Origin of the sequence: Asaia spathodeae NBRC 105894, assembly GCF_025994195.1 — a bacterium.
In the GTDB taxonomy this organism is placed as follows: domain Bacteria; phylum Pseudomonadota; class Alphaproteobacteria; order Acetobacterales; family Acetobacteraceae; genus Asaia; species Asaia siamensis.
The window spans coordinates 461,374-519,044 of record NZ_BAPY01000005.1 but is presented as its reverse complement, the minus strand read 5'-3'; the positions used below and the strand labels follow the sequence as shown (position 1 = coordinate 519,044).

Below are 57,671 nucleotides of genomic sequence, written 5' to 3'. Positions count from 1 at the left end.
CTGCAAGAATCAGGGAAAGGCCAAGCAGGGTCTTCAGGGGGACAAAGGCTAGACGACGGGACATGCGATCTCCGCACAAGATCAGGGTCAGAACGATGATCCCGGAGAGACGACCACGCAGGGCGTGTCGCGGCCCATCTTCCGGCAGGCTGCCACGGCATCGTCATGGGAGAGATTGAGCAGACGCGCTCTGTAGAGATGGGCCCGCCCGGACTGCACCGTGGAAACCTGACTACGTGCGCCGGAGAGCGAAGTTCCAGCATGAGTCTGCGCCTGCGCGACGGCGCGCGTTGCCTGGACGGCAGAATTATAGGCACCGACCTGAATGGCCCAGTTCCCGGGCTGCACGCTGCGCGGTGCCGATTGCGTCCGGGTTTCGCGCTGCACAGGTCGTGGCGTCATGACAGCAAGCACGGGCTCAGCCGAAAGGCTGCGTCCGACCGGAATGGGCTGAACAGGCGCACGACCCGCCCATGCCTGGGCAACGTTGTCGGACGAGGCGCCGTCGTCATCCTGGGTGTTCGCGCTTGCCATCTGCACCGGAGCGCTACGTGACGGCGTGGTTGCTACGACACCACGGGCAGCCCAGGCAGCACTGACCGACGAACTGCTGGCTGCGGGCGCTTCGGCCACCTGCATTTCCTGCTGGTCGGCACGATAGGTCGCTGTCTGGGCCTGCTGGCGCCACGCCGCACGGACAGACGCCGTCTCGCTGTCACTCTGCGCCACCATCGTCGCAGCAGAGGGGTCGTGCTGAGACACAAGAAGATCGGCAGCAGATCGGTTGCGGGGCCAGATGCCAGCGATCTGAGGCCCGACATGGGCGACGTAACGCCGTGTCTCGCGCGGCAGGGAGCGACCGCGACGCAGATAGGAATCAAGGCTTCCGGGGCCGTCATTATAGGCGGCAAGAAAGCCCGGCGAGCCATAGATGTTGTACATCTGCCGGATATAGGCCGTGCCTGCCATGATGTTGTCATGCGGGTCATAAGCGTCATCGCCCAGATTATACTGCGAGCGCATGTCGTCATAGGTGGGCGGCATAAGTTGCATCAGCCCCATGGCGCCGGGCGCTGACGTGGTGAACTGTCCGTTGCGGTCATATAGCCGTCCGCCGGATTCCTGCATCATCACCGAGCGGATCCACGTGCCTGGTACGTCGAATCGCGCTGAGGCTTCCTCGATATACGGGCCCCATGGGTCTTCCGGCGGGCCAGGCGGCGCGTAATACGATTTTGCGTGTTCGCGGTAATCGGCCGCCTCCTGGGCAACAGGAATCTGCGGTCTCTGAGGGCCGTTGGCGCAGGCCGACAGCAGGGCCGCAGCGCCCGTAATCATCAGCAGGCGTGAAGATTTCAGCCCCGAAAACAGGAACCGGCCGGCTTCTTCTTGTCCGACCTTGGCATTCAAACGGCGAAAACGGGTCATGATGGGCTTCACCTGATGCAAACCGAGCGTAAACCGCATTCTGCGGCAGGAATGCGGCAAAACTACGGAGCCCTGTTCGAGAAAGATAGCAATAAATTGACGGGAACTCTTTCGATTTCTGCCAGTGCTGCGCGGCAGGCCTCGATGGTTGCGGAAACGGGGCTTATCCGCTAGGGCGAAACCCTTGAAACGTCGCAGAATATGAACCCGCAAAATCCCCTGGAGGGACATGAGCCAGAGTCGATATGCCCGAGCATGGGATGATCTAGCATCAGGTCTGCGCTCCTGGCGGCTCGCCGCCACCCTCGGCTGGACCGATGTCAGGCTGCGCTATCGCGGCTCCGTGCTTGGCCCGTTCTGGCTGACGCTCTCTGCACTGGTCATGGTGGTCTCGATGGGCGTGATCTATGCCCGTCTTTTCCACATGAATCTGCGCGAATATCTGCCTTTCCTGTCTCTTTCCATGGCGCTCTGGCAGGTCGGCTTGTCGAGCCTGCTGCTTGAGTCCTGCACCTGCTTCATTGACGCCGAAGCCAGTATTCATGCGATGAAGCTGCCCTTTTCGCTTCAGGCGCTGCGTCTTCTGGTGCGTAATGCCATCGTGTTCGCCCATAGCATTGTCGTGCCGATCGGTGTTTTCATGATCTATGGCGTCACGCCCGGTCTGATCAGTCTTGTATCGCTGCCGGGTCTGGCACTGTGGATGATTGACGGTTTTGCGTCCTGTTTGCTGCTGGGTGCGCTTTGCGCACGCTTTCGCGACATTCCGCCCATTATGGGGGCGTTTCTCCAGATCGCCTTTTATGTGACGCCGATCATATGGAAGCCATCCCAGCTCTCACCGCATCAGAGCGCTCTTCTGATGCTCAATCCGTTCTACGATCTGCTGGAACTCGTTCGCGCACCGATTTTCGGTACCCTGCCGTCGCTTCCGGTCGTCATGATCTCGGTCGGCCTGAGTGCGTTCTGGTGCGTCATTGCCTTCCTGTTTTTCGCCAGGACGCGTGCGCGTCTGGCTTTCTGGGTCTGAGTTCCATGCCCCTGATCCGCCTGATCGATTACTCGCTGACCTATCCGATGTTCCACGGCAGCGCTCGCTCGCTGAAGAAGAGTCTCTTCAAGGGGGTCAGGAACAAGGTTGCAGACCGGAAGAGTGCCGGTGGCAGTATCGTCAGCAACTCGGATACGACAGTGGTTCTGGCGCTGAGCCAGTTGACCCTCTCGATCGAGTCTGGCGAACGTGTCGGGCTGATCGGGCATAATGGTGCAGGCAAATCGACGCTTCTGCGTGCGCTTGCCGGGATCTATGAATCATCGCTGGGCGTTTTGCATGTCGAGGGCGATCTTCATGCGCTTCTGAGCCCGCAGGCTGGTATGAACACCGATCTCACAGGGCGTGAGAATATCCGGCTCTATGCGCGCTATATCGGTCTTAGCGATGCGGCGACCGTGGAACTTGAAGCCGACGTCGAGGCCTTTGCAGAGCTTGGGGCGTTTCTTGATCTGCCGGTGCGGCTCTATTCCTCAGGGATGGCAATCCGTCTGGGCTTTGGCCTTGCGACAGCACCCCGGCCTGAGGTTCTGTTGATGGATGAGTGGTTCATGGCGGGCGACTCCCATTTTCAGGAGAAGGCACGCGAGCGTCTGACCCGCCTTATCGAGCATGTGCGTATTCTGGTCATCACCTCGCACTCACTCCCCATCCTGCGTCAATGGTGCACACGCATCATCTGGATGGAAGGCGGGCGCATCCGTATGGACGGCCCGCCAGATCTGGTGATTGACGCCTACAAGGCTGTCAATCACGGCTGATCTCAGCCCTTGAAGATACCAGTGATCGAAGCGAGCAGCGCAAGGGCTTCCTCGCGAGGGCGCTGGAAGGTGTTGCGGCCGATGATCGATCCAAAACCGCCGCCATCATGAATACCGCGAATGGTGTTGAGCAGCGCGTCGGTCGTTGCATGTTCGCCGCCTGAGAAGATGACGATACGACGCCCGGCAAAGGTCGATTGCACCACGTGGCGGACGCGCGCTTCCATGGTCGAGATGTCGATCTTCTGCTCGAGATAGACTGCCTTGGCGGCGGGCAGCGAAAGGGCGTCGGTCGGGGGTTTGACCTTGATGATGTGTGCGCCGCACTCGGCAGCCATATGGGCTGCATAGGCGCAGATATCGATGGCCGTCTCGCCCGCCTTGTCGAGCATCGGCCCGCGCGGATAGCTCCATACGATCACGACCAGGCCAGCAGCCTTGGCTTCCTGGGCCAGTTCACGCAGCTCGTTCATCTGGTCGAAGCAGTATTCACTGCCCGGATAGATGGTGAAGCCTATGGCCGAGCAGCCGAGACGCAGCGCGTCGGCGACGGTGCCAGTGACGGCCTGGTTCTTCTCGGTCGCCAGCGAGTTCGAGCTGTTGCATTTCAGGATCAGCGGAATCTGACCGGCAAAGGTCGATGCCCCGGCTTCAAGCATGCCGAGCGGCGCCGCAAAGGCATTGAGCCCTGCCTCGATCGCGAGGGAGAAATGGTAATGCGGGTCATAGGCCGGGGGGTTGGCGGCAAAAGACCGCGCAGGCCCGTGTTCGAAACCCTGATCGACCGGCAGGATGACCAGCTTGCCGGTGCCTGCCAGCACGCCCGTATTCATCAGACGCACGAGATTGGCCTTTGTGCCGGGGTTATCGGCTTCGTAATTGGCAAGAATGGCTTTGACCTGGGGTGTCAGCGACATGCGGCGCTCCTGTTTTATTATTGGCCAGCCCATGGGGAAGGTGACCGAAGGACTATAACGCTTTCTAACTGTCGCCACCCCGATCCGTTTCTTGCGACACCCGAACTAGCCTTCACAGATTCGACATCGGTTTTTGCAACGATGCATCCCACGGGGGGCTGCCGCGTTCACGCGGCACCTCCGTCCGCGCCCTGCCGCGCCACTACCAGCCTCTCAAGAGGGGAGGGAGAAAGGAAAGATGATGCGACATTTCGGCCTGCTCACCTGCCTTGCGGCTGGTACCTGCCTTTTCTCTCCCTCCGTGATGGCCGAGCCGGTTGCGCTGCTTCATGCCCGACTTGTCGATGGAACCGGAGCCGCCGCAAAACCGGATATGACGATCATCATCGACCATGGGCAGATCGTATCCATCGGTCAGGCGCCTGAATCCGGGGTCAGGACACTCGATCTTCATGGCAAGACGGTCATGCCTGCGCTTATCAGCGACCACAGCCATGTTGGCCTTGTCGACGGGATGACCACGGCCTCGCGAAACTATACAAGGGCGATCATTCTCGCAGCACTTGAGCAATACAGACGCTATGGGGTGCTGACAGTCACAGCCCTGGGGCTGAATAAATCGCCGCTCTTCGATCAGCTTCGTCGTGAACAGCATCAGGGCGTAAATCCCGGCGCAGATCTTTTCGGTGTCGATCAGGGCATTGGTGCCCCGGGGGGCATGCCGCCAGAAGCGATGGTGGACAAGATGGGTCATGATCAGATCTTCCGGCCTCATACGCCTCAGGAAGCGCGTCAGGCCGTTGATCGCATGGCGGACGAAGGTACGGATTTCGTCAAGATCTGGCTCGACGATCTGCATCTCACCAATCCTGCCAAACCACCTCTGCCGTTGCTGGGTGCGCCAGTGTGGCAGGCCGCGATGGCAGAGGCCCATAAGCGGCATCTGCGGGTCGCCGTGCATATTCATGACCTCGATCTCGCGCATCAGGCTCTGGCGCACGGGGCAGATATCCTCGCCCATGGTGTTCGAGACAAACCCGTCGATACGGCTCTGATCACCCAGCTCAGAACAACCGGGGCCTGGTACATTCCAACCCTGTCGCTGGATGAGTCGACCTATTACTTCGCCGAGCATCCTGAGGTTTTGAGCCAGAGCGTCGTATACGACGCCATGTCGCCCGCTCTTCGGGATACGGTGGCAGACAAGAACTGGCGCAAATCCACGCTTGCCAAACCCGCCTCGGCCGCTGCCCACGGGGCTCTGGCGATGAACGAGCGCAATCTTCTCGCCCTTTATCGCGGGGGCGTGCATATCGGTTTCGGCACGGATTCAGGGGCAACTCCCCTGCGTCTGCCGGGCTTTGCCGAGCACCGCGAGCTGGTTCTGCTCGTGCAGGCAGGCCTCACGCCTCTTCAGGCCATCAACCTCGCAACCCAGCAGGCAGCAGCGCTTCTGGGGCTGCAGGATCGTGGCGTGTTGGCCGTCGGAAAACGGGCAGATCTGCTGGTTATTGACGGCGCTCCGGATCGAACCATATCTGATATCGACCTGATTTCTCAGGTCTGGCAGCGCGGTACGCCTGTCTCTGACGGACTCGTTCCTAAAGGAAAGACACCATGAACCGTCATCTCGGGGCTTTACTGGGGGCAGTGCTTCTTGCCTCTCCCTCACTCGCCCTCGCACAGCAGGCTCCCGGCCGTTACGCCGATGGCACTGGGAACAGCGTGATTGACCGCCTGAATTCGTCGCAGCTCAACGATAACTACAAGGGGCCATATTACCATCGAGGGGAGGCACCGCCAGCCTTCAGGCCGGTGCAACTCCCGCCGGAGCCGCCGCCACCGCCGCCGCCTCGGCCTCTCCCCCGTCATCGGCATCATCCACACCCGGTTCATCCCGGCTATGCCCTGCCTGTCCCTCCGCCGCGCTGATCAAATCCGGCGATGACCCACGCGGTCATTCTGGCTGGGGGAAAGGGGAGCCGGCTTGGCGGATGCGACAAGCCGCTCCTTCCTCTGGGGCAAGGCACAGTGCTCGAGGCACTGTTGAAGCGTCTTCAGCCGCAGGTATCGAAGACGGCGCTCGCTATCAGGGGCGACCAGGCCGTCTATGATTCCTGCGCCTTGCCGCTTCTGCGTGACGAGGTTGCTGATTGCGGTCCTCTTGCGGGCATCATTTCGGCGCTTGCCTGGGGGCAGTGTGAGGGGGCCTCCAGTGTGCTGACCCTCCCCGGGGACACGCCTTTCATACCGGAGGATCTGCTGCACAGGCTTTCGCCGGGGCCATCCTTCGCTATGAGTCTGGGCCGAACCCATCCCCTCGTGGCGCTATGGCCTACCAATTGCCTGCCTCTCTTGCGCGGCCATGTTCAGGCTGCTCTCGCCTCAGGAGATCGGCGCCAGATGGCCGTACGTTGTTTTGCAGCCCGGCTCGGCATGCGTCCGGTCTCGTTCAGCGATGAGGGGGGAGATCCGTTTTTCAACGTCAACTACCCCGTCGATGTCGAAGCCCTCGCGGCGCGGGGAAGCTAGGCCGCTGGGAGGAGGTCAAACTCCCTGAGCGCTGGCACGAAATTTTCGTTTTCGTGGCGAGAACGGGCCAGCTTGACCAGCGCAAAGCGCTGCAGGGGGTGCAGGGTCTTCCATGTGGCAAGATCGGGGGGAGCAACATCGTCCTGTTCCGCCTGCGCCAGAACGCAGCCAGGAACAGAGGTGGTCTCGCGCCACAGAGACTCATCATTCGCGCCAAGTGCCTTGGAGGGCTCATCGCAATGCGCTTCAATGAAGGCGATCAGCCTGTCACGATAGACGATCTGTTCCGAGGGAGTCTCGCAGGCGAGATGCATGAGGTCGCGACGGATCTCCGCTGGCAGCTGACTCCATTGCCTCAGGCTGAGCTTGATACCGCAGCAATCGAGCTTGAGGCGTACGCGCATTGGGATGCAGCGTAATGTTCCGGCAAAATCCTGTTCGAAGGCAAAAAAATCAGCGTTTGGGTCAAAACTCATCAGGCGCTCATCTCGACAGCTTCCGGTTTGATCAGACGATGCGCCCCGCAGAAAATGGCGAGGCGATCGGGGCGGGCATTGCCAATAAGGGTCATGTCGGCCTTGCGGGCGATCTGAATGGCGCGATCCGTCGGCGAGGAAATCGCGACCAGTGTGGAAATCCCCAGCGTCAGCGCTTTTTCGACCATGTCATAGGAGCAACGGCTCGTCACAAGGCAGAAACCGCGACCAGGATCGCGTGGTGACTGGCTGAGGATTCCGATGAGCTTGTCCAGGGCGTTATGGCGCCCGACATCCTCACGCACATAATGGATCACCCCATCAGGCGCTGCCCAGGCTGCGGCGTGGACCATATGAACCTTCTGGTTCAGCACCTGCAACTCGGGCAGGGCGGCGAGCGCCTTGCGAATGGCGGGCACCAGAATGCTATGGGCGGAAAGGCTTGCCCCGGGGGTTGCGATCTCGTTGAGATCGGTCACGCCACACAGGCCGCAGCTGCTGCTGCCCGTCAGAAGTCGTTGCCCTCTGCGGATCAGTCGGCTGAAATCGACGCCAGGAATGCGGATATGTGCCGAGAGCTGGTCTTCGTACCGTTCGATATGACAGGAAATCAGATCCGCCGGTGTGGCGATGATCTTTTCGGTCAGAACAAAACCAAGCACGAAATCATGAAGATCGAGCGGTGTGACCATCATCACCGCATAGACATGAAATTCGTTGAAAATCAGCGTCAGCGGCGTTTCTTCCGCGATGCCGAGCTCGATGCGTTCCTGAACGCCGTCAGACCCGATCGTGACGGCATGGCGCAGCAGATGTGCGGCGGCAAGGCTGTCAGGTCGTATCGTCATGGCGTCCTCGCCGCTGGGATCACGCGCACAGGAATCGATTTGGCAGCCGGTGTGCCGCTGATTTCATCATAGTGATTGAGCGGCAGAAGGGGGTTGAGTTCGGGATAATAACCCGCGATTGCCCCGCGTGGCATCGGGTAGGCGATAACCACCAGATCATCCACGCGCCGGGAAATACCGTCTGTCGAAAGCGTTTCGAGGCTTACCACCATCTCCTGCTCGAGACCGCGTTCCGCCATGTCTTCATCATTCATGAACACGACCATGCGGGTGTTATAGATGCCGCGATAGCGATCATTCATGCTGTAGATCGTGGTGTTGAACTGGTCATGCGAACGTATGGTCGACAGGCGCAGCATGGCGTCATCCTCGACCGCATCATCAACGGCCAGCCCGGGAAAGAGCAGGAAGCGGGCCTTGCCACTTGGCGTTTTCCAGACCCGGCGACGCGGCGGTATATCGAGGTGAAAGCCCTGCTTGTTGCGGATGCGTGCATTGAAATCGGCGTAGATCTCCGGATAGACGGCAGCAATCCGGTCTCGGATCAGGCTGTAATCATCCGGGAAAAGGGCCCAGGGAATGGGGCTTTCCGGCAAGGTCGCCTGCGCCATGCCACAGACGATAGCCACTTCCGAGAGCAGGTCAGGGCTTGCCGGTTCCAGCACACCACGTGATGCCGTCACAGTCGACATGGCATCTTCGATTGTGATGAATTGCTCGCCCGTTGCTTGACGATCAATCTCCGAGCGGGCGATCACAGGCAGGATGAGCGCATCGCGCCCATGCACGATATGGCCACGATTGAGTTTCGTCGCGATCCCCACGGTCAGGTTGAGGCGACGCATCGCCTCATAGGCGCGCGGGGTGTCGGGAATGGCATGAATGAAATTACCGCCCATCCCGATAAAGACTTTCGCCGTGCCTGCCAGCATGGCCTCGACCGATTCAACCGCATGGTGGCCATGCGCGCGTGGGGGTTCGAAACCGAAGACGTCACGCAGACGGTCGAGATAGGCCTGGGTCGGTTTTTCATCGATCCCTACCGTACGGTCGCCCTGCACATTCGAATGGCCGCGAATAGGGGCGATCCCGGCGCCTTTCTTGCCAAAACTCCCGCGCAGCATCAGGAAGGCGGCAATCTGCTGGATCATGCGCGCGCCCTGCTGATGCTGGGTAATGCCCATGCCAAAGCAGATAATCGTCGCGTTGGAACGCGCATAGATTGCTGCAGCGCGCCTGATCTGGGTTTTTTCTATGCCTGAAACCCGTTCGATTTCAGACCAGTCCAGCTGCATGATTTCTTCGCGCCAGGCGGCAAAGCCTTCTGTATGCGTCTCGATGAAAGCATGATCGAGAACGGCTTCACCTGCTGCGTCGCTCTCGAAAAGCGCTTTTGTCATGCCCTTGAAGAAGGCGAGATCGCCCCCGATGCGGATATGCACGAACTCCGTCGCGATGGCGGTCGAGCCGCCAGTCGCCATGGGCACAGGATCCTGCGGTTCGGTAAAGCGGATGAGCGCGCGCTCCGGCATCGGGTTGACCACGACGATCGGCACATTGCGTTTGCGGGCATGGGCAAGCAGCCCCATCATGCGCGGCGAGTTGGTGCCCGTATTCTGACCGACAATGAAGATGGCTTCGGTATGCTCGAAATCATCCATCACCACGGTGCCCTTGCCGATGCCTATGGCACCGGGCAGCCCGCGGCTGGTGGGCTCGTGGCACATGTTCGAGCAATCGGGAAAGTTGTTGGTGCCGAAGCTGCGCACGAAAACGGAATAGAGAAAAGCCGCCTCATTCGATGTGCGGCCCGACGTATAGAACTCTGCCTGATCAGGGGAATCGAGCTGACGCAGATGGCGGCCGATCAGGTCGAAAGCTTCCTGCCAGCTACAGGGAACGTAATGATCCGTCGTCGGATCGTAACGCATGGGCTCTGTGAGGCGGCCCTGCTCCTCCAGCCAGTAATCGCTCTGCTCAGCGAGCGCCGATACGCTGTGTTCGGCGAAAAACGCCCGTGTGACACGCCTCTTGGTCGCCTCGACCGCAAGTGCCTTAACACCATTCTCGCAGAACTCGATCTTCTTGTGATGTGTCGGATCGGGGAAGGCGCAGCTCGGGCATTTGAAGCCCCCCGGCTGGTTCATGGAGAGCAAAGCGCGCGAGCCCTTGCCGACAACGCTCTGTTCCAGAAGGGCTTTTGCTGTTGCCCTGACAGCACCCCATCCACCTGCCGGATGATGATACGGCTTGTAGATGGTCTTGCGATCGGGCATCGGGCGGTTCTCCGTTCAAGGGGCGGCGCCTGCCACCATATACGTATGAACCTTTCCAGCGTGGGAATCGCTCCCTCATATCTGCGTGAAGCCGATCAGAAGCTGCTCACCACCGAGAAGAATGTGCCGCGCCTCTGCCCATACTGTGCCTGCGTCACTCCTACGCCGCTTCCGTCGCGAATCTGGTAGCGATGGTCGAAAAGATTGACGACATCAGCGCGTAGCTTGAGGCTATGCCCCATCGGGACGTGGGTGAAGGTATGAGCGTAGCCGATATTGAAAATGGCGTAGGAGGGCTGCTTTTCCAGATTGGCGAAGCCGCTTCGCAGCCCGTAGCCATAGAGAAAGTCGAGATAGGCCATGTCATGCTTGTTGCTGTAGGACACGCCCGCCGATGAGGTGAATTCGCCCTGGTGATCGAGCTGGATGCCGTGACGCCTGATATAGTCCAGCTCGGCAACCTCGAACTGGTATTGAGCCGAGTTGATGTCCTTCGCCCAGGTCTTGACGAAGGAGAAATTGCCATAGATCGACCAGCCACCATGGCGCCATGAATTGCCAATTTCGGCGCCATAAACGCGGCCACGTCTATAGCTGAACGGTGCCAGAATGACGGCACGGCCGAACTGACCCAGATCACCCTGATCGCGCGCCCATTTGCCATAGGCGTCAAGCGTGATCTGATAATCGCGCGTCACATGGTGCAGGATGCCAACATCGACATAATGGGATTTTTCGACCCTCGTCGGCGTGTTCAGCATGGTCTGGGGGGCGTTTGTCGTGCCGGCAAACTTGGCGAGGGTTGCATCTGAAATATATTGCGGCGAAGGCGGCGCGAAATAGCGCGAATAGCCAAAATGGATTGTTGTTGCGTTCGTCGTCTTCCAGACCATGTTGGCCCGTGGGCTGAGCTGCCCCTCACTATGGAAGGAGGAGGCAAAACGGTCATAACGCAGGCCGTGATTGAAGGTCAGGCGAGGCGTGATATGAAACTCGTCCTGAACATAGGCCCCGGCCTCGACGGCCCAGTTGCCACTATTGTCGATGATCCTTCTCGGGGTGGTCGAAATCTGCTCGCCTGCTTCATCGACCGGAAAAGCCAGCGTGTTGGTATCGAGACGCTCGGCCGTATATTGCCCCAGCAGACCGAAACGCAGAACATGATGGGGCGCAATGTCGTAAGAGGTATCGACCTGCAGCCCGCCCGTGGTGAAGTCGTTCACCTCATGCTGCGAGATACCTGAAAAAGCGAGATCGCGGTTTGGGTCATTGCGGTAATCGATGCGGCCATAGCGAAAATAGGGAGAGATCTGCAGGTTCATCCTGTCGGTGCTGCGCTGGTAGGACAGCACGGCATAATAGTTCTGTTCGGTCTGTCCGTTATCCAGCAGACGCGACTGGATGCTCTGATCATCGGGCGCGATGGTGGAAGACTGATAGAGAACCGGCAGCCCGGTCGTGTTCGGAAGCTCGAAATCCGAATAGGAGGCGCTGGTCAGAAGGCTGATACGGCTTTCGTCATCGAGCTGATAAGCCACATAGCCGAAGCCTTTCTCCTGCTGCGTGAAGTCATGGGTCGCACGGAAGGAATTCGTCGGGTTCTCAATGCCGATATCGTTGCGGTTATAGGAAGCCGTCACAAAATAATCCCAGCGGTCTTTCGAGCCACCAAGCTGGAGGGAGGGAATGAAGGTGTTGTAGCTGCCTCCGTAAAGCGAGACCTGATTGTTTTTCAGGCTGTCACCTGTCTTGGTTTTGACATCCACAACGCCCGATGTGCGAAAACCGAACTGGGCGGGCAGTGTCCCTGTCAGCAGATCGACTGACTGGATGATGCGGCTATCCAGTTCCTGACCAAAGCCATTGAGCCCCTCGGGCAACAGCACACCATTGACGCGATAGGTAAGCCCGCCATGCTCGCCACGCACATGGATTTCGCCATAGGAATCCATCACCACCCCGGGCAGACGAAGCAGGATCTGGCTGAAGGCTGCGTTCTCGCCGCCCGGCGTCACCTGGATCTGTCTCTGGTCGATCCCGTATGAGACGGCGCCCAGACCCGGGGCGATACGTCCGCGTGCCTGATCAAGATGCGCCGTCACGGTGATGTCTTCGCGACCGGGCGGTGTTTGTGCGACGGTTTTCTTGCCGGCAGTGGATGGACGGGGCGCCGTGCTTTTCTGTGATGATCCCGAGGGCGTGCTGGCCGCTGTCTTTACGGGAACGGATGAATGCGGTGTCGCTGTTGCAGGATGCGGTATTCCTCGCCTGGGTCCGGTCTTGACCCGCTGCGTGTCCTGAGATGCGGCTGATGTCAGCGCACTGCCATCCTGCGTTTTCCCCTCGGCTGCCAAGGCTTCTGTTGCAGCAAGGCACAGAAGGCACGGCCCGGCCAGAACCGAGCGCTTCAGAACCAGCCCCAGAAAATCTGGGGCACGCCTAGGGATGGCGCGCAAATAAGCATATGTTTCAAGGAATCCCTCAAGCTTTCTTGAATAGCAATTGCTATATTGTGAAGCGGAAAGGGGCATGGGTCGGTCTTTCACAGCATTGCGGTGGAAAAGGAGAGGGGTCTCGCCTCAGGCGGCGAGGGTGTCGTAGAGAAGTTTGAAATTGAGGAGCAGGATGATCGCCGCCACGGCCCAGGAGAGGGTTTTCATGCCGGGCGAGATCGTGAAACGCCCCATCTTGCGTCTGTCAGAGACGAACATCACCAGCGGGATGACCGCGAAGGGCAGCTGCAGCGAGAGCACGACCTGGCTGAAGATCAGCAGCTTGCCCACACCATGGTCTCCATAGAGCGCTGTCACGACCACGACCGGCAGAATGGCCAGACCTCGTGTGACAAGACGACGCGCCCAGTGCGGGATGGTCAGGTGCAGAAACCCTTCCATCACGATCTGCCCGGCCAGCGTGCCGGTGACGGTGGAATTAGTGCCTGCGGCAAGAAGAGCGACAGCAAAAAGGGTCGAGGCCAAGCCCATGCCAAGCACGGGCGAGAGCAGGCGATACGCATCCTCGATCTCGGCAACATCCTGATGGCCTGTGCCGTGAAAGGCTGCTGCAGACACGATCAGAATGGCAGCATTGATAAACAGCGCCAGCATGAGCGCGACCGTACTGTCGAGGGTTGCCCAGCGTAGCGCATCCTTGCGCCCCTCATCGTCACGTCTGTAGTCGCGCGTCTGCACGATAGACGAGTGCAGATAAAGGTTATGGGGCATGACCGTTGCGCCGATGATGCCAATGGCGATGTAGAGCATGGCAGGGCTGGTCACCACGCTTGCGCGTGGCAGGAACCCGGCCATCACAGCGGCCACCGGCGGGGCGGCTGCCACGATCTGCACGCCAAAACATACCGCGATGATGCTCAGAAGCGCGATGATGAAAGCCTCGAGATAGCGGAAGCCGCGATTCATCAGAAACAGGACGATCAGCGCATCGAATGCGGAGATAAGGGCGCCAAAAAGCAGTGGGATATGAAATAGCAATTGCAGCGCAACAGCCGTGCCGATGACTTCAGCCAGGTCGCACGCGATGATGGCCAGTTCACAGGTGAACCAGAGCACGAAGGAGATGGCGGGCGGAAAATGGTCGCGGCAGGCCTGTGCCAGATCGCGCCCGGTCACGATACCCAGACGGGCTGCCAGTGCCTGAAGCAGAATGGCCATCAGATTTGAAATCATGATGACCGAAAGCAGGGTGTAGCCGAATTGTGCTCCGCCCTGCAGGTCGGTCGCCCAGTTGCCGGGGTCCATATATCCCACGGCCACCATATAGCCCGGCCCCACGAATGACAGGAAACGCCTGAGCCAGCCTGCGCCTTCGGGCGCCACACGCACGGATGAGAAGACCTCGGGCAGACTATGCCCGTCAGCCCCGAGCGCACGTGTAAACCGCCACGATGTGCGTTTCACATCGGGCTGGTCGGCGCCGATGGGGTCGGTTCCGGTCTGGCTGGAGCAGGTTCCCTGTGCGGGCGGAGGGCAGGACATGGGGCGTTACTCAAACCTAAGGCTTATCAATATGCAATATGCTATATTCAGCAGACGCATACATTCTGGACTGATAACGTCCTGTTGATCAGGTGGTTGGTTTTGACGCGCTGTCAATGGCAGGGGCGTCGTCGCCATCGGCTCGGCAGGTCTGGCCTTTCCACTGCGAAGACGATAGCGTCAGATGCGAACGATTCGCATAATGGCTTCATGCGGCGCCGCAGCAAGGAGTGTTCTGCCATGTTATGCAACGCCCCTCTTCCTGAAATGTCACTGGCAAGGCTGCGCGGCGTGACGGAAACCATGCTGATCACGCTGGCGGCGCGCGTGCTTGCCCCAGAGCAGGAGCCCGATCTCGGGTTTCGCGACCGTACGGCAGAGGCGATCGCGGCGCGGCTGGGTTTTGATCCGGCGCGTTTCGCTGCTGACCGTAAATCGATGCGTGGGACCATTCTGCGGGCCAGATGGTTCGACCGGGTCATCGAGGCCTGGCTCATGCGTTACCCGGCCACACTCTGCCTGAGCTTTGGCTCAGGGCTCGATATGCGCCAGAACCGGCTGAACAACATCGATGCGGCGCTGTGGTACGACATCGAACTGCCCGAGATCCTGACCCTGCGTGAGCATGTTCGTCCGCCGGGAATGATCGGCACCGGGTTGGTAAGCGATGAACTGGGGGCAGGGTCATGGCTTGGTGCCCTGCCGCATAGCCAGGGTCAGCCCATACTGTTTTTTGCCGAGGGTGTGCTGATGTATTTGCCACCTGAAATCGTATGGCGCCTGTTTGCCCGGCTCAGGGATTTTGCGGCTGCAAGAAAAGCCCCGCTTGGTATCGTGTTCGACTATGTCTCGCCCTTCGTTTCACGGCATGCCCATAGCAATCCCAGCGTGCGTCAGACCGGGGCGCGTTTCGACTGGAGCCTGCGCCAGCTGCACGAGGTATCGTCTCGTGTTCCCGGTCTTATTCTGCGTGAGGACTACGATCTGGCCCGTGATATCAGTTGGGGCACAAGCTGCGTTGCCCGTCTTCATGCACTGCTCACGCGCGGGTCGCGTCTCTGTGGGGCGGCCTTGTTCGAGGCTGGCGCTGATACCGTCTGATCAGTTCGTGTCGGATGGGCCAGTCAGGGAGCCGAGTCCATTGGCAAGGGCGCGGTCGAAGGCAGCGAGTGTCTCGTCACTCACATAATGTTCGATCCCTTCCGCATCGACGCGCAGTGTCTCTTCACTGATGCCAAGGGCGCGCAGAAAGCTCTCGACGATGCGATGGCGGTTTTTCGCCTCATCCGCCACGCTCTGCCCTTTCCCGGTCAGGAAGACACCGCGATAGGGTCGGCGATGCACATAGCCCTCATTGGAGAGGCGGGTCAGCATCTTGGCGACGGTGGGTTGCGAGACGCCAAGCCGGGTCGCGATATCGACCTGCCTCGCCTCGCGCCCTTCGGCCAGGAGATCGGCAATGAGCTCGACATAATCCTCGATCAGCGCATTGCGTCGTGCCGCGCGATTGAGGCGAAACCCTTCAGATTGCGTATCGACGTCAGGAAGCGTGACCTCTGGCATGCCAGTCGGGTCGTCGTGCTGCTCGCCGGGTTTCAAAATGCCACCAGTCATGAAGCCCTCATCGCAGATTAACCCGCCGATCTCAACTGCGCTCATGCGGCAGGGGCGTTGTGCGGTCTGCGCCGCCATGTCATGTCTGTGCCACCCGATCAGGCACCCAGCAGGAAGGACAGGATATGGCCGATCTCGACAGCATCGTTGCCGAAATCGCGCATGACATGCGAGGGATCACCGAGCGTGGCCACGTGGCTGACTATATTCCTCCTCTCGCCTGCGTTGACCCGGGGAAGTTCGGCATTGCCGTGATCGATGCCGGGGGCGGTGCCCATGTGGCGGGCGATGCCGATGAGGCTTTTTCGATCCAGAGCCTGTCGAAAGTATTCGGCCTGACCCTGGCCCTGACACTTGAGGGCAGTGCGCTCTGGAGCCGCGTCCGTCAGGAGCCCTCTGGCAGTGCCTTCAACTCGATCGTGCAGCTCGAGAGCGAGCACGGCATTCCCCGCAATCCGTTCATCAATGCGGGGGCCATCGTCATTTCCGATATCCTGGTTTCGCATCTGGGGCGGATGGGCGCCCGTCAGGTACTGCTCGATTTTGCCAGGGCGCAGTCGGGCGCGCCTGAGGGGCTGTATATCGACGAGAACATGGCGCAGCAGGAGCGTGAGACGGGGTTTCGCAACGCGGCTCTTGCCAATTACATGCGCACTTTCGGCAATATACGAAACCCCATCGAAGACACACTCGACCTCTATTTTCATCAATGCGCGCTGACCATGTCATGCCGCCAGCTTGCGGGTATCGGCGGGTATCTCATGACGGGCGGGGTAGACCTTCATACTGGTCGCATGGTGACTTCGGTGCCCAATACGCGTACCATCATGGCCCTGATGATGATGTGCGGCCATTATGATGGCTCTGGCGCTTTCGCTATCCGGGTGGGGCTCCCCGGTAAATCGGGGGTAGGTGGCGGTATTCTGGCCATTGCGCCCGGTCTGGCCTCCGTTGCTGTCTGGTCGCCCGGGCTGAATGCACAGGGCAACTCGCTGCTTGGCACATTGGCCCTTGAGAAACTGGTGCAGAAAACGGGCTGGTCTGTCTTCAACCCGTTTCCGCTCTCGGTTCAGAAGATTACCTGATCAGCCAGAAAGAGAAATCGCATGAGCAAGATCACCCAGTTCTCGACCATTGGGGCCCTGATGGCCGGGCATTTTCGAGGCGAGGCGCCTCTCTCGGCTTTCTGCTCGCATCGGGCTTTTGGCCTGGGCTGCTCGGCCGAGATCAGTGGCGAACTGACCATTCAGGACGGCAAGGTGCATGAGGCGACGGCAGGTGAAGCGCTGCACTGCCTCTCGGCAGAAACAGAAATCCCCTTCGTGCAGGTGACTGAGTTCACCCCTCAGCAGGAGCGGGTAGTTTCGTCTGTCACTCATGAGAATGCACAGGAGCAACTCACCCGCTTCATTCGTCCCGACAATATCTTTCTGGCTGTCTCGATAAGTGGCAAGTTCGAACATCTCGTGTTGCGACGCCCCCATCGTGCCGATGGCGGCAGTCGCAGCGTCGATCAGGTTGCATCAGCACAGCAGGTCGATCGGCACGAGGCAATCGAAGGGCGTCTGATAGGCTTCTGGACGCCGGAACTGTTTGGACGCATCTCCGTGCCGGGTTTCCACTTTCATTTTCTCGACGTCAAATCGACGATCAGCGGCCACGTGCTCGAGTTTTCGGCGCAGAATGCCGTTTTGAGTTTCGAAGAAAAAACCACGATCGAGATCGTGAACCCGTCCAGCATGTCTTTCAAGGCGCTCGATATCGACGTCGAAGCGCTCGATGAGATGATTCACCGGATAGAAAAATAGGATTTCAATTTATAGTTGCGAAAATTATTATAAGGTACTGAGGATAAAAATATTGATTACTAATGATCAATGTATTTTTGTTTTTGGAAATGGAATCCGGTGTCAAAATGAAAAAAGATCACCTTTGAAGAGGCGCGCGAAATAGCCTCACTGCGTATCAGGAAAAATGTGGTAGATACAAAGCGCCACATGGGTAGGGAGGTTCCCGCTGATATGCAGGACATCTTGTTGGATGAGGCAGTAATCATCGGAAAGAGGTTCTGGTTCTTTTTCTGGGACCCCGAAGCAGAAGTGTTTCCCGAGGGATTATGGTGGCTGGGAAACGGTATTGGATGCCTGATAACAGATCGCGGTGACGTGCGAGATCACTGCGACATAAGGCGCAGACACCCGAAAGGTTTGAAAAACAGCTGGTCGACATAGCGGCATGGGCAGAGAGGCCTGACGAGGCTTGAATCTCGATTCAGCGACTGGCCGGGCCTCTGAACGTTCACAACGCATCGAGGGCAGTGGCTTGTGGCGCAAAGCGTAGCGCCGTGTTGCCGGTCGTATGCAAATTTGTGGCAATTGATATCAAATGTGGTGAGCAACAGTGCATCGGGTCTCTAGAATTTTCATCCTGCTCCTGGCCACACTGTCTCTCCAGGCACAAGCGCAGCCCTATCATCCCTCATTTCATCCTGAAGCCCTCAATGACTCTCCGGCAGGGCGTCATAATGAAGTTCTGGTGCTTGGCAGCCCTCATCTTTCCGGCCTGACTGCGCCATTTTCGGCCAGGGCTCTCGACCCCGTAATGGGAAAACTGGCGGCATGGCACCCCGATGTGATCGTGACCGAGAGCAGTTCCGGCTTGTTATGCGAGTGGATGCGTCGTCGGGGAGAAGGGCTGGCCGCGTCGGTAGAGCGCTATTGCCCCGACCCGAGCCCCGCCGGAAAGGCGGTGGGTCTGACCGTCGTTCAGGCCAATGATGAGGCCGATCGTCTCCTGGCCGATTGGCCGCAAACGCCGAGCCCGGCCCAGCGCCGTCGACTGGCGCTAATCTTTCTGGCGGCGGGCGAGCCGAATTCTGCTGTCGTTCAGTGGCTGCGTCTTCCACCGGCAGAACGCCGGAATGCCGATGGATTGACGATTGAATTGGTCGACTGGCTCACCCTTCAGACAACACGCAGGAATGAGAGTGTTCTGATCGGAGCGCGCCTGGCGGCAAGGCTTGGTCTGGAGCGCGTCTGGGGCATGGATGATCAGAATTTTGCCGGGATGGCGCAGGACGAAAAAGCCTATGGTGCCGCCCTGCAGCAGGCATGGAACAACCCGGCCACCAAAGCACGTCTGGTGCAGGACAAAAGACTTGACGCCCAGCTTGGCGCGGTTGACGGCTGGCTTACGCTCTACAGAGCCTATAATGCGCCTGGCTACGCAATGGAGGCTTATCGATCTGACTGGGGGGCGGCTCTGAGGGAGCCCTCAAGGCAGGGATATGGGCGTCAATATGTCGGATATTGGGAAACAAGAAATCTGCGCATGGTCGCCAATATCCGCGAGTTGCTTACCCGCGCACCGGGCAGCCGTTTGCTCGTGATCGTCGGGGCGTCGCACAAGGCCTATTGTGAAGCCTATCTCGATCAGATGCGTGATGTTGATCTTGTCGATGCAGAGGCAGTGCTTCACTGAAAGGAGCCTTCATCAGGTTGACGCACCGGGATTTCCGACGATGAGCCCTTGCCTCGTCGTCACGTCGTGACATGATGACGACCTCTCCCGACATCGTGCCCGACAAGGTGACATGAAGCCGCTCGATCTGACTGTTATCCTGATCTATTTCATTGCGCTCTCGTTTCTGATCTGGCGTGTCAGTCGCAGGGCAGGGAGATCGTCCGGCGATTTTCTGTCAGGTCATCATGATCTGCCTTGGTGGGCGCTCTGCCTGTCTCTGGTCGCGACGGAAACATCGACGCTGACTTTCATCAGTATTCCCGGGGTCGGATATACACAGGGGCTCGTCTTTCTCGGTATCGCTGCCGGATATTGTGTCGGACGAGGCGCAGTCGCGCTGTGGTTTCTGCCACGCTATCGCGAGGGCGCGCTGACGAGTGCCTATACCCTGCTTGGGCAGCGCTACGGTGCCTCCATGCAGCGTCTGGCCTCGGGGGCGTTTCTGATCACGCGCTTTCTGGCCGAGAGCATCCGCCTTCTGGCGGGCGCGCTGCCTGTCGTCTGGCTTTTTACACATGCAGGGCTGCCCGTCGGTCGGTGGACGGTTCTGGGCGCCATACTGGCTTTCACACTCCTCTACACCATCCTCGGTGGATTGCGTGCAGTCGTCTGGTCTGATGCGATCCAGCTGGGGCTTTATGGTTTTGGCGCAGTGTTCTGTGTCGTCTTTGTCGGGCACACCGTCACCATGGCGGGCTGGCATGAAGCCTGGCAGGCCGGGCGCCTGCAGGTCTTTCATCCGATGACGGCCACTAACTGGTGGCACGATCCGTTCACCCTTGCTTCTGCCGTTATTGGCGGGGCAGTGCTTTCCGTCGCGTCTCATGGCACTGATCAGCTTATGGTGCAGCGCCTGCTGGCCGCGCGCTCTCTGCTTGAGGCGCGCCTGGCTCTGATAGGCAGCGCAATCGTGGTGGCTCTGCTTTTCGGTCTGCTTTCGGTGCTGGGGGTGCAGCTCTGGATCCGGGAGGCAGGCAAGAGCCTCGCAGGGCTGGGGCTCGACTCCCCTGATGCGCTCTTTCCGCATTTCATCGTCGACGCACTTCCGGCGGGGATATCGGGGCTGCTGATTGCAGGCGTGCTGAGTGCGACGATGGGGTCTTTGTCTTCCACCCTCAATGCGATGGCGGGCGCGAGCCTGACCGATTTCGGCCCTGCGCCACAGCGTCTGATCGACCGCACCATGCGGGCGCTGGGCTATCAGCCGCGTGCCCTGTCTGCCCCGCGACTCATGACGCTTTTCTGGGGCGTGATTCTGCTGACAGGGGCTGCCCTGTTCACCATGGGGACCAAATCGGCGGTGATACTCGGCCTGACCATAGCAGGCTGGTCTTATGGGCCGACGCTTGGCGCCTTCCTCTGCGCGCTTTTTCTGCCGGGTCTCGGAGGGCGCGCCGTCAGGACAGGGTTTGTGGTGTCGCTTGCCGCCATGGCACTCGTCCTGATCGGCGGGCAGATGGCGGGCGTTTCGATCGCCTTTCCGTGGCTTGTCCCGCTGGGTATCCTGTTTCACCTTGGCGCAGCCGGGCTCGTGAGGGCCTTTGGGCCAAAAAGCCGGGCGAGGCCGTAAAGGAGCATCATGACCAACAACTCGTCTTTTCCCCAGACCGAGGCGCATGATCCGCGCTACGCGACGATCGAACTCTGGCCCACCGCCACTATTCTCGACGCGCTGGCCGAAGCCCAGATGGCGGCAACCGCCTTGGTGCGCGCCGCCGTACCAGCGCTGGAGGCGGTGATCGAGGCTGCTTTGCCACGGCTGCGCGAGGGGGGACGTCTGTTTTACGTAGGGGCCGGCACTGCCGGGCGCGTCGGCATGCAGGATGGTGTGGAGCTGACGCCAACCTATGGCTGGCCCTCAGAGCGTCTGGTGCTGATGCTTGCCGGTGGCAGCAATGCGCAATCTCAGGCGGTCGAGGGGGCAGAAGATGATGAAGACGCGGCCATGGCTGAAATGGCGGCGCATCATGTCGGCCCACATGACGTGGTGTTTGGCATCGCTGCGAGCGGGAACACGCCGTATAGCTGTGCAGCCTTGAACGCGGCGCGCAAGGCTGGCGCCCTGACCATTGGCATCAGCTGCGTGGCGGAGACGCGCCTACTGCGTGAGGCAGAGCTAGGCATCCTGCTGCCGACCGGGCCGGAAGCCGTGGCCGGATCGACCCGGCTCAAGGCAGGGACAGCCCAGAAAGCAGCGCTGAACCTGCTTTCGACAACGCTCATGATCCGTCTTGGCCATGTCTATCGTGGGTTGATGGTCGATATGCGTGTCACCAATGCCAAGCTCGGTCGCCGGGCCGTCACGATGGTGCGTAGCCTCGCCGGGGGGAGTGATACTGAAATCGACGAGGCGCTCAGGCTCAGCAAGGGCAATGTCAAACGCGCCGTTCTTCTGCGTCACGGCATGACACTCGATGAAGCCAACGCCGCCCTGGTCGCCAATGGCAATAACCTTCACGCCATTCTCAAAGCGTGAGGCCTTCATGACGATGCGCTCTGCGGAACCGGGATTTCTGCGTGTTATCGGCCTTATGAGTGGGACGTCGCTCGATGGTGTCGATGCGGCGCTTATCGAGACCGACGGTGTAACGGTCGGGCGTCGGGGGGCGTCGCTCAGTCTGGGTTATGACGCCGCCTTGCGTCAGGCACTCTATGCCCTGTTCGATCGCGCTTCGGAGCTCAGGGGTGATGAGCCTGAGTTGCTTTCGGCCGAGCGCGCCCTGACCGATATCCACGCAGAGGCTGTCCGTCAGGTTCTGACGATGGAGGGAGAGGTCGATCTCATCGGTTTTCATGGCCAGACCCTGTTTCATGCGCCGCAATCGGGTCGTACCTGGCAGATTGGCGACGCACTGCGCCTCTCGGGTGCAACGGGCCTTCCGGTCATTCATGACTTCCGGAGTGACGATGTGCGGGCCGGAGGGGAGGGGGCTCCCCTGGCCCCCTGGTATCACGCCGCCTGTCTGGCGGGGCAGGGAAGGCCAGTGGCCATTCTCAATATCGGCGGGGTGGCGAACGTTACCTATGTCGGTCGTGACGGGACTATTCTCGCCTGCGATACAGGGCCCGGGAATGCCCTGCTGGATGATTGGGCCTTGCGTCATACAGGGGTCGCCTGCGATCACGATGGCGCCCTTGCCCGTGCGGGGCAGGTCGATCAGGCAAGGCTCACAGCTTTGCTCGCGGCGCCGTTCTTTCATCGCCTGCCGCCCAAATCGCTGGACCGCCAGGCCTTCATCGCGGCCCTTGATCTACTGGCACCGCTCTCGGCTGAAGACGGGGCGGCAACGCTTGTGGCCTTTACGGTGCAGGCTGTCGCGACCACCATTCTGCCGGAGGCGCCGCGCGCGTGGTTTGTCTGTGGTGGCGGGCGCCATAATCCGGTGCTGATGCAGGCTCTCGCAGAGACGCTTGCGGGTCGTGTGGCCCCGGTGGAAACGCTGGGATGGAATGGTGACATGGTCGAGGCAGAGTGTTTTGCCTATCTCGCCATGCGGTCGCTACGCGGACTGCCTCTTTCCGCACCGGGTATTACCGGAGCACCCGGTCTGTTTACCGGCGGGCGGTTGAGTGCAGCGGCTATACGTCCGGCCCCGGGATTCTGGCCATTGCCATCACGCGACGCGGCTCTGTCGCGTGATCCTCATTGATTGATCTGTCCTTTTTGCGCGCTTGATTGACAGTTTCCATGTGCTGATGCGTTGATGAAGCGAACCAAGGAATGGACGATATCATGGGTAAAATTCTGGCAATTCTGGTGGGCGCACTGACCTTATCCGCCTGTAACGGCATCGAGCATGCTGCTTGCAGCAATGATCCGACGGCGAGTTCCTACCCGGTCAACAGCCCCAAAGCCGTGCTGCATACCTGCAATTGAGGCGGTAACACATCCGAGAGTTATTTGTATGTTACGTCTGGGTCAGTCTTGTAAGGGGGGAGATATACAGGGTAGCTTGAAGGGGCTGGTGGTGTATCATGCCCCTCGGGGGCTGCTTCAGCCGCATCAGCAGGATGCTGGGAACGATCTCCTCTGGATCAGGGGAGTAGCTTAGACGAGATATCTACGCAGGTAGATTATGGCTACGAGGTTGACCTGGCCCCAGCCGACGTTCCATCCAGCCGAGCCTATGTGTTCATTTTGGCTCGGCGCGCTGAACGAAATCGTTGCCAGTTGTGATCCGTAATCTAGCAATTAGCGCTATTATGGTATGCCTCGCCATATCGCCCGATAGAGCCGCTATACCTTACTGCTGTGGGGGAGAAAAAGTGTTGCTTTTCAGCAATGTTCTAGACGAATGAAAGGATGTTGAGCCAGTCTCGGTATGGTTAAATTGGCAGTGGCTTGATGGCTTGGCGCATTCTCCTGCTCATGCTCGCATACGATCATACGCTGCCGGTAACGAGCGTTTTGAAGCGTTCACCTCCATTAGAATTTTCATCAACCAAAACCTTGGTGCCTCAAATCTTTGGATTGGCCATGCTCTGTATTTTCGAAGAGCCACTTATGCCCACATTCGATCGTATGCGGAACCGGTCGAGCGCAGGCGGCAGCGCGGATATGATTTCTTTTACCTGCCTCATTCTGTGGCTTACGGGGGAATTGCAGGCATTTGACTGACGTATGACCGTCAAACTCCCGCAAATGCAGCTTTACATTCTTGCACTGTTGACGCAACGATATCTCTCGCCTAAGACTTCTCAAGCACGAAGAGCATCAGGTGTATGCTCGGGAGAGTGACCTCTCCACGATGGTTGGTTTGTGGCGCCATGCAGAAACAGATCTTCCAACTAAGACATAGTGATGAGCGGCGTTATGGTGCCTACGACAAGCGAACGCCTGACCAGACCAAATTTAAATTTGCGTCAATCGTTGTGTAACTTTCTCAACAGAGGGAGGTTTGTCGCGGTTGCGGCTACAGGCGCAATTTTGCTTATTGCCGGTGGTTCCCTAGTTGCTCGGGTGTTGGGACCGTTTCTCGGTGGTGCGCTGATGGCCTCAATGGTGTTTCTCTTTTTTGCGCACTGCTTGAGAGCAGTACGGCTATGTGTGGTTTCTAGCCACCTACTAAAGATCCCAGCCCGAACGACGTTTTTTCTGCATTTCGCAACTGTGCCTTTCGCGATCATCCCCCCTTTTAAGGCTGGCGAGGTGATCCGTCTTCTGAACCTCTGGCTTATTGCTCAGAGTTTATCGAAGGTCATAGTGACCGTTGTATTGGACCGTTTGTTCGACGCGGTAATGCTGCTACTCTTACTCTCCGGGCTGTACCTGAATGGGCATGCGTTAAGCTGGGGGGGCGACGCGGCGAGGACAATTCAGTGGATGATCGTGGCAGTGACCCTGTCTGCAGGCATATGCTTCCTTATCTGTCCCCGAGCTTTCACAAGGCTGCAGAATTACGTGGTTGTTCGGCACTCTGGTAGTCGTACCCTCTTCGCGTTACGTCTGCTTGATATGGTGCGTATCGGGACAACCGATGGCGAGCGTCTGCTGCGTAGTCAGGGCGCCATCCTTATGATGATCACGGTATTGATTTGGGGCCTTGAATTGCTTGCCACGGCGCTGATCAGTGACATTGCTATCGCATCTTATTACCACAATGCTGGCGTCCTTCTTGTGAGCCGGACGACGCAGGAATGGCGGGCTGTCATCGCGCAGAGTATCGACCCCGCTTTGGCGGTCTCGGCGGCAGCCAATATATTTGTAATTTTGCTCGTTTGGCCTTTTGCGACGTGGGGTTATCTCGTCCGATTGCCTAAATGTGGGGCGTCGGCCGCACAACAAAGAACGAAAGTTTGAGGAAGAAGCGTGGCACACATCGTTACTGTAATATTCGATGACCGGATTGCCCCGTCTTCTGATATTGCGTCAATAATAGGGGATGTATCGTTCGCTAGAATAGTGCGGCGTCGTCAACGTCTGGCACTTGAGATCGAGGCTGCGGCCAAGAAAGCGCAATCTGATTTCTTCTTTATCAAGACTGACATTGAGGCTCACCAATTCGCCCGTCATATCGAGACGCGCGACCCGGGTAGCTTTTATTTTCTGCTTCCGTCGTGCATCGCCCCTTTATGTATGGACAAGCTAGTAGATATCCTTCTCAAGGCAGCCTTTGCGGTTGATACGATGCTGCTCAGACCAGTCAATGACGATGTAGCCCCTATATTGTTGTGCGCGAAGGATGCCGTCACCTTGCTTGGCGCTGACGATGATGAAGATCGCCGCAGCGTTCTGCACAGGCTTGCCGATAGTGCGCCATGCATGGATGATCATGCTTTGATGGTAGATCTGCGCATCCTGCGTAACTTGCAAAGATTTTTGGTGGGATCAACAGAATCCCGACATTTCAATGATACCTCTGCTTCGAGTGGTATTTTTTACAAACGCTCATCTGACATCGCTAAAATGGAGGGTGAATACAAATATTTTCATGTGGCACCCGAGGAAATGACGCGCTTTCTTATGCCTACGTTCGGCTTTTGGAAGAAAGAAGATAGTGCAGGCTACGCTATGGAGCACCTGCCTATCCCGGATGTCGCGCTGCAGTTTCTTCATGGCGCGTTTCAGCCGCCCGAGTTCGATACGCTTCTAGAAAGCTTTTTTGCTTTCATTGCCTCGCGCAAAAAAGGCGCGCGAAATGCCCAACATACGGTGGCGGAGGGAAGAAGACAGATTCTCGGAAAGCTCGAGGCGCGGCTGGCTACTTTCCTCGACACGGAGCAGGGGCGGAAACTTGATGCTATTCTGATAGCTTCGGGCCCACGTGGCGGGTTGCGTGATATGCATCATGATGCTGTCCCCTTCATAGAGCGAGCAATTGAACGTTTTCCTGATCCGCATCTCGTTTTTGGTCATGGGGATCCCTGCTTTTCTAATATACTTTTCGAGAAAAGACTGGGATTCATGCGGCTCATCGATCCAAGAGGGGCGGTGACATTCGAAGCGGGTCTTATGCATCCTCTCTACGACGTTGCTAAGTTCAGTCACTCTGTTATGGGTGGTTACGATTTCATCAATAACGATCTGTTTTCCTGTTCTCTTACCGAACGGATGACCTTGGAGTGCTCGCTTGATGGGGGTGGACCACCCCAATGGATGCAAACGGCTTTCTGTGGGCGCCTCGAAAAAGCTGGGTTCGATATCTCTGCCGTACGCGCAGTAGAATTATCGCTATTTCTGTCAATGCTCCCTCTTCATAGCGATAGACCCAATAAACTGGCAGGATTTGCTCTAACTGCCGCATCTATACTCGATAGATTGGATGATATAGCATGATTCGTGAAGATAAGGTTCTGGTTGTGGATGTGGATGGCACATTGTGCGACATCAAGCAGGCTGGAATGAGCTATGCCTCCGTCGCACCGGAACCACAGCTCATTGCAAAGCTGAGGGAATTGCATGACCAAGGCTGGCATATCATCCTGAATTCATCCCGAGGCATGAGGTCGAGCGGGGGGAATCTGGGGGTGATTAACAGAGATGTCAGTTCAGTCATGCTTCAGTGGCTGATGCAGCATGACATTCCCTTTGATGAGCTTCATCTAGGCAAACCATGGGCTGGGCATAACGGGTTTTACATCGACGACAGAGCTGTTCGGCCTCGCGAGTTTGTGGATAATGACTTCCCTGCGATTGAGGAATTCATCAAACGTGATCGCATTGCCAAAGGCTGACTATAATGGGGATAATGGCGATTACGATGGCGGGCTTGGGATCTCGCTTTAGCAAGGCTGGATACTCGAAGCCTAAATATGAAATAGAGGCACTCGGACGTCCTCTGTTTGATTGGTCTATGTTGAGCTTGTCGGCATTTAGGGACTCAGGTTGGCGATTCCGTTTTGCCACCCGTAAAGAACTTGATGCCAAAGCGTATATCCTTGATCGATGCAACCTTCTCGGAATTAAGGTCGACGAAATCGTCGAACTGGAGCATGCAACCGATGGTCAAGCGACAACTGCTCTAACGCTTGCTGAGGGCACAGATTCTCACCTTCCATTTGCTGTCTACAATATCGATACTTTCGTAGGCCCGGGGCTTATGGCGCCTCCCAATCCGGTTGATTGCGACGGCTGGATCCCTTGTTTTCGTGCTCCGGGAGATGGATGGTCGTTTGCACGCTTGAACGATCAGGGCGCAGTCGTTGAGGTGAGGGAGAAAGTCCGGATCTCTGAATTCGCCTCCCTAGGCCTGTATTGGTTCAGCAGAAAGGATCTATACACGGGTTTATACCACGAGCAGTTTTCCAGGCCTGACGGAATGGAGAAAAATGAGCGGTACATAGCGCCAATGTACAACCGTTTGATTGAGGCCGGGAAGAAAGTCCTCATATCTGACATAGCTGTTGCCGATGTCGGTATGCTTGGGACACCAGAGCAGGTCTCCAGCTTTATCGCGCAGCCACCGTTGGTTGCTCGAATCCTGCGGGATACGAAGCTGAAGCTCTGAATCATAATCGCTTCGCGGAATAAAGTAAGCTGGTTTTAGGCATGCTGCCGAAGTGATGGTGATGGCCTGCGCTATCGACTAGGATATAAGGGTCTTCGCTCTTTTGGTGAGGATATTCCTCTTGCGGCTAGGCGCGGGAGTGGCATTTTTCGCTCGCAGCGCGCCTTCAAAAGATCTTTGCAGCGCGCAGGGGCGGGAGCGTTCGTACCTGCAATGAGCGTTCGACACCGGGGTGTAGGAAGAGCCTCGCTGACAGGAGAGAGCCAGATCGAGCTGACCCTGATGGAGCCGTGCCTGTTTTACTTCTCTACCTGCTGAAACAGCGCACGATCTGGGGGATGATGATCGGGTTTTTCTGTCTCAACTTCGCTATCTATTTCTTTATTACCTGGTTTCCGACCTTCCTGATCAATGCGCGGCATTTCTCGTTTGCCGATGTGCGTTATTACGGGCTCTTTCCGGCCCTGTTCGCCATCCCTTTCGGCTGGATCGGCGGCGGCGTTTCAGATGCGCTGCTGCGTCATGGCTGGAGCGCGACACGGGCCCGAAAGACCTGCCTCGTGGGGGGAATGCTCGTTTCCTGCGTGATCGCCTTTGCCCCGATCGTTGAAAGCTCGGCGATGGCGCTGGTTCTCATGGGGATCTCCTATGCGGCTCTTGCCTTTACCGCAGCCAATATCTGGATCTTGCCCGTCGAGCGCCTTGCCCTGCCGCAGGACACGCGGAAGTGAGACGCTCTTTGCGCAACGTCGATCGTGTTTTCAGGCTTTTATGCCCGTCTTTTCAGCCAGCAGGATTTCCGTCATGACCCAGGCTCTTGTCATCCACGCGCCGCACAACCTTCAGGTCGAGCAGCGTGACGTGCCGGCCCTGCAGGCAGGGGAGGTACGGGTGCGTGTAGAGGCAGGCGGGATCTGTGGCTCGGATCTGCATTATTATCATCACGGTGGTTTCGGCGCCGTGCGCATCAAGCATCCCATGATTCTCGGGCATGAAATCGCAGGGCGAATTGCCGAGAAGGCGCCCGATGTGAGCGATCTCGCCATCGGGGATGTGGTGGCAGTCAATCCGGGCCTCGCCTGTGGTCATTGCAGCCAGTGTCTCGCCGGTCGGGCCAATCACTGCACCGATATGCGTTTTTATGGCAGTGCCATGCGCGACCCTCATATAGACGGGGCTTTCAGGCAGGATCTGGTCTGCAAGGCGCGTCAATGCGTGAAGGCTGTGCATAAGACACCGGCTGAACTGGCGCTTTCAGAACCATTTGCCGTGGCGCTGCATGCTGTCCGTCGTGCGGGTGCCCTGATGGGCAAACGCATTCTGGTGACTGGCGCCGGTCCTATCGGAACGTTGGTGGCAGTTGCCGCGAGACTCAATGGCGCCCGAGAAGTGATTGTCACGGATATCCTTGCCGAGCCGCTTGCGATCGCTCTCAAGGCAGGCGCCGACCGCGTGATCGATTCCCGCGAATTTCCTGAGGCATTGGCGGGGCTGGGGCGCAGTATCGATGTCCTGATCGAATGCTCGGGGAATGAGCAGGCCCTGCGTGGCGCTCTCGATCTGATGGCGCCTTGTGGCACCATCGTGCAACTGGGGCTGGGCGATGATGTGACCCTGCCGCAAAGCCGGATTGTCACCGGGGAACTGAGCTGGGTCGGTTCTTTCCGCTTCCGCGAGGAGTTCGCCCTCGCCGTCGATCTCATTGACTCCGGAAAGGCCGATCTGGGCGCGCTCGTCACGCAGCGCTTTGCATTGAGCGACGCAGGCAAGGCATTTGACCTCGCTTCAAACCGGCGGGAAGCGATGAAAGTCCTGCTCGAATTCTGAGGCCCTCTCTCCCGTGATCTGAACGAGAGGGGACCGCCCCGCGTTCCTGCCGGGCGGTCATAGCCGAAATCTGCCTTCGACAGCCTGTATCACCACAGGGCATGCCATCACGGCAAATACCCAATGCAGCGCGGTGACATGAGCCGCCGCTCAGGGGAAAGCCATCATGTCCACAGATGCGTGAGAGCGGTCGCTCAGGGTGTTCGCGTTGTCGTTTTGAAATGGGAGACGGCGCGGGTCAGTGTGTCTGCGGTTGAAACCAGATTGCCTACCGCTTCGGCACTTTCTTCTGCGGCTCCGGCATTCTGCATTGTCGTGCGCTCCAGTCCTGACATGGCACTATTCAACTCTGTGATGCTCTGCGACTGTTCCTGTGTGGCTGTGGCAATTGTCGAGACCGCATTATTGATTGCCTCGACCTGCGCCATGACTTTTTGCAGGGCCTCTCCGGTCTCACGCATTTTGGCGGCTCCGGTTTGCACCTGCTGATCCGACTGGCTGATGAGGGCGCCTATCGCTTCGGCAGCCTCGCGCGAGCGCTGGGAGAGGCTCCTGACCTCATTGGCGACAACTGCGAAGCCTTTGCCGATATCTCCCGCACGCGCCGCCTCGACACTGGCATTCAGCGCCAGAAGATTTGTCTGGAAGGCGATTTCATTGATGATCGTGATGATGCCGCCAATCTCGCGAGATGAGCCCTCTATGGCAGTCATGGCTGCTATCGTGTCGTTTTTGACCTTTTCGGCATGTTTGGCTTCGTGCCATGCGACAGACACCATCTTGTCTGTTCTGAGCGTCTGCTGGGCGGTCTGGCGTATCCGTTCGGTAATCTGCCCCAGGGCAGCGGACATCTCTTCGCCCGCAGCCGCCTGCTGCTCGGTGCGGCTTGAAAGCTGCTCGGCCCCTTGCCTGATGTCATGCGCATTGGTGAGAATATGGGCGGCCTCGGACGATATGTCGTTCATCGTTCGCGAGAGTGTGGCGGCCGTCTGGTTGAAATGCTGCCTGAGTGCTGCAAGCCTCTCAGGAATGTCATTATCGCCGATCCTGCGCGTGAGATCGCCATTGGCCAGGGCGCTCAAGGCGTCGCCGAGAACCTGCACGGCGGCCTTGTCTTCTTCCGCACGGCGGGCCTGTTCGGCCTGCATGGCGATGCGCGCCTTGTCTATATCGTTCATATAGGTCGAGATCGTCAGATCTATCTCCAGAAGAACAGCCTTGCTGAGGCTGACGAGCCGCTCCGTCAGGGCATCCTTGCTATGGGGCGAGAGACGGGTGAGCAGGTTGCCAGTCGAGGTGTCGCGGATGATCGCCTTGAAAAGATGCTCCATCACGCGGCCATAAGCGCCGATATAGAGGCTCGGTTCCAGACCGATACGGGCATGGGCGGCGCCGATCCGCCCGACATTATCGACATAGTCCTGATCGAACCTGGCTTCGGCAATGCTGTGCCAATGGGCAACCTGAGCCCGTCTGGCATGGTCCATATGGGCAGGGTTGGAGAAAAACGCTCCTGCCTCTGGCGACGTGCTGATCTTGCGGTAAAGCCCCTCAAGAGCTGTCGGTATTTCACGGTCGATCAGATCCGTCATCGAGCGAAGAGCGCGGAGATCCGTCTCCTCCATGCCCATGAAATCCCGTCTGCGATTGAAATCCGTCAGCGTGGTTTCAGTCATGAAAGATCCGGTCCCTTACGTTAATCGCCGTCAGTATGCATGAAAGCCCCTGTATCGACCCGGTAACGTTACACTGTAAAGGCCCAATCCGGATGTGATCATAAAAGTCGAGTTGTACCCCAGGCCTCTCAGGAGAGGCATTGACTTATGCGGACACTGGCGCGCGTCTTCTGAGACGTCTCATTTCAGAACTGGGCATTGATCGTGCCGATGAACTGACGCGGTGAACCGACGAACAGATTGCTGTTATTGTCGCCCGACAGAGAGGCTGCACCATAGACGCCGCCGATATAGTTCGTGTCGAACAGATTGGTGATGCCGAAACTGGCCTTGAAATGCTCAGCAAAGCCGATGCGGCCGAAATCATGGGCGATTGTTGCGTTGGCCAGCCAGTAGGGGGGCAATCTGATATCGTTCAGGAAGGTCATCGGGCGCGAGGCGATGTAATTAACGTTGAAATTGAACTGCGTGCCGCGCCAGAGATAGGCCAGATTGGCCTTGTACATATAAGCCGGATAATAGACCTGTTTTTTCCCTTTCAGGCTATAGAGTTTGCCGCCGTAATTGATGCCCGTTCCCTGATAGCGGGCGTCGTTCCAGCTGAAGCTGTTGGTGATCTCAAGCCCCTTGACCGGGCGAATGGCGCCAAGAATATCGACGCCATCCATCGTCTCGCGTCCGACATTCATATAGGCGTTGCGCGTGTTATTGGCCGTGCCTTCGGTGATGGAGGCGAGGCGGTTGTAGTAATCGGTATGGTAATAATCAATTGTGCCGGTGAAGAATTTCGCGTCATAGCGATAGCCCACGACATAATTCCATGTGCGCTCAGGCCGAAGCGTTTTCTTGCTGGCGTCGAAGACCTGTTGGGCCGGTTGCGCGGCATTGCCCAGCCCGCCCCATGCCGTACCTGACGTTGTCTGTGAGTAGTAATCATAGGCACGCAGATTTTCGGCGATATCCCAATAGACCTCGTGATGATTCAGGAAATGATAATCAAAACTGAAATGCGGCAGGAAAGCTCCTGAAGCTGTCAGTGAGCCACGGGCCGGTCGCCTGTAATAGGCATTCCAGCCTTCATCCTTGAGTTGCTGCGTGTAGTCGTTCTTCGTGCCGCCATGGGTAGTCTGGGTGAGGGATTTGAACCCGGCCAGCAGTGTCATCCCCTTGATGATCGTCCAGCGATCCTGAAGGAAAAACTGGAAGGTATTGGTGTTATAGGTGTTTTCGAACCAGGTATGCCCCGTGCCCTTCCTGAGGTCCGACATCATGCTATGCGCGGCTTCGGGCGTGTCCTCATACAGGCGGGCATCATAGACCCAGCGGTTATTCTCGTACCACAAACCGCCCTCGATCAGATTGTGATGAGGGGCCTCATAGGACAGCTTCTGGGTGAAGCCGAGACGGCGCATATCGGCATGGGCACGCTGCAATGCCATGGGAACGCCACTTACCGTGCCGTCTGCCAGCAATTGCGGCACGCCATAGCTTGGGGAGGTGACGAAATTATTGGTCCCGCCATAGACACCGCTTGAGATATTGCCATAGGCGATGGTGTCGGAATGCAGATGTTCCGACAGATCGAAATGCCCGGTGACGGATGAGAGATAGCTGCGCTGTATCTGTGAGCCATCCCAGGCATAATTGCCGATCTCGTCATTCGACAGGATACCGTCATAGCCTGGCGGTACGTCAGAGGTGTATTGCGCGTAATAGGCCCAGAGCTTGGCCTTTTCGTAATCCGGTTTGAGATAGGTCGTGTCGCGGCCCATGCGCTCCCACATGTTTTTGGTGACGGAGAGGTAATTGGCCTGTGTGAAATTGCCGAAGCCGAAAAAGCCCGTCAGCTTGCCATGCTGGCCTACAGGCTGAACCAGCTTGGCGTCAGCCTGCAATTCGCGCTGATAGCCTTCGCCTTTCCAGAGCTTGCTCTCGGTTCTGGCGAAGGACGTATAGAACTTCGTGCCGCTTGGATTGAGCGTGCCACTATCAGCCCGCACATAGGTGCGAAACGCATTATAACTGCCAAAGCTTTGCGAGACGCGTCCACCGGCCTTGTCTGACGGGTCTGACGAGACATAGCTCATCGCCGCGCCCAGAAGCTGTGCTGAAAAAGTGTCCAGAGAGCCCGCGCCCTGTGAGAGCGTCATTCCCTGCAAATCGTCCTGGATCATCGCCTGGGTGATCGAAACGCCGTTCTGGTTGGTAAAGCCCTGCGTACCGAGCGGCATACCATCGAGTGAGGCACCGATCTGCGTCTGGGTAAAGCCGCGCACGTAAAAGGTATTGGCTGCCGTATCGAGGCCGAAAGCGTCAGATGAGGTAAAATTGGCTCCCGGCAGGCTTTGCGCCAGAATCTGCATCGGATTTGTACCTGGGATGAAACGTTCCATGACGGCACGCGTGACAGCAACCTCTGCCCCATGACTGCGTAGCCGCTTGCCGCTGACGGAGATCGACTCCTTGCCCTCGATTGCAGGCAGTGGGTGCGCCGGGCGATGGGCCTTCTTCTTTGGGCGCACCCGCTCCTTTTCGGAAACTGCCGAGGGAGAGGTGGCAGCAAGCGGGGGTGTTGCCGCCAATGAAGTCTGAGGACAGACCGGCATGACCACGCCAAGGGTCAGGAGAGAAAGGGACCATCTCCGGTAACGACGCGTCATTGAGGTTTCCTGTTTTTATTACCTATAACATTGCGTTACAATAACGATATATTCATGGCAATATTATTTTGTAATCGTATTGTTTCCGGTTTTTCGGTTCTCAGGAAGCTATGGGAGAGGCGCGGGCAGTTTCCACCCTTTGCGGACAGCCATGCAAGGGAGGTCCGTGAGTCTAGAGAAGCGTGCTGCGCCCGATCAGCGCACCCTGCCTGTCGAATATGACCACGTCGAGTTGGCATTCAGGATCGGCGAGGGTGTCTCTTGCTGTCTCAGCCGCACGCTGAGCGATCAGGGAGCCAAGCCTGTCATCACCCAGAGCGGTATAGCCCTGCGCGATCGTCTGGGCCTTTGCCAGCCTGTAGAGCTGGGCATCCGTCAGGCCAAGAGGCGCGGCAATGGGGGCCAGGGCCTGCGGGTCGGCCAGTGTCCGGCTTGAATGCAGGTCGAGATGGCCTTGGGCCAGTTTTGTCATTTTGGCGAGACCGCCTGCAATGGTGAGGCGCGGCACGGGGTGGCGATGCAGATATTTCAGAAACCCGCCCGCGAAATCTCCCATCTCGATCAGGGCCGGGTCTGGCAGAGTGTAGAGAGAGCGTATGGATTTTTCAGAGGTTGATCCCGTACTGCCTGCGATATGGGGCAGGTTGAGCGCCCTTGCTACATCCACACCACGATGGATTGAATGGATCCATGCCGAACAGGAATAAGGAATCACAATCCCGGTGGTTCCAAGCACTGACAAGCCACCAAGAATGCCGAGCCGCGCATTCAATGTGCGTTTGGCCAGCTCTTCGCCATCGGCAATGGATATCGTGACGATAGCGTCTGAGGCACCGGGGGTGATCTGCTCCAGAGCGGTGCGGATCATGGTGCGTGGCACAGGGTTGATCGCGGGCTCGCCGGGGGGAAGGGGAAGGCCCGGCTGGGTGATGGTCCCGACACCGCTTCCGGCACGAAAAATGATGCCGCTGCCTGTCGATGCGCGCGCCACGGTGGCGGTAATCAGCGCCCCGTGGGTAACATCAGGGTCATCTCCGGCATCCTTGACGATACGAGCCCAAGCTGTGTCGCCGTCGCGTCCTGATCCGTCCAGCGAAAACGCCGCCTCCCCGCCGCCGGGAAGGGTAATGGTGACAGGGTCCGGGCAGTCATCGATCATGAGCAGGGCCCAGGCCGCTTTGGCGGCGGCTGTTGCGCAGCTGCCCGTTGTCCATCCCCGACGCAGGGCCGTGGCTTGCGTCATCTCGGCTCTGCCTCCCTGATATCCGGGCGGCCCGGGGCCGCATCACTTTGCCTGGACGCTCTACATCGCATCTCGCGCCGGATATCACCAGTGCCTGCTTGGAGTGCGTGGTTCTGCGGCCCCTGCGGCGAAACTCACAATGCAGGCATCTGAGGCATTTTCATTGTGAGGTTCAGTCGGGCGTCTGGTAAATCCTGTCGCGATATCGAAAAGACAAAAGGAGGCCCTGACCATTCCCGAGCCTGTACTCGCGATACTTGTTATCGCTGTTGCCGCCTTTCTTGTCGTGTTTTTCCTTCTCGGGGGCGTGATGATTGTCCCGGGGCGGATGGTCTACGTCACCGAATTTCTGGGCAAGCCGCAGCGCAAATTGCTCGAGAGTGGCCTGCACTTCCGTATTCCGATCCTCACGCGTGTTTCATACAAGGTGTCGCTGCAGCAGATGCAGGTCGAGACATCGTCAGAGGTCAAGACGCTGGATGACGTCTTCATCGAGATCCGCTGGGTGCTGCTCTACAGCGTCCGAGATGATAGCGAGGCTGTATTCAATTACGCCTACAAGGTATCGCAGCCTGTCAAACGGCTCGTTTTTCGCGTCGAAAACGAGATCAGGCAGATCGCCTCGACCATGACGCTGGCGGAACTCTATTCGCAGCGCAACGAGATCGCCCGACGGGTGATCAATGATCAGGTGGCGGACGCGCTTGAATCAGGCCTCGATATCCATGGTGTTACCATCGAGCAGCCTATGCCGCCGCGCGAGATACAGGAAGCGATGAACAACAAGCTGGCAGCGATTGCCCGCAAGGATGCCGCTCAGGCAGAAGCCGAGGCCGAGATGGTGCGGCGTGTGGGCATTGCCAGAGCCGAGGCGGAGAGCAAGAAGCTGCAGGGTGAGGGGATCGCCAATGAGCGCAAGGCCATCGCTGCCGGTTTTGCCGAGGCGGCGGAACTGTTTCGCAAGAGCATTCCCGATGTCAGCGAAGACGCTATTCTCACCCTGATGCAGAATGTGAATCAGGCCGATATGGTCGTGACCGCCAGCCGCTCGGGCAAGGCGACGGTGATTTTCGTACCGATCGACATGAATAGCGGCCAGATTGCCGCCGCGGCTTCTGGCCAGTTCATACCGACCGCCGTGTAACTTTTGCCTGACCCTGTCTTCGTGTCGCCTGTTAGGCGACGCAAAGGCACCGAAATTCCTATGACTTTCCTATAAAGCTTCGGGCTGCGCCTTCTGTCATTCCTATGGCGTGCGAATTGATAATCAGGCTCTCTTCAGGGAGCCTTTTTTCATGCTTGATGCTCTTTACGGCGCACTCGGCCTTTTCGGCTTCGTGCTCTGTCTCGGCTTCATTTCGATCTGCCAGAGGATCTGAAATGACGCCTGATCTTGTTCTTGGCGGTATCGTGACGCTTGGCCTGCTGGCCTATGTCACCGCCGTGCTTCTTCGTCCCGAGAGGTTCTGATCATGAGCCTTTCAGGATGGATCACCATTGCGGTGTTCTTTCTCTGCGTGGTCGCGCTGACACGACCGCTCGGAGGTTTTCTCAAACGCGTGCTCGAAGGCGAGCGCCATTTTCCGGGGCGTATGCTCGGGCCACTGGAGCGCGGGATCTATCGCCTTGCGGGCGTCGAGCCGACGCGCGAGCAATCATGGTCGCAATATGCGCTGGCCGTGATCCTGTTCAAGGTGTTCTGCTTCATCGCCGTCTATGCGCTGCTGCGTCTGCAGGGTGTGCTGCCGTTCAACCCCGGCGGGCTGGGGGCGGTAGCGCCGGATCTCGCCTATAATACGGCCATCAGCTTTCTGACCAATACGAACTGGCAGAGCTATAGTGGCGAGACCACGCTCAGCCCGCTCAGCCAGATGCTGGCCCTGACTGTGCAGAATTTCGTTTCTGCCGCTGCGGGCATCGCCATCGCCGCGGCCATTATGCGTGGCTTCGTGCGTCGTAGCGCCACGACCATTGGCAATTTCTGGGCTGATCTGGTGCGCGTGACCCTTTACGTGCTGCTGCCAGCCTGTGTGCTGCTGACCCTGTTTTTCGTGCTCGAAGGCGTGCCCCAGACTCTTTGGAGCAGCGTTTCGGCATTTACGCTGGAAGGCCGTCACCAGACCATCGCTCTCGGTCCTGTTGCCTCTCAGGAAGCAATCAAGATGCTGGGAACGAATGGCGGCGGGTTTTTCAACACGAACTCGGCTCATCCATTCGAAAACCCCAATGCGCTGACAAATTTCGTGCAGATGCTGTGCATCTTTGCGCTGGGCGCAGGGCTGACGAACATGTTCGGTCGCATGATCGGGCAGGAAAAGCAGGGCTGGGCCATCTTCTCTGCCATGGCCGCGCTGTTCCTGATCGGGGCAGGGGTGCTCTACTGGTCCGAAGCCCATGCCAACCCGCTTTTTGCCTCGCTGGGCCTTGATGGCGCGCTCGGCAATATGGAAGGCAAGGAGACGCGCTTTGGTGTGGCTGCGTCGGCGCTTTTTGCCACCGTCACCACCGATGCGTCATGCGGCGCGGTGAATGCGATGCATGAGAGCTTTCTGCCGCTGGGTGGCATGGTGCCGCTCATCAACATGATGCTTGGCGAGGTGATTTTCGGTGGCGTCGGCTCCGGGCTTTACGGGTTTCTTCTTTTTGCCCTGATTGCGGTTTTCATGGCCGGTCTCATGGTCGGGCGTACGCCGGAATATCTGGGCAAGAAGATCGAGGCCCGCGAGATCAAGATGACCATGCTGGCCGTGCTCTGTCTGCCGCTTGTCATGCTTGGCTTCACGGCACTCGCCGTTGTCATTCCCGCCGGGACTTCCGCTTTGTCGGCAAGCGGGCCGCATGGCTTCACCGAGGCGCTTTATGCCTATACCTCGGCCGCCGCCAATAATGGCAGCGCCTTTGCGGGGCTGACCGCCAACAGCTTCTGGAATGTGACCCTGGGCATTGGCATGATGATCGGCCGGTTTTTTGTGATCATACCGGCGCTTGCCATTGCGGGGTCCATGGCCGCCAAGAAGGTTGCCGCCCCGACGCCTGGCACGTTTCCGACCGATAACGGGCTGTTCATCGCACTAGTGGCCGGTGTGATCGTGATTGTCGGCGGTCTGACCTTTCTTCCCGCTCTCGCTCTCGGTCCGATTGTCGAGCATCTCGCGATGCTGCACGGCACCACCTATTAAGAGGCGCCTGTCTCATGATCTCCTTTCCTTCTCCCGCGCCCCGGTCTGACGGGGCGCGCAAAGCCCCGCGTGCGCGTGCAACCGTGCTGAGCAGCGCGCTGGTTCTGCCCGCCATGGCAGAAAGCCTGCGCAAGCTCGACCCGCGCGTGATGATACGCAATCCGGTCATGTTCGTGGTCGAGGTGGTCACGATGCTGACCACCATTCTCCTGTTCCGCGATATCATCAAAGGGATGCCCCATACGGGCTTCGCGCTTCAGATCACGCTCTGGCTGTGGTTCACGCTGCTTTTCGCCAATTTCGCCGAAGCCATTGCCGAAGGGCGTGGCAAGGCACAGGCCGACTCCCTGCGTCGCACCCGCACCGAGACCCGCGGCAAGCGTCTGATCCCGACCGATACCGGGCTGTATTCTCCCGCCGGGCTTTATGAGGAAGTCGCAGCACCCGAACTGGCGGTTGGCGATGCGGTTCTGGTCGAGACGGGTGATTTCATCCCGAGCGATGGCGAGGTGATCGAGGGTATCGCCTCTGTCGATGAGTCGGCTATCACGGGTGAATCCGCCCCCGTCATACGCGAGAGCGGCGGTGACCGCTCTGCCGTGACGGGCGGCACGCGTGTGCTGTCAGACTGGGTGATCGTGCGGATCACGGCCGCGCAGGGCTCGACCTTTCTCGATCGCATGATCTCGCTGGTCGAAGGGGCGCAGCGCCAGAAAACACCCAATGAAATTGCGCTGACCATTCTGCTTGCCGGCATGACGCTCATTTTCATCATCGCGGTGGCGACCATCCCCTCCTTTGCCCATTACGCAGGCGGCAGCATCTCGGTGCTGGTGCTCGTGGCGCTTTTTGTCACGCTCATCCCGACAACGATTGGCGCCCTGCTTTCGGCCATTGGCATTGCGGGCATGGATCGCCTCATACGCTTCAACGTGCTCGCCATGTCCGGGCGTGCGGTCGAGGCGGCTGGCGATGTCGATACGCTCCTGCTCGACAAGACAGGCACCATCACGATCGGTGATCGCCAGGCCAGCGCCTTTATGCCTGTGCCCGGCGTGACCGAGCAGCAGCTTGGCGATGCGGCCCAGCTTGCCTCTCTCGCTGATGAAACGCCGGAGGGGCGCTCTATCGTGGTGCTGGCCAAGACGCGTTTCGGCCTGCGCGGGCGCGAACTCAACGCCACCGGGGCGCATTTCGTGCCCTTTACGGCCCAGACACGCATGAGCGGCGTCGATATCGGGGCGCGTCAGATACGCAAGGGCGCGGTCGAGAGCGTGATTGCCGCCATTGGCGAGAACGCGGCCTCGGTTGCGCAGATACGCAGCATTGCCGATGGTATTGCCCGTCAGGGCGGCACGCCGCTTGCCGTGCTGGATGACGGGCGTCTTCTCGGCGTGGTGCATCTCAAAGATGTGGTGAAAGGCGGCATACGCGAGCGCTTTGCCGAATTGCGCCGCATGGGGATCCGTACGGTCATGATCACGGGTGACAACCCGCTGACCGCTGCGGCCATTGCTGCAGAGAGTGGCGTAGATGATTTTCTGGCTCAGGCAACACCGGAGGCCAAGCTGGCGCTGATCCGCAGGGAGCAGGAATCAGGCAAGCTGGTCGCCATGTGCGGCGACGGCACGAATGACGCCCCCGCGCTCGCCCAGGCCGATGTGGGTGTGGCCATGAACACCGGCACCGTTGCTGCGAGAGAGGCCGGGAACATGGTCGATCTCGACAGCGACCCGACAAAGCTGATCGAGATTGTGGGCATCGGCAAGCAATTGCTGATGACACGCGGCGCGCTTACCACATTCTCGATTGCCAATGACGTGGCCAAGTATTTCGCCATCATCCCGGCGATGTTCGTCGGGTTCTACCCGGCACTTTCGGGGCTGAACATCATGCATCTGGCCACGCCGGAAAGTGCGGTTCTGTCTGCCATCATTTTCAACGCGCTGATCATCATCGCCCTTATTCCGCTCGCCCTGCGCGGCGTGCGCTATCGCCCGGTTGGTGCCGCCGCCCTGCTGCGACGCAATCTGCTCATCTATGGCGTGGGTGGTCTGATCGTGCCGTTTGTCGGCATCAAGCTGATCGACCTTGTCGTCACCCATATCGGTCTGGTCTGAGGAAACACTCATGGTCCTCTCTCAACTGCGCCCGGCGCTTGTTCTCTTCCTCCTGCTCTCCGCCCTGACCGGTCTGGCCTACCCCTTGGGCATGACGGCGCTTGCAAACCTGCTCCTGCCGGAAAAGGCGACTGGCAGCCTCATTCACGCCAAAGGCTGGGTGATCGGCTCGAGCCTGATCGGGCAGGATTTTACGTCGCCACGCTATTTCCACGGGCGCCCTTCTGCCACGATGGGGTCTGACCCCAGGGATGCCTCCAAAACGATCGCCATGCCCTACAACGCGGCTGCTTCTCTTGCCTCGAATGCCGGGCCGACCTCGAAGGCGCTGCTCGATCAGGTAACGGCGCGCACGGCTCAGCTCCGTGCTGAAAACCCCGATGCGATGGCACAAGGCTGGCGTATTCCGGTCGAGCTTGTGACCAGCTCCGCCAGCGGGCTTGACCCCGATATCTCGCCCGATGCCGCGCTCTTTCAAATCGCGCGTGTTGCGAAGGCACGGGGGTTGTCGCCTGACCGGGTGCGTCATCTTGTGCAGAGCCAGACCGAAGCGCCGATCCTCGGTTTTCTGGGGGAGCCGCATGTCAATGTGCTGGCGCTCAATCAGGCGCTCGATAGACTGGGCCAATGACCCCACGTGATTACGACCGCCCCGACCCTGACGCGCTGCTTCGCCAGAATGGCGGCTCATCGCGCCGGGGAAGGCTGAAGATCTTCCTCGGTGCGGCGCCGGGTGTCGGCAAGACATTCGAGATGCTCACTGCGGCCCATCAGCAGCAGCGCGAAGGCGTGTCCGTGCTGATCGGTGTGGTCGAGACCCATGGCAGGAGCGAGACGGCATCTCTCGTTGAAGGGCTGGCTGCGCAGGCGACGCGCCCTGTCGCCTATCGCGGGCAAATACTCCAGGAGATGGATCTCGATGCCCTGCTGGAAAGTCGTCCCGCGCTCGCCCTTGTTGATGAACTGGCCCATAGCAACGCGCCCGGCTCGCGCCACCCCAAGCGCTGGATGGATGTCGAAGACCTGCTCGCTGCGGGCATAGACGTCTATACCACGGTCAATATCCAGCATCTCGAAAGCCTGAACGACGTCATCGCCTCCATTACTCGCGTGCGCGTGCGTGAAACGGTGCCGGACCGGGTGGTGGAGCAGGCCGATGAGGTGGAGCTGATCGACCTGACCCCGAACGACCTGTTGCAGCGTATGCGCGATGGCAAGATCTACGGTCCGCACACGGCGGGTCGTGCCATGCTGCATTATTTCTCGCCGGGCAATCTGACGGCCCTGCGCGAACTGGCCCTGCGCCAGACGGCGCAGCAGGTCGATGCGCAGCTTGTCGACCACATGAAGGCCAATGCCATTGCTGGCCCTTGGGCGGCGGGCGAACGCGTGATGGTATGCCTCACCCTTCAGGATGGCGATGCCAGCCTGCTGCGCTATGGCAAGCGTCTGGCTGATAGGCTGCACGCGCCATGGATCGTGCTGCATGTCGAGACCAGCCGCGATCTGACCGATGATGCCCGTGCCCGCATGGCGTCGCAGATGCATCTGGCACAATCGCTCGGGGCCGAGACCGTGACCATTCCCGGGCATGATGTTGTGCTCGATACGCTCTCCTTTGCCCGCGCCCAGAACGTGACGCAGATCGTGGCGGCGCATCCTGCCGGATCGGGCTGGATCGGGCGGTTGCGGCAGATTCTGGGACGCAGCACGACCGAGCGGCTGATCCAGCGCTCCGACGGCTTTCCGGTGCATGTCGTGCCGCGCTCTGGCGAGGCGGTAACGGGGCGTCTGCGCGAGAAGATCAGACCAAGCCTGAGCCCTTATCTCGGCAGCACGGCCATCGTTCTGGCGGCTTTGGGTCTGGCGCTGCTGCTGCGTCAGGGTTTCGAAGTGAGCAATGTCTCGCTCGCCTTTCTGACCGCCATTCTGGGCGTGGCGGTGGCCTATGGGCTCTGGCCGTCTCTGTGGGCCTCGCTGCTCGGCATGCTCTGCTTCAATTTCTTCTTTCTGCCACCGCTTTATACCCTGACCATCGCGGCGCCCGATAATGTGGTGGCGCTGTTCTTTTTTTTCGCCACGGCCCTGATTGCGAGCAATTTGGGCGCGCGTGTGCGCAGTCAGGCCGTGGTGGCGCGGCATCGGGCTGAAGTCACGCAATCGCTCTATCATTTCAGCCGCACCATCACCGGCATGATCAAGCTGGATGATCTGCTCTGGTCGGTCAGCCACCAGATGGCGACCCTGCTCAATTGTCGTGTCGTGCTGCTTATGCCCGAAAACGGGGTGCTGCGTGTGCAGACCTCATATGATTCCGGCCATCCGATTGGAGAAGACGGATTTGCCGCAGCAAGCTGGGCCTGGAAAAACAACCGCGTGGCCGGGCGTGGTTCCGATAATCTGCCCGGCGTGCGCTGGCTCTTCATGCCGCTGCGCACGGGGCGCGGGCCAGTGGCCTTGCTCGGGATCGACCGCGACCGCAGTGGCGCCTTGCTGGATGCCGAGCAGCAGGGCTTGCTTGACGCGCTGGGCGAGCAGACAGCGACCGCTATCGAAAGCATTCTTCTGGCGCGCGACCTCGACCGTGTGCGCCTTGATGCCGAAACCGACCGACTGCGCGGGGCGCTGCTGACCTCGATCTCCCATGACCTACGCACACCGCTTGCCTCGATATTGGGTGCAGCGTCCAGCCTGCGCGACTATGGCGAGGCTTTGGGGGAGGAGGGGCGTCATGACCTGCTCACGACACTGACCGATGAGGCCGAGCGCCTGAACCGCTTTGTCGGCAATCTGCTCGACATGACACGGCTTGAGGCCGGCGCGCTGCCGCTGCGTCACGAACCGGTCGATTGCGCCGAGGTGGCGGCTTCTGCCTTGTCACGCGCCGCAAATCTGCTGGACGCGCATCCTGTTGCCCTGGAAGTCGCGCCCGATCTGCCGATCGTACCGCTTGATGATGTGCTGCTTGAGCAGGCGCTGTTCAATATTCTCGATAATGCCGCCAAATACACCGCGCCCGGGACGCCTATTACGGTCAGGCTGTCGGTAGAGGCCGCGCATCTTGTCATCACGATCTCGGACGAGGGGCCGGGCTTTGGCGGGCGCGACCCGGCGGTGCTTTTTGCCAAATTTACCCGCTTCGCCGCTGCGGACACGGCGCGGGCGGGCACCGGGCTGGGGCTTGCCATCGCGCGCGGTTTCGTTGAAGCGATGGGGGGAGAGATAACGGCGGCAAACCGACCCGACCGGCAGGGGGCCATGTTCACCCTGCGCTTTCCTCTGGCAGAAAAGGCATCCTGATGAGCGACCCGACCCTTCTGGTTGTCGATGATGAACCCGCCATCAGGCGCTTGCTGCGCACCACGCTCGCGAGCCAGTCATGGCGTATTCTCGAAGCCGGGTCGGGCGAACAGGCCCTGCAACGCGCCAGTGAAACCCCGCCCGATCTCGTTCTGCTCGATCTGGGCCTGCCCGATATGGACGGGGTAGAGGTGCTGCGCCAGCTACGCCGGGAGCGGCCCAATCTGCCCGTGGTCATTCTGTCGGTGCGTGACGACGAGCGCGGCAAGGTCGCTGCCCTCGAAGCCGGGGCGGATGACTACGTGACCAAACCCTTCAGCATGGCCGAACTCATCGCCCGCCTGCGCAACGCCCTGCGCCACGGCCTGCAACAGGAAGGCACGGTGCCGCTCTTCACCTCAGGCGATCTGACCATAGACCTCGTCCGTCGCCAGATTTTTCGGAATGGCGAAGAACTCCGCCTCTCCCCCCGCGAGTGGGATATTCTGCGTATGCTCGTCCGTTACGCAGGCCGCGTACTGACCCATCAGACCATCATGAAACAACTCTGGGGCCCGACTGGCGATGTGCAGCAGCTGCGAGTTTATATCCGTCAGATCAGACAGAAGATCGAGCCAGACCCCGAAAGGCCGAGGCATATACTGACGGAGACGGGGGTGGGGTACCGATTGTTATAGTGAGCATATGGTAAATACAAAAATTTTTACCCTTTGTCTGGCAACGTTATTAAATATATAATCTCATATCATTGTAAATAACGCAGGTTATTTACAATGCCGTTTAATCGTTCGCGTGTTAAGCATCCTGTAACAACCAAGGTCAGACTGATGCCCGCAAAAAGAGCGACCCCTTACGAGGCGTTGAACCGAACAGGGGAGTGGATCAGTCAGCAACTCGAAATGGTCGGCAAGGATGAAGTCGCATTTCTTGCACAGATCTCTAGTAGTACCGAGGAGGTTGGTCAGGGTCTGCTCCATAGCCGCGGTGATCTCATCGGACTTGAGGTACTGAGTTTCCTGCCACTGGTTCACAGTTGCCCCAGACCATTGTTGAGCGCATTTGTGCTCAGCTATCTGACTCGTATTCGAACTATTTTAAGCAGTTTGAATGCACGGAACCGGGATGGCGCAGATTTCGATTTCGGCGTTTGGGGGACACAGTGGTATTCACTACGTCGTTTTTTTAAGGCGCCGCCGGTAGGCTTCAAGCTGGTGACAGGTCGATGGAAACTGCTCGGTGTGGATGTCCTGCATATTCCGGGAGGCGGAAACAGGGGTGGCGTACGCGAACGCGCTATCTTTTGGTTGCAGTGGTTGGACGCCAACAGTGATGATGCGCCTGTCTTTTGGCGTATAGACGCGGTAAGGGGAGTTCCTCGTAACACGAAAATCTGGCTGGACTTGCGAGTTGCCGATGTCTTCCCCGCTACTTTTTGGGCTACACAGGATGGTGTCCTTTATCCCGTGGAATCGATTGACCCCGAGACAATCTCATATGGGCCCGATCCGGTTTTACCGGGGGTCCGCCTGGCCGGGTTTTTAAACTCTCTCCCAATCTGCGAAAAGTTCCTGCCCGGAGGCGGCGAGCGTCTCATAATCCTGCGCGATGTCGTCTTCGGGCTCATGGATGATGAGCCAGTGCTGTACGATCCGCATGAGGGATCAGGTTTCTTGCCTCTGGCAACGTCATCATTTGTCGATCTCGCAGCATTGGCTAACGTGCCTCTGCTGCAAGCAGTGCTCATCTGGAATGGGTTCTACGCAACGCTTTTGCAGGCGAGTACCGAGCACGGCCCGTGGCTGTCCACGCCGAAACGGGTGGGCTGGAGTCGTCGCCTCGGTCCATTACTGAATGGGGAGGCAGGTGCGCTGAGAGATGATTCTCCCCGTGAGGGGCGAATAAGAGCCGTGCCAGTCTCCGAAAGCTGGCCTGATGCCGCACCCGTTGATGTTCGTCTGAAACTGGCTCGGATCGTGGACCTGTCTGGCTATTATCTCTGGTGGCGAGGTGTGCGGGCAATGACAGATCTCGCAGGATTCTCGGTTTGTGGAGAAGATCTGCGGGGGTGTCGCCTGGTCGATTCCAGACCCTTCAGTCTTGTTTCCGAAAGGGCGTGGGATAGAGACTATCGTATGTTCACGGCTGCGTTGGATATTGGGGCGGGCTACGGTGTTTTCATCACGCGGTATTTTGTAGAAATACAGAAAATTCGTTGGCTGCGCTTTACAAATAAAAAGGGTGCCTATGACGCAACCAGAGCGGTCATGCAACATCCGTATCCAGGCGATAGCTATATTCCGCCTACTCTTTTCAATGCGTTTCATCTAGGTCTCGCCGAGGATGATTATCCTCTCTTGCAAAATCTCATCGAAGATGTGAATGAACCGCATTGGCGACGTGAAGTAAGAATAATTATCAGCTATTGTCCTGGCTCGCCCGAATATATTGCTCGCTGCCGGAATGCCTCTGCGATTTTGTATATTGCGCGGATGACTTTAGAGGATGAACCGACGACCGAAAGGAAACCTGACCTCTTCGCCTGTTTTGGCGGATTTACTTTCAATGATCTTCACCAGTCATGGCCTCTTACGAAGACAACGCTCGCTAGGCTGGCAAAAAAATGGCCCTCACTTATGAAGCCGCTCGCTATGGTGGCGCTCGAGTCCGACGATATTAGTCTTGCGGTCAAGATCCTGGAGGCAGCAGGTGCCTGTACTTGGCCCGACGACGCCAGAGATGTCGCCTTGCACTTTCTGGATTGGACGAAAAAGAAAGAAAGCGAAGAAATTGCACAGAAATTTATTGAAAGTTCATATGTTCCTCGAAAATCAACATTAGGTAAATTTGATCATTACAAATATATATTTTCAAAACCTTTTTCTCAGGACTTCTCTCAACGGTTTCTACAATCCTATGTTGGAAATCCCAGTGGCGATCTGGAGGCGATGAGACGACAGTTCCCGATGCTTCTTCACAACACGGCCTATGCGTTCCTACTTTTTGGAGATGCGGTTCGGCCATATCTTGCCGGGATGAATTACGGGGCTAACCGTACGACTTTCACACTGATTGAACTTGCGGAGACTCTTGCAAAGCCTACCCGATGAGTGAGTGGCGGTGGCTGGCTGATTCTTGATACCATAGAGGGGCTTGTATACCTGACAACCGCATATGTAGGCGTGCGTGTCTAACTCGATCGTCAATTGGCTGAAAAATTCAATGATCGGTTAGATCGCTGAGAAAGGTCTCAATTTTTTCTCTTTCGTTAGGCGTCAGAGTCGGTGATTTGCGCTTACCAAAAGGCGCGTCGATTTTGTCGACATTTGGCCAGTAGCGGCTGGGTAAATCGTCATATGGTGACGAATGTTTGTTCGCCGGAGGCCGGTAAAATCGCCCCGGTTCAATATCTCGCAGCACATAAAAATTCATCACCTGACGCAGCGAGGTGAAGACACCGTTATGGAAGAACACTTTCCGTGTGGCGCTGTTGCGTAGCGATGGGGTGCGGAAGAAGCCGCAATAGGCGCCATTGTGGCCGATATCCGCGCGACCCGCTGCGCAGAGGCCGAGATCGTAGGTACCTTTGGGGGCGAGGGGGTTACGCGGGGCAGCGAGGGCTTCGTATTGATGGTCGGTGAAGAGAGGCGGTCGGCCTTCCTCATCCACCGCGCTCAGATGGCACGCGGCGCAATTGCCTTTCGCCGGGTCGTTGAAAAGTCGCAGCCCTTCCGCTTCGTCTCGTGTCAGGCGGGTTTTTCCCTCCAGCCAGGCATCATAGCGGCTCGAATAGGGGTGAAATGACGGCGCTTCGATCTGGTAGCGCGCCAGCGCGAAAAGCGCCTCGGCAATCAGCATATCGTCAGAAGCATGGGCGCCGATCAGCCGAAACAGATCGGCGCTATAGGGCGCATGGCGCAGGCGGGCCGCGACACCTTCATGTGTTGCGGCCATTTCGCGCGTGTCGAAAAGCGGCCCGGCGGCCTGGCTTTGCAGCGTGTCGGCCCGACCGTCCCAGAACAGACCGCCCTGCGGCACCATGGCCTGCGCCGAGGCGCCGGTATTACTGGCCGATTTGACGCCTTTGACACTGGGCGGCGGTGGGGGAGGCGGCGCCGTCTCGCTGGTGGCATTATCAGGGCCAACGCTGAAAGGCGGCTGGCGCTCGCGATAGGTGAGCGAAGGCACGGCACGCACGCCGAATTTGTCCATCGCCACACCACCCTTGGCAAAAGCCAGCGCATTGTCTGGCGCGTAATGTGCGCTTGGCGCATGGCACGAGGCGCAGGAAAGCTGCCCGGACCCGGAGAGCGCCTTGTCAAAAAACAGCGCTTTGCCGAGCTTCGCCATGGCAGAAAGCGGCGCAACAGGGGGGCGCACCAGCGTGACAGGGCAGGGGTTGTTGCCATCGCTGGCAGGGGAGCAGTCCTTAGCCAGTGCGGCTGAAGCGTTCGCCATCAGCGTTCCAAGCAGAAACGCTTTCGTCAGAAAGCTGCGGAAGCTGGCGCTCTGTCCGCCAGCACTTCCCGAACGTTCTCCCCTTTCGAAGAAATCAGAAAACCTTTGGCGCATCACGCAGCACCGATCCGTCTTTCGGCGTGAGATAGAGCGGTGTGGTGTCGGGCTGGCTCTTGAAGTCGAACAGCCCGTCCATATCCTGCGCATCCTGATCAAAAGACCCGTTGCCGAGACGTGCGCCCTCAAGGAAGTTGTTCTCGATAAAGCGCAGAACCGAGCTCTGCGTCAGCAGGGTATGATCGATCGCATTCCGGCGCGCCCAGGGCGAGAGAACCAGAAGCGGCGTGCGCGTACCGGGGCCGCAGCGTCCGTTGACGGGGGCACCCTTCACCCCAGCCGACGGGGCTCCCTTGCCGCACTGGCCGGGCGCGTTAAGCTGGTCGGCCTGCATGTCATGCGAGCTGTGCTGCACAGGCGTAAAGGCGTGGTCATACCAGCCATCGGAATCATCATAGGCGATGATGATGGCCGTATCCTTCCATTCCGGTCGCGACTGGATAAAATTGACCAGACGCACCATGCCTTCCTGCTCGTCCAGCGGGTCGGAATAGCCGGCATGGGCATCCTGAAAGGCCGGGAGCTTCAGGAACGACACCGCAGGCATATGGCCCGCATTGGTGGCGGTGATGAAATCATCCAGATCATATTCATGATTGGCAGGGTCTTTTGTCTTGCCATCCACACCGATGGTCTGACCGATAGCCGCCACGCCAGAGGGGCGCAGATGCTTCGGGTTGGAGGTGCTGGGGTAATACTGAAACCAGTTGTGATGCGGGATGTAGTCAACCACCGTCTGCGCCACGACGGTTGAATAGGTGGCGCGCTGGCAGCCGCTCGTGCCATTGCGGTTATGCTGCGAGAGATCGAACCCCGCCATGAACCCGCCCCAGCTCACGCCCTTGGCGTTCAGCAGATCGCCGATATTGCGGCCTTCCATCCAGACCTGCTCACCCGGCACCGAACAGACATCGCCCGTCGGGTCGATATCGTTGATCATGGTCATGCCGCCTTGCCCGTCATTGATGAAAGGCGAGACCGCATCACGCGTCGAGGGCTTCTGCGAAGAGGCCGTGATATGCAGCCCGTTGGTCTGGCCCGAAACGATTTCGAGCGCACCGGGCGTCGAAGGGCCATAGGTGTCGGTATAGGCGTTGTCGCTCATGGCAAAACGCTGGGCGTAGCGCCAGAGCGCAGTCACGGTGTTGCCGTCGAAATAGCCCATCACCTGCCCGCGCGTGGCAAAAGCCCCGACGCCACCGGGCGAGCCCCGGCCTGTATGCAAGGGAAAGAGATCAGCCTTGCCGTTGTGATAGGCCATCTGCTCGGCCGTGTAGCCGTGATTCTGGTCTGCCGTGCTGGCCTGTGTCCGGTCGAGGCGGAAAGGAAGCGCCGCATCGGCACCGTTGGCCGGATTGGTATTGGGGTTGGTGACCAAAAGGTTCGATCGCAGCAGCGTATTGGCTGGCGGCGTGCCAAGTCTGGGCAGAAATACCGGCTCGCCTTCAGGATTGGCGGCCTGCGGATAGGTGGCAAAGTAGTGATCAAACGAGACGTTCTCGTCAAAGATCACCACCACATGCTTGATCGGCGTTTTCGTCTGTGTCTCGGCCCGGGCCTGAAGGGGCGCGCTCATGCAGGTGAGGGCGAGAAGGGCGGAGGCGAAAGAACGGATCGGAAAACTCATGGGAAAATACGACAACACCTGTTCAGAGAAGAGAAAGCACCAGTCTCTCCAGGCACCGAAAGGGGCACCGGATAGGTGAGAGACCAGCCGCTCGTGGCTCAGGTGCGATCATCGTCGCGCAGCGTCTCTTCGTCCAGAGCCATCAGCGCGCCACGACGCGATTGCAGCGAAATGGCAGTCAGACGATGCTCGCGCCATGCCGCGACGAGCGTCTGGCGCCAGCGATCCGAGGGAGCCGTGGGGGTTTGATGCTGAAGCTGATAGTCCATTGACCTGCTCCTTTTCCAGAAGGCCGTCGGGTTACGGCGCCTCGATAGAGGATTCGCTGGCGATGGTGTGTGACCATTCCATGAATTTGCCCGGCCAGAGCGTTTGAGCGAACAATGCGTTGCATTGGCACAGACGAAAACCGGGCGTTTGGAGGGACAGGTCTGCGATGCAGGCAATCCTGACGGGCGCGCTTTCATATGAAACGCGCCATGTTGTTACTGTTCAGTTAAACCCTGCCGAGACCCCGGCGAACACGCCAAATCCGTCGCCCGGCTGGAAGGCGGCTAGCTGTTTGCCCGCCGCGATATAGCCCGGCACGACGATGGAGGCGTAATGGGTGTTGGCGAGATTGTTGAACGACAGGAAAACCTGACGATGCTTGTGCGGCCAGTCATAGCCTATGGTCGTGTTGAAGATATGATAGGACGGCGCAAAATACGTGTCGTCATATGACCCTGAGACCTTCGACGATACCTGCGTATTGAAATTGGCATAGAGCCCGTTCTTCAGGTCGAGGCGTATCTCGCCCTGATAGAAATGGGCCGGAATGCCCGGCAGCGCGTTGCGGCCAAAGACGGCGTCGTGTTTGAAATGGAAATCCTGCCACGTGTAGGACTGACGCAGGCCCAGCTTGCCGCCAGACCATTTGATAAGATCGGTCTCGAGCGAGGCCTCGACGCCCTGATGTGTCGTCGGGCTGGCGTTGGAGTAGGTGGTCGCGCCGTAAAGCTGCGAGAGTGGTGTCATGACCGTCAGCAGTTCATTGCGCACGTCGGAATAGTAATAGGAAACGCTCCAGCGGTTGTTCTTCCACTCGCCGCGTGTGCCTGCTTCATAGGTCGTGGCTGTCTGGTTATCCAGCTTGACGCCTGAGGCATTGAGCCCCTGCGCCGGGCCGGAGGTGTAAAGAGCGCCAGAGAGAAGCTGCCAGTCATTGGGTGGCTGAAAGCTGCGGCTCACATTGCCATAGATCGATACATGCGGCGAAATGACGTAGCGAAAGCCACCACGCGGGGTGAAGCCAAGCCCGGATGTGCTGACCGAACTCGTCGTCGGATAGGCCACATCCATCGAGCGCTGTACGAAATCGAGCGCACCTGCAGCGGTCAGCCAGAAATTATGGAAGAGCTCGAAATTGTTCCGGATGTGGAAGTAATTATCGGTGCCGCCGTAATCCGAATGGCGCAGGACAGTGCCGAAGGGGATCTTGGCATAAATGCCGGTTGTGGTGCGCGAGCGGTTGGTCTGCCAGGCTTCGAGATCGGTATAGGTGTCGATGCCGAAAAGCGTCTCGCTCTTATGACCCCAGAGCTTGTCGTTACGGCTGTAGCGTACCACGCCTGCAACGGTCTTGTAGCCCCAGCGCTGGGCGGTTGCCGTGTTCTGGATATCGATTGGTGCATCCTGATAGTCGAAACCGAGTTCGAGCTTCGATTTGTCATCGATGCGTATGGTCGTCATATCGCCATAGAATTTGCTGCCTGGCTGAATGCGATGGCCATGCAGTGTGGCGTAGAGCGCCTGCGCCTGTTTGGGATTGGTTTCGATCTGGTCACGCGTCAAATAGCCGGGATAGCCGTTCTGCGTCTGGCGATAGCGAAAGAACAGTCGTGTCGAGACATTGTCGTTGAAGCGATAGCCATAATTGGCATTCACGCCAAAGCTGCTCGCCGCTGTCTGGGCCTGATACCCGCCACGATAGGATTTGGTGATGCTGATATAATAATCGGATTTGCCAATGACCGCGCCAGAGCTGATCTGCTGCTTGTTGTAGTTGAAGCTGCCTGCCTCGACACGGGCCTGATAATGGTCGGCTGTATAGCCTGTCGGGGTAACGTAATTGATGGCGCCGCCCAGCTGCACACCACCGTAATCGAAGGCATTCGCGCCGCGCAGTACTTCGGTGTACTGGATGCCGAGTGTCTCGAATAATTCGTAGGGCGTTCCTGCCGGGGTCGTGACTGGCAGACCGTCGAACATCATCAGAATGCCCGAGCGAAAATAATTCGTACCTGTCTGGATACCCGAGCCGCGAATGGAAAGGCGCAATCCGTCACCACCACCGGAGCTCTGGGCGAAAACGCCCGGCTGAAATGCCAGGATATCGGCATTGGTCAGATTGCGGCTGCGCAGCACTTCTTTCGAATTGATCACCGATACCCCGCCGGGCACCGTGTCGAGCTGGCGCGAGGCCGCTGCGGCAGGAGAGAGACGTTGCTGTGAAACGGTGATGGATTCGGTCGAGGGTTTGAGGGTGGGCTTGTTGCCTGCGGGCCTGGCTGCGGCGCGGGTCGGCGCGGCATGACGTGTCTTGCCGGTGTCTTTCGAGGCCAGTTCGGCGGCAAAGGCGCCTTCATGGGGGAGCAGGCTCATGCCGGTGAGAAGCACCAGCGAATTGGCGCCGATAAGAGCGCGTCGTGAGGAGAGAAAATCAGTTCGGTGGCGGCGTTTCATTGGGGCGATGTCCGTTCGGGCGATGAGTAGAGATCAGGGGAGAGGGCGCGGACGAACATCGTGACCGGGCGGCGAAAATCGGAGAGACGCAGTTTTTCATCATGTCAGCTTTTCCGGCTGGAACTGGTTCTGGATGAGCAGGGCGCGGCCGGGTGAAAAACGGCCGCGCCACAGCGATGAGTCACACGCTGCGTCCTGAGGGGCAGAGCGTTTCATGCGGCAGGGAACGACGAGCGGTGTCGAGGGCGCGTTCCAGCGCCTTGTCGCTATCGGCGTCATAGCCAAACACCTCCCAGCGCAGGACAAGATGGAGCGCTATGCCAACAACCGGGGCAATCAGAATGACCCAGAAAATCGTCGTGCCCATCGAGGTGAAGGCCGAGGGCAGCGCCCACATGCTCAATGTTCCGGCAAACCCGGCCACGAAATTGGTAAAGCCAATTCCCGTGCCACGCAGTTCGGTCGGATAGCTGAGCGTCGGATACACCATCTGCTGGCAGCCGGGGCCGAAACCCTGAGCAAACAGAAAGGCCGCAAACCCTGTCATGACCAGCACGATACCGAGCGTGGAATGGGGCGTGCCGACAAGCGCCAGAAGCAGAATGCCGACACATTGCAGCGCATAACCGGCCAGCGTGATGGGGCGTGAGCCGAAAGAGCGTGTCAGACGTACGCCCAGCAGCCCGCCGCTGAGGGCAAACACCAGATTGAGGGCAATAGAAACCGCCAGTACCTGGGTGCGGTCCAGATGCAGCATGGTGCTGAGCAGGCTCGGTGCGCCAAAGGCAATGGCGGCATAAGACGTGGCGCTGACGATTTTCATGCCGATCACAAGGATCGTCCGTCGCAGCAGCGGCGCACGCAGCAGGGCCATGATGCCCGGCGATGGCACGGGCTGTGGTTTGACCGCCACCTGAAGCACAGGGTCGATGCCATGGGTCTTGCGCAGGATGGCAGCGGCTTTTTCCAGATCGCCATGACGTGCTGCCCAGATGGGCGATTCACTCATGTAGCGGCTACGCACCAGAATGATGATCAGCGCAGGCACAGCGCCAAAACCCAGCGACGCACGCCACAGCCAGTCGGGGTGGCTGGCGGGTACGATCGCGTTGAGCGCAAAGACGATCAGAAAGCAGGCGGAAGAAGCCGCATACCAGGTGGGGCACCAGGCAGCAGCGCGCCCGGCCTTGCTTCCCTTGCCCGAAAGCTTGGAGAACTCGGAAAGAAAAGCCATCGCAACAGGCAGATCCATCCCGACGCCAAACCCCATCGCAAAGCGCGCCAGAATCAGAATGCTGGCCGTTGGCGCAGCAGCAGCAACCAGGGCTGCAATGACGAAGCAGGCCATATCGGCCATGAACACCGCATAGCGCCCGATGCGGTCGGTCAACCAGCCGCCAGACAGACTGCCAATGATGGTGCCGGCGCTCATGGCTGCCGCGACCATGCCGGTTTCGGAGCCGGAAAGGCCGAAATATTTCTGCACGTCGCCAATCCCGTAGGAGAGGGTCGTCAGGTCATAGGCGTCGAGAAACACACCGCCGAGCGCGAGCATGACGATGATATTGGCATGACCCCTGCCTGTCGGCCCCTGATTGATCAGGGCGGCAATGTCATCGGCCGAGCGAATGACGGGGCGCGAGGCAGGTTGGGGGGGCAGAGCACTCATGAGCGCACCTCATCCGAAAAGACATGTGGTGTCTGGGGCACGAGAGAAGCGATGGCGCTCGCTACTGACTGCGCATTTTCCGTTACCTCTGGCAGGCCCATCAGTTCACCGAACTGCCCGCGTGACAGCGGCCCTGCGATCAGCAGATCGGGGATGCTCCGCGTGCCGACACGCGCATGATGATCGGCCCCGGTATGAAGGCCGAGCCCGACAGGATCGGCCTCGAGAAGCCCTGCTGCGGCCAGTGCGCGCAGATAGGGCGTATGGCGCACGATCCCGGCATGATTGGGGCCTGTCGTGTTGACCACATGATCGACAACGCGGGTCTCTTCTGCGCCTCCTCGTGTTTTCAGGGTCAGGACAATCCCGTCCGCTGTGGCTTCTGCCGACAGCAGGCGGGCTGCGCCGAGGGTCAGGCGTCCTTCATTGAGACGTGTCTGCAGGATGTGATCGACCTGAGGGGCGATGCGAAACCGATGAACATCCCAGAACGGGCGGAGATGGCGTATCAGCCTGCGACGCTCGACCTCGTTCAGGGCGCCCCAGAGGCCGCGCCCCTGCTTGCGCACGGCATCGATGATCTCGTGCCATGAGAGATCGGCGTGTTCGCGCAGCGCAGAGCGGATGCGTTGCAGTAGCCCGAGCGCCGTCGTGGAAGGGATCAGCCTCAATATGTCCGACAGGGCCGAAGCCTGTGGCGCATGAGCGCGAGGGCGTAGTCCTCGTCTGGAAAAAGCCAGTATCTCGCCGCTATGGCCACGTGCCGTCAGGCTTGCCACGATATCGGCCATGGTCAGCCCTGTGCCGATAATGGCGACGCGATCCTGCGGGGCTATGCGCGACAGCGCATCGTCACGCCACGGATTGCCAATGATCCGTGGCTCCTGGGCCAGCGGCGCCAGAGGGGCTGGCAGGGAAGGGGCCGGATGCGTGGTGGCGAGCACCAGCCTTCGCGCCAGAAGAGATCTCCCCTCGCTGACGGCAATTTTCCAGTCTTTCCCCTCCTGTGTCACGTCCTCTGCCGTGCCGCGCAGATGGCGTAGCCGCCCTGTTTCCAGATAGGGGGCCAGACGTGCTGCCAGATAACGGCCGAACAGCGCGCGCGAGGGGTAGAGATCGCCCGATGGCAGAAAAGCATCAGGGTCGACGGCGGCCAGGGCATCAAGGTCGAGCCAGTCGCGAAAATCGCACGGCTTTGCCGTCTGAAGGCTCATGCGCGACGCAGGCACGTTGATGCGATGCTGCGTGTCATGGGTGCCATAGGCCTGACCTGCGCCGAGCTGCTCACGCGGCTCGATAATGGTCACGCCATGACGCCCCAGATCGGGGCGAAGGCGCAAAATATGCCAGGCGACCATGGCGCCAGTCGCGCCGCCACCGATAATGACGATCGGAGTTCGGGTGTCTGACTGGGCCGTCATGAGGAGGAAACCCGGCCTGGCCGGTGGCTACCGGCAATGGTTTCACCAAATGGCCCCATATTGCTGCTGGCCTGCGCCGCACGCACGGGATGAGCGGTGGGCAGAAGCGGCAGAACGAGTTCGCCAAAGCGATAGGCTTCTTCGAGATGCGGATAGCCGGAGAGGATGAAACTGTCACACCCTGCGCGTCTGTATTCATCCATCCGTTCGGCAATGGTTGCCGGGTCACCCACGAGCGCCGTGCCTGCACCGCCGCGTACAAGGCCGACACCAGCCCAGAGATTGGGGCTGATTTCCAGCTTGTCGCGACGGCCGCCATGCAGGGCGCTCATGCGTGCCTGCCCTACGGAATCGAGGCGGGAGAAGACAGATTGCGCCTCGGCAATGGTGGAGTCATCGAGCTTGGAAATGAGGCGATCGGCCTCGCGCCAGGCTTCTGCCGTCGTCTCGCGGGCAATCACATGAAAACGGATGCCAAAGCTGACTTCGCGCCCCGCTTTTGCGGCTTCCTCACGGACGCGGCTGATCTTCTCGCGCACGAGCGCCGGAGGTTCGCCCCAGGTGAGATATTTCTGCACACGACGCGCCGCAATATCGATGCCGACATCGGAGGAACCGCCGAAATAGAGCGGAGGACCGTTTTCCTGATGCGGCGGAAAGAGCAGCCGCCCGTCTTCGATGCGGAAATGCGTCCCGTCATGGGCGACTGTCTCGCCACGCAACAGACGTGAGTAGATGTCGAGAAACTCGTCAGTAATGGCGTAGCGCGTGGCATGATCATGGAACAGGCCGTCTCCGCCATTTTCTCGCGGGTCTCCTCCCGTCACGACATTGATCAGAAGCCGCCCGCCAGAGAGGCGGTCAAGCGTTGCCGTCATCCGCGCAGCAAGCGTCGGCGATTGCAGGCCCGGACGCACGGCCACCAGAAATTTCAGACGTTCGGTCGAGGTGACGAGCGCCGAAGCTACGACCCAGCTATCCTCGCAGCTGCGCCCCGTCGGCAGCAGCACGCCGTAATAACCGAGTGAATCCGCAGCGCGGGCGATCTGCTGCAGATAAGGCAGATCGACCGCCCTGCCGCCCTCACTGGTGCCCAGATAACGGCTGTCGCCATGGGTCGGCAAAAACCACAGCACATTGATCTTGTCGGGAGCATTGTCTCCCGCAGCGATTTTTTCAGGGGTAGCGTTGAACGGGATCGTGGTCATGACAGGGCGCTCTCTTTCTGGGCGTTCGCATTCTGGGCGTTTGCTGGCGAGGGGCTCGCATTGGGGGCAGCTGTTTCGGTGCGGGGCTGAGGCGGGGCAAAATTTCTGCGCTGAATTGCAGCAGGGTGACTGTCCGGCAGGCGGTCACGCCCTGTCAGGCGGTGCCGCAGCGTTTCGCCCGGTTGGGCAGGTGCAGGCAGGCGCCCCCGACGACGCAGCTCTGGCGCGATGAGGGTTGCGTAATCATCGAGCGTTTCAGAGCTGTGATACTGGCGCAGGTTGATGCCATCGATGCCGTCTTCATCGAGCCAGATTTCGAGCGCATCGGCGATCTGCCCGGGTGTGCCGACAGCGAAGAACCGCCCCTCATCAAAGCTGGCAATCTGCTCGAGTGCCGCGCCAACCGTCAGTTCGGTGCCGAAGCGGCGCCCCATATTGCCAAGGCTGCGCCCGCTCTCGGCCAGAGCCTGCCCAATGGTGATGGCAGGATCGAACTGGCGCAGATCGATTTCTGACTGGGCATGAACGAGCGCACCTTCCACGCTGTAATAGGCGCGATACCGGGCAAGCTTGGCCTG

The 57,671-nt window shown here is 58.9% G+C and carries 47 protein-coding genes (2 of these 47 only partly in view); 27 read left to right on the top strand and 20 right to left on the bottom strand.

From position 1 onward, the window contains the following. Together AA105894_RS06725 and AA105894_RS06720 are read right to left on the bottom strand one after the other, a co-directional pair. Positions 1–64: the start of a peroxiredoxin gene (locus AA105894_RS06725; protein WP_267311010.1), read on the bottom strand. Its footprint begins 506 nt before the window's first position; 64 of the gene's 570 nt are visible here — the first part of the coding sequence; its start codon is at positions 62–64; the stop codon falls past the left edge of the window. A 23-nt stretch (positions 65–87) separates the two neighbouring features. After that, complete coding sequence (locus AA105894_RS06720; RefSeq protein WP_373316746.1) at positions 88–1,338, bottom strand: transglycosylase SLT domain-containing protein; 1,251 nt, start codon at positions 1,336–1,338, stop codon at positions 88–90. A gap of 319 nt (positions 1,339–1,657) precedes the next feature. On the opposite strand from AA105894_RS06720, the gene AA105894_RS06715 reads away from it, so the two are divergent. Continuing rightward, the gene (locus tag AA105894_RS06715; RefSeq protein WP_267311008.1) at positions 1,658–2,458 is read left to right on the top strand and encodes an ABC transporter permease; all 801 of its coding nucleotides are present in this window, start codon (positions 1,658–1,660) and stop codon (positions 2,456–2,458) included. 5 nt (positions 2,459–2,463) lie between these two features. Continuing rightward, positions 2,464–3,240 carry an ABC transporter ATP-binding protein gene (locus AA105894_RS06710; RefSeq protein ID WP_267311007.1) on the top strand — a complete coding sequence of 259 codons (777 nt, stop codon included), beginning with the start codon at positions 2,464–2,466 and terminating at the stop codon, positions 3,238–3,240. Positions 3,241–3,242: 2 nt separating this feature from the next. On the opposite strand, the gene AA105894_RS06705 is transcribed toward AA105894_RS06710, so the two are convergent. Further along, entirely contained in the window at positions 3,243–4,157 is a 915-nt protein-coding gene (locus tag AA105894_RS06705) for a class I fructose-bisphosphate aldolase (protein WP_267311006.1), read from the bottom strand. Between the two features lie 238 nt (positions 4,158–4,395). On the opposite strand from AA105894_RS06705, the gene AA105894_RS06700 reads away from it, so the two are divergent. From AA105894_RS06700 to AA105894_RS06690, 3 genes are read left to right on the top strand one after another with little or no spacing between them, the layout of a single operon-like run. After that, entirely contained in the window at positions 4,396–5,778 is a 1,383-nt protein-coding gene (locus AA105894_RS06700) for an amidohydrolase family protein (RefSeq protein WP_267311005.1), read from the top strand. Then, positions 5,775–6,089: a hypothetical protein gene (locus AA105894_RS06695; protein ID WP_267311004.1), complete on the top strand. Its 315-nt coding sequence runs from the start codon at positions 5,775–5,777 to the stop codon at positions 6,087–6,089. Before AA105894_RS06700 ends, AA105894_RS06695 begins: the two co-directional genes overlap by 4 nt. Before the next feature lie 12 nt (positions 6,090–6,101). Further along, positions 6,102–6,689, top strand: coding sequence for a molybdenum cofactor guanylyltransferase (locus tag AA105894_RS06690; protein WP_267311003.1), 588 nt, complete (start codon positions 6,102–6,104; stop codon positions 6,687–6,689). Here AA105894_RS06690 and AA105894_RS06685 read toward each other — a convergent pair. The 5 genes from AA105894_RS06685 to AA105894_RS06665 form a co-directional block, all read right to left on the bottom strand. Beyond that, positions 6,686–7,165: a nitrate reductase associated protein gene (locus tag AA105894_RS06685; protein ID WP_267311002.1), complete on the bottom strand. Its 480-nt coding sequence runs from the start codon at positions 7,163–7,165 to the stop codon at positions 6,686–6,688. The two genes, AA105894_RS06690 and AA105894_RS06685, sit on opposite strands and share 4 nt — an antisense overlap. Further along, positions 7,165–8,013: a formate dehydrogenase accessory sulfurtransferase FdhD gene (gene fdhD, locus AA105894_RS06680; protein WP_267311001.1), complete on the bottom strand. Its 849-nt coding sequence runs from the start codon at positions 8,011–8,013 to the stop codon at positions 7,165–7,167. Before fdhD ends, AA105894_RS06685 begins: the two co-directional genes overlap by 1 nt. After that, positions 8,010–10,289, bottom strand: coding sequence for an FdhF/YdeP family oxidoreductase (locus AA105894_RS06675; RefSeq protein WP_267311000.1), 2,280 nt, complete (start codon positions 10,287–10,289; stop codon positions 8,010–8,012). The genes fdhD and AA105894_RS06675 overlap by 4 nt, the downstream gene beginning before the upstream one ends. Positions 10,290–10,384: 95 nt before the next feature. Beyond that, the gene (locus tag AA105894_RS06670) at positions 10,385–12,745 is read right to left on the bottom strand and encodes a TonB-dependent receptor (RefSeq protein WP_267310999.1); all 2,361 of its coding nucleotides are present in this window, start codon (positions 12,743–12,745) and stop codon (positions 10,385–10,387) included. 123 nt (positions 12,746–12,868) lie between these two features. After that, a complete protein-coding gene (locus tag AA105894_RS06665; RefSeq protein ID WP_267310998.1) occupies positions 12,869–14,284 on the bottom strand; it encodes an Nramp family divalent metal transporter in 1,416 nt (471 codons plus the stop codon). 240 nt (positions 14,285–14,524) lie between these two features. On the opposite strand from AA105894_RS06665, the gene AA105894_RS06660 reads away from it, so the two are divergent. Then, a complete protein-coding gene (locus tag AA105894_RS06660) occupies positions 14,525–15,385 on the top strand; it encodes a class I SAM-dependent methyltransferase (protein WP_267310997.1) in 861 nt (286 codons plus the stop codon). Here the strand turns inward: AA105894_RS06660 and mntR are convergent, their stop codons facing one another. Continuing rightward, positions 15,386–15,847, bottom strand: a complete 462-nt coding sequence (mntR, locus tag AA105894_RS06655) for a manganese-binding transcriptional regulator MntR (RefSeq protein ID WP_267311055.1) — start codon at positions 15,845–15,847, stop codon at positions 15,386–15,388. Positions 15,848–16,023: 176 nt separating this feature from the next. Here mntR and AA105894_RS06650 point away from each other — a divergent pair, with 176 nt between their 5' ends. From AA105894_RS06650 to AA105894_RS06590, 13 genes are all read left to right on the top strand, one after another. Then, the gene (locus tag AA105894_RS06650) at positions 16,024–16,983 is read left to right on the top strand and encodes a glutaminase (protein ID WP_267310996.1); all 960 of its coding nucleotides are present in this window, start codon (positions 16,024–16,026) and stop codon (positions 16,981–16,983) included. A 21-nt stretch (positions 16,984–17,004) separates the two neighbouring features. Continuing rightward, positions 17,005–17,706, top strand: coding sequence for an acetolactate decarboxylase (locus tag AA105894_RS06645; RefSeq protein WP_267310995.1), 702 nt, complete (start codon positions 17,005–17,007; stop codon positions 17,704–17,706). A gap of 592 nt (positions 17,707–18,298) precedes the next feature. After that, entirely contained in the window at positions 18,299–19,378 is a 1,080-nt protein-coding gene (locus AA105894_RS06640) for a DUF5694 domain-containing protein (RefSeq protein WP_267310994.1), read from the top strand. Between the two features lie 112 nt (positions 19,379–19,490). Further along, a complete protein-coding gene (locus AA105894_RS06635; RefSeq protein ID WP_267310993.1) occupies positions 19,491–20,990 on the top strand; it encodes a sodium:solute symporter in 1,500 nt (499 codons plus the stop codon). A 9-nt stretch (positions 20,991–20,999) separates the two neighbouring features. Beyond that, positions 21,000–21,896: an N-acetylmuramic acid 6-phosphate etherase gene (locus AA105894_RS06630; protein ID WP_267310992.1), complete on the top strand. Its 897-nt coding sequence runs from the start codon at positions 21,000–21,002 to the stop codon at positions 21,894–21,896. A 7-nt stretch (positions 21,897–21,903) separates the two neighbouring features. Beyond that, positions 21,904–23,070, top strand: a complete 1,167-nt coding sequence (locus tag AA105894_RS06625) for an anhydro-N-acetylmuramic acid kinase (protein WP_267310991.1) — start codon at positions 21,904–21,906, stop codon at positions 23,068–23,070. 83 nt (positions 23,071–23,153) lie between these two features. Continuing rightward, positions 23,154–23,297 carry a hypothetical protein gene (locus tag AA105894_RS06620; protein WP_188424538.1) on the top strand — a complete coding sequence of 48 codons (144 nt, stop codon included), beginning with the start codon at positions 23,154–23,156 and terminating at the stop codon, positions 23,295–23,297. A 924-nt stretch (positions 23,298–24,221) separates the two neighbouring features. Further along, positions 24,222–25,220, top strand: coding sequence for a lysylphosphatidylglycerol synthase domain-containing protein (locus tag AA105894_RS06615; RefSeq protein ID WP_267310990.1), 999 nt, complete (start codon positions 24,222–24,224; stop codon positions 25,218–25,220). Between the two features lie 9 nt (positions 25,221–25,229). After that, positions 25,230–26,696 carry a phosphotransferase family protein gene (locus AA105894_RS06610; RefSeq protein WP_267310989.1) on the top strand — a complete coding sequence of 489 codons (1,467 nt, stop codon included), beginning with the start codon at positions 25,230–25,232 and terminating at the stop codon, positions 26,694–26,696. Then, entirely contained in the window at positions 26,693–27,094 is a 402-nt protein-coding gene (locus AA105894_RS06605) for an HAD family hydrolase (RefSeq protein ID WP_267310988.1), read from the top strand. The genes AA105894_RS06610 and AA105894_RS06605 overlap by 4 nt, the downstream gene beginning before the upstream one ends. A gap of 14 nt (positions 27,095–27,108) precedes the next feature. Next, the gene (locus AA105894_RS06600) at positions 27,109–27,867 is read left to right on the top strand and encodes a glycosyltransferase family 2 protein (RefSeq protein ID WP_267310987.1); all 759 of its coding nucleotides are present in this window, start codon (positions 27,109–27,111) and stop codon (positions 27,865–27,867) included. A 290-nt stretch (positions 27,868–28,157) separates the two neighbouring features. Beyond that, a complete protein-coding gene (locus tag AA105894_RS06595) occupies positions 28,158–28,598 on the top strand; it encodes an MFS transporter (protein WP_332337775.1) in 441 nt (146 codons plus the stop codon). A gap of 73 nt (positions 28,599–28,671) precedes the next feature. After that, positions 28,672–29,694, top strand: a complete 1,023-nt coding sequence (locus AA105894_RS06590; protein WP_267310986.1) for an L-idonate 5-dehydrogenase — start codon at positions 28,672–28,674, stop codon at positions 29,692–29,694. Positions 29,695–29,888: 194 nt separating this feature from the next. Here the strand turns inward: AA105894_RS06590 and AA105894_RS06585 are convergent, their stop codons facing one another. From AA105894_RS06585 to AA105894_RS06575, 3 genes are all read right to left on the bottom strand, one after another. Beyond that, positions 29,889–31,370, bottom strand: coding sequence for a globin-coupled sensor protein (locus AA105894_RS06585; protein ID WP_267310985.1), 1,482 nt, complete (start codon positions 31,368–31,370; stop codon positions 29,889–29,891). A 185-nt stretch (positions 31,371–31,555) separates the two neighbouring features. Continuing rightward, positions 31,556–34,030 carry a TonB-dependent receptor domain-containing protein gene (locus AA105894_RS06580; protein ID WP_267310984.1) on the bottom strand — a complete coding sequence of 825 codons (2,475 nt, stop codon included), beginning with the start codon at positions 34,028–34,030 and terminating at the stop codon, positions 31,556–31,558. A 172-nt stretch (positions 34,031–34,202) separates the two neighbouring features. Beyond that, entirely contained in the window at positions 34,203–35,273 is a 1,071-nt protein-coding gene (locus AA105894_RS06575) for a cobalt-precorrin-5B (C(1))-methyltransferase (RefSeq protein ID WP_267310983.1), read from the bottom strand. Between the two features lie 310 nt (positions 35,274–35,583). On the opposite strand from AA105894_RS06575, the gene AA105894_RS06570 reads away from it, so the two are divergent. The 8 genes from AA105894_RS06570 (at position 35,584) to AA105894_RS06535 (ending at position 46,979) form a co-directional block, all read left to right on the top strand. Then, positions 35,584–36,417: an SPFH domain-containing protein gene (locus AA105894_RS06570; RefSeq protein ID WP_267311053.1), complete on the top strand. Its 834-nt coding sequence runs from the start codon at positions 35,584–35,586 to the stop codon at positions 36,415–36,417. Between the two features lie 236 nt (positions 36,418–36,653). After that, the gene (gene kdpF, locus AA105894_RS06565) at positions 36,654–36,743 is read left to right on the top strand and encodes a K(+)-transporting ATPase subunit F (RefSeq protein ID WP_148301563.1); all 90 of its coding nucleotides are present in this window, start codon (positions 36,654–36,656) and stop codon (positions 36,741–36,743) included. Positions 36,744–36,745: 2 nt separating this feature from the next. Continuing rightward, positions 36,746–38,452, top strand: coding sequence for a potassium-transporting ATPase subunit KdpA (gene kdpA / locus AA105894_RS06560; protein WP_267310982.1), 1,707 nt, complete (start codon positions 36,746–36,748; stop codon positions 38,450–38,452). A gap of 14 nt (positions 38,453–38,466) precedes the next feature. Continuing rightward, entirely contained in the window at positions 38,467–40,572 is a 2,106-nt protein-coding gene (gene kdpB / locus AA105894_RS06555; protein ID WP_267310981.1) for a potassium-transporting ATPase subunit KdpB, read from the top strand. A gap of 10 nt (positions 40,573–40,582) precedes the next feature. Beyond that, positions 40,583–41,203 carry a potassium-transporting ATPase subunit KdpC gene (gene kdpC, locus AA105894_RS06550; protein ID WP_267310980.1) on the top strand — a complete coding sequence of 207 codons (621 nt, stop codon included), beginning with the start codon at positions 40,583–40,585 and terminating at the stop codon, positions 41,201–41,203. Continuing rightward, entirely contained in the window at positions 41,200–43,872 is a 2,673-nt protein-coding gene (locus tag AA105894_RS06545) for a sensor histidine kinase (protein WP_267310979.1), read from the top strand. The genes kdpC and AA105894_RS06545 overlap by 4 nt, the downstream gene beginning before the upstream one ends. Beyond that, positions 43,872–44,549: a response regulator gene (locus tag AA105894_RS06540; protein ID WP_267310978.1), complete on the top strand. Its 678-nt coding sequence runs from the start codon at positions 43,872–43,874 to the stop codon at positions 44,547–44,549. The genes AA105894_RS06545 and AA105894_RS06540 overlap by 1 nt, the downstream gene beginning before the upstream one ends. Before the next feature lie 96 nt (positions 44,550–44,645). Beyond that, a complete protein-coding gene (locus AA105894_RS06535; protein ID WP_267310977.1) occupies positions 44,646–46,979 on the top strand; it encodes a hypothetical protein in 2,334 nt (777 codons plus the stop codon). Between the two features lie 109 nt (positions 46,980–47,088). Here the strand turns inward: AA105894_RS06535 and AA105894_RS06530 are convergent, their stop codons facing one another. The 8 genes from AA105894_RS06530 to AA105894_RS06495 all read right to left on the bottom strand — a co-directional run. After that, complete coding sequence (locus AA105894_RS06530) at positions 47,089–48,327, bottom strand: cytochrome-c peroxidase (RefSeq protein ID WP_267310976.1); 1,239 nt, start codon at positions 48,325–48,327, stop codon at positions 47,089–47,091. 94 nt (positions 48,328–48,421) lie between these two features. Then, the gene (locus AA105894_RS06525) at positions 48,422–50,071 is read right to left on the bottom strand and encodes a phospholipase C (protein ID WP_373316741.1); all 1,650 of its coding nucleotides are present in this window, start codon (positions 50,069–50,071) and stop codon (positions 48,422–48,424) included. 98 nt (positions 50,072–50,169) lie between these two features. Next, positions 50,170–50,340: a hypothetical protein gene (locus AA105894_RS06520; protein WP_159101685.1), complete on the bottom strand. Its 171-nt coding sequence runs from the start codon at positions 50,338–50,340 to the stop codon at positions 50,170–50,172. A gap of 223 nt (positions 50,341–50,563) precedes the next feature. Further along, the gene (locus AA105894_RS06515) at positions 50,564–52,795 is read right to left on the bottom strand and encodes a TonB-dependent receptor family protein (protein WP_373316740.1); all 2,232 of its coding nucleotides are present in this window, start codon (positions 52,793–52,795) and stop codon (positions 50,564–50,566) included. A gap of 181 nt (positions 52,796–52,976) precedes the next feature. Then, on the bottom strand, positions 52,977–54,464 hold the full coding sequence (locus tag AA105894_RS06510) for an MFS transporter (protein ID WP_267310975.1): 1,488 nt from the start codon (positions 54,462–54,464) through the stop codon (positions 52,977–52,979). Further along, a complete protein-coding gene (locus AA105894_RS06505) occupies positions 54,461–55,885 on the bottom strand; it encodes an FAD/NAD(P)-binding protein (protein WP_267310974.1) in 1,425 nt (474 codons plus the stop codon). Before AA105894_RS06505 ends, AA105894_RS06510 begins: the two co-directional genes overlap by 4 nt. Continuing rightward, positions 55,882–57,093: an FMNH2-dependent alkanesulfonate monooxygenase gene (gene ssuD, locus AA105894_RS06500; RefSeq protein WP_267310973.1), complete on the bottom strand. Its 1,212-nt coding sequence runs from the start codon at positions 57,091–57,093 to the stop codon at positions 55,882–55,884. The genes AA105894_RS06505 and ssuD overlap by 4 nt, the downstream gene beginning before the upstream one ends. Then, positions 57,090–57,671, bottom strand: partial view of an NtaA/DmoA family FMN-dependent monooxygenase gene (locus AA105894_RS06495; RefSeq protein WP_267311050.1) — the 3' end only. The gene runs 840 nt beyond the window's last position; only the last 582 of its 1,422 coding nucleotides appear in the window; its start codon lies beyond the right edge, outside the window; the stop codon is at positions 57,090–57,092. The genes ssuD and AA105894_RS06495 overlap by 4 nt, the downstream gene beginning before the upstream one ends.

Excerpts from the sequence above, each read along its gene's own strand:
- AA105894_RS06505 (WP_267310974.1), bottom strand. The coding sequence starts at position 55,885 with ATGACGGCCCAGTCAGACACCCGAACTCCGATCGTCATTATCGGTGGC.
- AA105894_RS06600 (WP_267310987.1), top strand. The coding sequence starts at position 27,109 with ATGGCGATTACGATGGCGGGCTTGGGATCTCGCTTTAGCAAGGCTGGA.
- AA105894_RS06515 (WP_373316740.1), bottom strand. The coding sequence starts at position 52,795 with ATGAAACGCCGCCACCGAACTGATTTTCTCTCCTCACGACGCGCTCTT.
- AA105894_RS06525 (WP_373316741.1), bottom strand. The coding sequence starts at position 50,071 with ATGAGTTTTCCGATCCGTTCTTTCGCCTCCGCCCTTCTCGCCCTCACC.
- AA105894_RS06695 (WP_267311004.1), top strand. The coding sequence starts at position 5,775 with ATGAACCGTCATCTCGGGGCTTTACTGGGGGCAGTGCTTCTTGCCTCT.
- AA105894_RS06580 (WP_267310984.1), bottom strand. The coding sequence starts at position 34,030 with ATGACGCGTCGTTACCGGAGATGGTCCCTTTCTCTCCTGACCCTTGGC.
- AA105894_RS06650 (WP_267310996.1), top strand. The coding sequence starts at position 16,024 with ATGGCCGATCTCGACAGCATCGTTGCCGAAATCGCGCATGACATGCGA.
- AA105894_RS06660 (WP_267310997.1), top strand. The coding sequence starts at position 14,525 with ATGTTATGCAACGCCCCTCTTCCTGAAATGTCACTGGCAAGGCTGCGC.
- AA105894_RS06615 (WP_267310990.1), top strand. The coding sequence starts at position 24,222 with ATGAGCGGCGTTATGGTGCCTACGACAAGCGAACGCCTGACCAGACCA.
- AA105894_RS06675 (WP_267311000.1), bottom strand. The coding sequence starts at position 10,289 with ATGCCCGATCGCAAGACCATCTACAAGCCGTATCATCATCCGGCAGGT.
- AA105894_RS06705 (WP_267311006.1), bottom strand. The coding sequence starts at position 4,157 with ATGTCGCTGACACCCCAGGTCAAAGCCATTCTTGCCAATTACGAAGCC.
- AA105894_RS06700 (WP_267311005.1), top strand. The coding sequence starts at position 4,396 with ATGATGCGACATTTCGGCCTGCTCACCTGCCTTGCGGCTGGTACCTGC.
- kdpF (WP_148301563.1), top strand. The coding sequence starts at position 36,654 with ATGACGCCTGATCTTGTTCTTGGCGGTATCGTGACGCTTGGCCTGCTG.
- AA105894_RS06720 (WP_373316746.1), bottom strand. The coding sequence starts at position 1,338 with ATGATTACGGGCGCTGCGGCCCTGCTGTCGGCCTGCGCCAACGGCCCT.
- kdpC (WP_267310980.1), top strand. The coding sequence starts at position 40,583 with ATGGTCCTCTCTCAACTGCGCCCGGCGCTTGTTCTCTTCCTCCTGCTC.
- AA105894_RS06605 (WP_267310988.1), top strand. The coding sequence starts at position 26,693 with ATGATTCGTGAAGATAAGGTTCTGGTTGTGGATGTGGATGGCACATTG.
- AA105894_RS06630 (WP_267310992.1), top strand. The coding sequence starts at position 21,000 with ATGACCAACAACTCGTCTTTTCCCCAGACCGAGGCGCATGATCCGCGC.
- AA105894_RS06645 (WP_267310995.1), top strand. The coding sequence starts at position 17,005 with ATGAGCAAGATCACCCAGTTCTCGACCATTGGGGCCCTGATGGCCGGG.
- AA105894_RS06535 (WP_267310977.1), top strand. The coding sequence starts at position 44,646 with ATGCCGTTTAATCGTTCGCGTGTTAAGCATCCTGTAACAACCAAGGTC.
- AA105894_RS06520 (WP_159101685.1), bottom strand. The coding sequence starts at position 50,340 with ATGGACTATCAGCTTCAGCATCAAACCCCCACGGCTCCCTCGGATCGC.
- AA105894_RS06685 (WP_267311002.1), bottom strand. The coding sequence starts at position 7,165 with ATGAGTTTTGACCCAAACGCTGATTTTTTTGCCTTCGAACAGGATTTT.
- AA105894_RS06530 (WP_267310976.1), bottom strand. The coding sequence starts at position 48,327 with ATGGCGAACGCTTCAGCCGCACTGGCTAAGGACTGCTCCCCTGCCAGC.
- kdpA (WP_267310982.1), top strand. The coding sequence starts at position 36,746 with ATGAGCCTTTCAGGATGGATCACCATTGCGGTGTTCTTTCTCTGCGTG.
- AA105894_RS06575 (WP_267310983.1), bottom strand. The coding sequence starts at position 35,273 with ATGACGCAAGCCACGGCCCTGCGTCGGGGATGGACAACGGGCAGCTGC.
- AA105894_RS06545 (WP_267310979.1), top strand. The coding sequence starts at position 41,200 with ATGACCCCACGTGATTACGACCGCCCCGACCCTGACGCGCTGCTTCGC.
- AA105894_RS06570 (WP_267311053.1), top strand. The coding sequence starts at position 35,584 with ATGATTGTCCCGGGGCGGATGGTCTACGTCACCGAATTTCTGGGCAAG.
- AA105894_RS06540 (WP_267310978.1), top strand. The coding sequence starts at position 43,872 with ATGAGCGACCCGACCCTTCTGGTTGTCGATGATGAACCCGCCATCAGG.
- AA105894_RS06620 (WP_188424538.1), top strand. The coding sequence starts at position 23,154 with ATGGGTAAAATTCTGGCAATTCTGGTGGGCGCACTGACCTTATCCGCC.
- AA105894_RS06510 (WP_267310975.1), bottom strand. The coding sequence starts at position 54,464 with ATGAGTGCTCTGCCCCCCCAACCTGCCTCGCGCCCCGTCATTCGCTCG.
- AA105894_RS06665 (WP_267310998.1), bottom strand. The coding sequence starts at position 14,284 with ATGTCCTGCCCTCCGCCCGCACAGGGAACCTGCTCCAGCCAGACCGGA.
- AA105894_RS06585 (WP_267310985.1), bottom strand. The coding sequence starts at position 31,370 with ATGACTGAAACCACGCTGACGGATTTCAATCGCAGACGGGATTTCATG.
- kdpB (WP_267310981.1), top strand. The coding sequence starts at position 38,467 with ATGATCTCCTTTCCTTCTCCCGCGCCCCGGTCTGACGGGGCGCGCAAA.
- AA105894_RS06715 (WP_267311008.1), top strand. The coding sequence starts at position 1,658 with ATGAGCCAGAGTCGATATGCCCGAGCATGGGATGATCTAGCATCAGGT.
- AA105894_RS06690 (WP_267311003.1), top strand. The coding sequence starts at position 6,102 with ATGACCCACGCGGTCATTCTGGCTGGGGGAAAGGGGAGCCGGCTTGGC.
- AA105894_RS06590 (WP_267310986.1), top strand. The coding sequence starts at position 28,672 with ATGACCCAGGCTCTTGTCATCCACGCGCCGCACAACCTTCAGGTCGAG.
- AA105894_RS06625 (WP_267310991.1), top strand. The coding sequence starts at position 21,904 with ATGACGATGCGCTCTGCGGAACCGGGATTTCTGCGTGTTATCGGCCTT.
- ssuD (WP_267310973.1), bottom strand. The coding sequence starts at position 57,093 with ATGACCACGATCCCGTTCAACGCTACCCCTGAAAAAATCGCTGCGGGA.
- AA105894_RS06710 (WP_267311007.1), top strand. The coding sequence starts at position 2,464 with ATGCCCCTGATCCGCCTGATCGATTACTCGCTGACCTATCCGATGTTC.
- fdhD (WP_267311001.1), bottom strand. The coding sequence starts at position 8,013 with ATGACGATACGACCTGACAGCCTTGCCGCCGCACATCTGCTGCGCCAT.
- AA105894_RS06635 (WP_267310993.1), top strand. The coding sequence starts at position 19,491 with ATGAAGCCGCTCGATCTGACTGTTATCCTGATCTATTTCATTGCGCTC.
- mntR (WP_267311055.1), bottom strand. The coding sequence starts at position 15,847 with ATGCCAGAGGTCACGCTTCCTGACGTCGATACGCAATCTGAAGGGTTT.